This window comes from Coriobacteriia bacterium, assembly GCA_030652115.1.
Taxonomy (GTDB): Bacteria; Actinomycetota; Coriobacteriia; order Anaerosomatales; family Anaerosomataceae; genus UBA6100.
Genome location: JAUSBK010000010.1, coordinates 228,837 through 286,507, shown reverse-complemented (window position 1 = coordinate 286,507; position 57,671 = coordinate 228,837). Strand labels below are relative to the sequence as shown.

Annotated in this window: 57 protein-coding genes (2 of these 57 cut by a window edge); 51 read left to right on the top strand and 6 right to left on the bottom strand. The window is 66.4% G+C overall.

The window, feature by feature from the left end; genetic code table 11:
- The 8 genes from nusB to Q7W51_09315 form a co-directional block, all read left to right on the top strand.
- Positions 1-296, top strand: partial view of a transcription antitermination factor NusB gene (gene nusB / locus Q7W51_09350; protein MDO8848576.1) — the 3' portion only. 196 nt of this gene lie to the left of the window's left edge; only the last 296 of its 492 coding nucleotides appear in the window; its start codon lies off the left edge, out of view; it ends in the stop codon at positions 294-296.
- A gap of 7 nt (positions 297-303) precedes the next feature.
- Positions 304-726, top strand: a complete 423-nt coding sequence (gene xseB / locus Q7W51_09345; GenBank protein MDO8848575.1) for an exodeoxyribonuclease VII small subunit — start codon at positions 304-306, stop codon at positions 724-726.
- Between the two features lie 118 nt (positions 727-844).
- Positions 845-2,782, top strand: coding sequence for a 1-deoxy-D-xylulose-5-phosphate synthase (gene dxs, locus Q7W51_09340; GenBank protein MDO8848574.1), 1,938 nt, complete (start codon positions 845-847; stop codon positions 2,780-2,782).
- Positions 2,745-3,542, top strand: a complete 798-nt coding sequence (locus Q7W51_09335; GenBank protein ID MDO8848573.1) for a TlyA family RNA methyltransferase — start codon at positions 2,745-2,747, stop codon at positions 3,540-3,542. Before dxs ends, Q7W51_09335 begins: the two co-directional genes overlap by 38 nt.
- A 1-nt stretch (position 3,543) precedes the next feature.
- On the top strand, positions 3,544-4,392 hold the full coding sequence (locus Q7W51_09330; GenBank protein ID MDO8848572.1) for an NAD(+)/NADH kinase: 849 nt from the start codon (positions 3,544-3,546) through the stop codon (positions 4,390-4,392).
- A gap of 1 nt (position 4,393) precedes the next feature.
- Positions 4,394-6,031, top strand: a complete 1,638-nt coding sequence (locus Q7W51_09325; GenBank protein ID MDO8848571.1) for a DNA repair protein RecN — start codon at positions 4,394-4,396, stop codon at positions 6,029-6,031.
- 6 nt (positions 6,032-6,037) lie between these two features.
- Positions 6,038-7,159 (top strand): putative cytokinetic ring protein SteA, encoded by a 1,122-nt coding sequence (gene steA / locus Q7W51_09320; GenBank protein ID MDO8848570.1) that lies wholly within the window; start codon positions 6,038-6,040, stop codon positions 7,157-7,159.
- A 12-nt stretch (positions 7,160-7,171) separates the two neighbouring features.
- A complete protein-coding gene (locus Q7W51_09315; protein ID MDO8848569.1) occupies positions 7,172-8,032 on the top strand; it encodes a copper transporter in 861 nt (286 codons plus the stop codon).
- Here Q7W51_09315 and Q7W51_09310 read toward each other — a convergent pair.
- Both Q7W51_09310 and murJ read right to left on the bottom strand, forming a co-directional pair.
- The gene (locus tag Q7W51_09310; GenBank protein MDO8848568.1) at positions 8,029-8,703 is read right to left on the bottom strand and encodes a glycosyltransferase family 2 protein; all 675 of its coding nucleotides are present in this window, start codon (positions 8,701-8,703) and stop codon (positions 8,029-8,031) included. The genes Q7W51_09315 and Q7W51_09310 overlap by 4 nt on opposite strands.
- Before the next feature lie 2 nt (positions 8,704-8,705).
- Positions 8,706-10,418, bottom strand: a complete 1,713-nt coding sequence (gene murJ / locus Q7W51_09305) for a murein biosynthesis integral membrane protein MurJ (protein ID MDO8848567.1) — start codon at positions 10,416-10,418, stop codon at positions 8,706-8,708.
- Between the two features lie 79 nt (positions 10,419-10,497).
- Between murJ and Q7W51_09300 the strand changes: the two genes are divergently transcribed.
- From Q7W51_09300 to Q7W51_09255, 10 genes are all read left to right on the top strand, one after another.
- Positions 10,498-12,804, top strand: a complete 2,307-nt coding sequence (locus Q7W51_09300) for a hypothetical protein (GenBank protein MDO8848566.1) — start codon at positions 10,498-10,500, stop codon at positions 12,802-12,804.
- Complete coding sequence (locus tag Q7W51_09295) at positions 12,801-13,850, top strand: hypothetical protein (protein MDO8848565.1); 1,050 nt, start codon at positions 12,801-12,803, stop codon at positions 13,848-13,850. The genes Q7W51_09300 and Q7W51_09295 overlap by 4 nt, the downstream gene beginning before the upstream one ends.
- A gap of 64 nt (positions 13,851-13,914) precedes the next feature.
- Positions 13,915-15,528, top strand: coding sequence for a CTP synthase (locus Q7W51_09290; protein ID MDO8848564.1), 1,614 nt, complete (start codon positions 13,915-13,917; stop codon positions 15,526-15,528).
- Complete coding sequence (locus Q7W51_09285; protein ID MDO8848563.1) at positions 15,525-16,637, top strand: M20/M25/M40 family metallo-hydrolase; 1,113 nt, start codon at positions 15,525-15,527, stop codon at positions 16,635-16,637. The genes Q7W51_09290 and Q7W51_09285 overlap by 4 nt, the downstream gene beginning before the upstream one ends.
- A gap of 7 nt (positions 16,638-16,644) precedes the next feature.
- Positions 16,645-17,718 (top strand): DUF3866 family protein, encoded by a 1,074-nt coding sequence (locus Q7W51_09280; protein ID MDO8848562.1) that lies wholly within the window; start codon positions 16,645-16,647, stop codon positions 17,716-17,718.
- Positions 17,719-17,837: 119 nt separating this feature from the next.
- Complete coding sequence (locus tag Q7W51_09275; protein ID MDO8848561.1) at positions 17,838-18,743, top strand: tyrosine recombinase; 906 nt, start codon at positions 17,838-17,840, stop codon at positions 18,741-18,743.
- Between the two features lie 131 nt (positions 18,744-18,874).
- Positions 18,875-19,951: a BMP family ABC transporter substrate-binding protein gene (locus tag Q7W51_09270; GenBank protein MDO8848560.1), complete on the top strand. Its 1,077-nt coding sequence runs from the start codon at positions 18,875-18,877 to the stop codon at positions 19,949-19,951.
- A gap of 125 nt (positions 19,952-20,076) precedes the next feature.
- A complete protein-coding gene (locus tag Q7W51_09265) occupies positions 20,077-21,636 on the top strand; it encodes an ABC transporter ATP-binding protein (GenBank protein MDO8848559.1) in 1,560 nt (519 codons plus the stop codon).
- Positions 21,633-22,760: an ABC transporter permease gene (locus Q7W51_09260; GenBank protein ID MDO8848558.1), complete on the top strand. Its 1,128-nt coding sequence runs from the start codon at positions 21,633-21,635 to the stop codon at positions 22,758-22,760. The genes Q7W51_09265 and Q7W51_09260 overlap by 4 nt, the downstream gene beginning before the upstream one ends.
- Entirely contained in the window at positions 22,750-23,703 is a 954-nt protein-coding gene (locus Q7W51_09255; GenBank protein MDO8848557.1) for an ABC transporter permease, read from the top strand. Before Q7W51_09260 ends, Q7W51_09255 begins: the two co-directional genes overlap by 11 nt.
- A gap of 178 nt (positions 23,704-23,881) precedes the next feature.
- On the opposite strand, the gene Q7W51_09250 is transcribed toward Q7W51_09255, so the two are convergent.
- The 3 genes from Q7W51_09250 to Q7W51_09240 all read right to left on the bottom strand — a co-directional run bounded on the left by Q7W51_09250 (position 23,882) and on the right by Q7W51_09240 (position 25,417).
- On the bottom strand, positions 23,882-24,121 hold the full coding sequence (locus Q7W51_09250; protein MDO8848556.1) for a hypothetical protein: 240 nt from the start codon (positions 24,119-24,121) through the stop codon (positions 23,882-23,884).
- A gap of 11 nt (positions 24,122-24,132) precedes the next feature.
- The gene (locus Q7W51_09245; GenBank protein ID MDO8848555.1) at positions 24,133-25,137 is read right to left on the bottom strand and encodes a DUF4349 domain-containing protein; all 1,005 of its coding nucleotides are present in this window, start codon (positions 25,135-25,137) and stop codon (positions 24,133-24,135) included.
- 115 nt (positions 25,138-25,252) lie between these two features.
- A complete protein-coding gene (locus Q7W51_09240) occupies positions 25,253-25,417 on the bottom strand; it encodes a hypothetical protein (GenBank protein ID MDO8848554.1) in 165 nt (54 codons plus the stop codon).
- Positions 25,418-25,804: 387 nt separating this feature from the next.
- Between Q7W51_09240 and mraZ the strand changes: the two genes are divergently transcribed.
- From mraZ to ftsZ, 14 genes are all read left to right on the top strand, one after another.
- Positions 25,805-26,239: a division/cell wall cluster transcriptional repressor MraZ gene (gene mraZ / locus Q7W51_09235; GenBank protein MDO8848553.1), complete on the top strand. Its 435-nt coding sequence runs from the start codon at positions 25,805-25,807 to the stop codon at positions 26,237-26,239.
- 11 nt (positions 26,240-26,250) lie between these two features.
- Positions 26,251-27,198: a 16S rRNA (cytosine(1402)-N(4))-methyltransferase RsmH gene (gene rsmH, locus Q7W51_09230; GenBank protein MDO8848552.1), complete on the top strand. Its 948-nt coding sequence runs from the start codon at positions 26,251-26,253 to the stop codon at positions 27,196-27,198.
- A 58-nt stretch (positions 27,199-27,256) separates the two neighbouring features.
- Positions 27,257-27,790: a cell division protein FtsL gene (locus Q7W51_09225; GenBank protein ID MDO8848551.1), complete on the top strand. Its 534-nt coding sequence runs from the start codon at positions 27,257-27,259 to the stop codon at positions 27,788-27,790.
- An 86-nt stretch (positions 27,791-27,876) separates the two neighbouring features.
- Positions 27,877-29,541, top strand: coding sequence for a penicillin-binding protein 2 (locus tag Q7W51_09220; protein MDO8848550.1), 1,665 nt, complete (start codon positions 27,877-27,879; stop codon positions 29,539-29,541).
- 63 nt (positions 29,542-29,604) lie between these two features.
- Complete coding sequence (locus Q7W51_09215) at positions 29,605-31,053, top strand: UDP-N-acetylmuramoyl-L-alanyl-D-glutamate--2,6-diaminopimelate ligase (protein ID MDO8848549.1); 1,449 nt, start codon at positions 29,605-29,607, stop codon at positions 31,051-31,053.
- Positions 31,047-32,471 carry a UDP-N-acetylmuramoyl-tripeptide--D-alanyl-D-alanine ligase gene (murF, locus tag Q7W51_09210; GenBank protein MDO8848548.1) on the top strand — a complete coding sequence of 475 codons (1,425 nt, stop codon included), beginning with the start codon at positions 31,047-31,049 and terminating at the stop codon, positions 32,469-32,471. The genes Q7W51_09215 and murF overlap by 7 nt, the downstream gene beginning before the upstream one ends.
- Positions 32,452-33,504: a phospho-N-acetylmuramoyl-pentapeptide-transferase gene (gene mraY, locus Q7W51_09205; protein ID MDO8848547.1), complete on the top strand. Its 1,053-nt coding sequence runs from the start codon at positions 32,452-32,454 to the stop codon at positions 33,502-33,504. The genes murF and mraY overlap by 20 nt, the downstream gene beginning before the upstream one ends.
- Before the next feature lies 1 nt (position 33,505).
- The gene (murD, locus tag Q7W51_09200) at positions 33,506-34,906 is read left to right on the top strand and encodes a UDP-N-acetylmuramoyl-L-alanine--D-glutamate ligase (GenBank protein MDO8848546.1); all 1,401 of its coding nucleotides are present in this window, start codon (positions 33,506-33,508) and stop codon (positions 34,904-34,906) included.
- Positions 34,890-36,158: a putative peptidoglycan glycosyltransferase FtsW gene (locus Q7W51_09195; GenBank protein ID MDO8848545.1), complete on the top strand. Its 1,269-nt coding sequence runs from the start codon at positions 34,890-34,892 to the stop codon at positions 36,156-36,158. The genes murD and Q7W51_09195 overlap by 17 nt, the downstream gene beginning before the upstream one ends.
- Positions 36,070-37,158: an undecaprenyldiphospho-muramoylpentapeptide beta-N-acetylglucosaminyltransferase gene (gene murG / locus Q7W51_09190; GenBank protein MDO8848544.1), complete on the top strand. Its 1,089-nt coding sequence runs from the start codon at positions 36,070-36,072 to the stop codon at positions 37,156-37,158. The genes Q7W51_09195 and murG overlap by 89 nt, the downstream gene beginning before the upstream one ends.
- 23 nt (positions 37,159-37,181) lie before the next feature.
- Positions 37,182-38,573: a UDP-N-acetylmuramate--L-alanine ligase gene (gene murC, locus Q7W51_09185; protein MDO8848543.1), complete on the top strand. Its 1,392-nt coding sequence runs from the start codon at positions 37,182-37,184 to the stop codon at positions 38,571-38,573.
- Positions 38,570-39,487 (top strand): UDP-N-acetylmuramate dehydrogenase, encoded by a 918-nt coding sequence (murB, locus tag Q7W51_09180; protein ID MDO8848542.1) that lies wholly within the window; start codon positions 38,570-38,572, stop codon positions 39,485-39,487. Before murC ends, murB begins: the two co-directional genes overlap by 4 nt.
- Before the next feature lie 241 nt (positions 39,488-39,728).
- Positions 39,729-40,430: an FtsQ-type POTRA domain-containing protein gene (locus Q7W51_09175; protein ID MDO8848541.1), complete on the top strand. Its 702-nt coding sequence runs from the start codon at positions 39,729-39,731 to the stop codon at positions 40,428-40,430.
- Between the two features lie 170 nt (positions 40,431-40,600).
- Positions 40,601-41,689, top strand: a complete 1,089-nt coding sequence (ftsZ, locus tag Q7W51_09170; protein MDO8848540.1) for a cell division protein FtsZ — start codon at positions 40,601-40,603, stop codon at positions 41,687-41,689.
- Positions 41,690-41,877: 188 nt separating this feature from the next.
- On the opposite strand, the gene Q7W51_09165 is transcribed toward ftsZ, so the two are convergent.
- Positions 41,878-42,399: a hypothetical protein gene (locus Q7W51_09165; protein ID MDO8848539.1), complete on the bottom strand. Its 522-nt coding sequence runs from the start codon at positions 42,397-42,399 to the stop codon at positions 41,878-41,880.
- 181 nt (positions 42,400-42,580) lie between these two features.
- Between Q7W51_09165 and Q7W51_09160 the strand changes: the two genes are divergently transcribed.
- From Q7W51_09160 to Q7W51_09070, 19 genes are all read left to right on the top strand, one after another.
- Positions 42,581-43,375, top strand: coding sequence for a polyphenol oxidase family protein (locus tag Q7W51_09160; GenBank protein MDO8848538.1), 795 nt, complete (start codon positions 42,581-42,583; stop codon positions 43,373-43,375).
- Positions 43,372-44,196, top strand: coding sequence for a phosphate ABC transporter substrate-binding protein (locus Q7W51_09155; protein MDO8848537.1), 825 nt, complete (start codon positions 43,372-43,374; stop codon positions 44,194-44,196). Before Q7W51_09160 ends, Q7W51_09155 begins: the two co-directional genes overlap by 4 nt.
- Positions 44,189-45,109 carry a phosphate ABC transporter permease subunit PstC gene (gene pstC, locus Q7W51_09150; GenBank protein ID MDO8848536.1) on the top strand — a complete coding sequence of 307 codons (921 nt, stop codon included), beginning with the start codon at positions 44,189-44,191 and terminating at the stop codon, positions 45,107-45,109. The genes Q7W51_09155 and pstC overlap by 8 nt, the downstream gene beginning before the upstream one ends.
- A 3-nt stretch (positions 45,110-45,112) precedes the next feature.
- The gene (gene pstA, locus Q7W51_09145) at positions 45,113-45,946 is read left to right on the top strand and encodes a phosphate ABC transporter permease PstA (protein MDO8848535.1); all 834 of its coding nucleotides are present in this window, start codon (positions 45,113-45,115) and stop codon (positions 45,944-45,946) included.
- Positions 45,943-46,758: a phosphate ABC transporter ATP-binding protein PstB gene (pstB, locus tag Q7W51_09140; GenBank protein MDO8848534.1), complete on the top strand. Its 816-nt coding sequence runs from the start codon at positions 45,943-45,945 to the stop codon at positions 46,756-46,758. The genes pstA and pstB overlap by 4 nt, the downstream gene beginning before the upstream one ends.
- A 90-nt stretch (positions 46,759-46,848) precedes the next feature.
- Positions 46,849-47,529 (top strand): phosphate signaling complex protein PhoU, encoded by a 681-nt coding sequence (gene phoU / locus Q7W51_09135; GenBank protein MDO8848533.1) that lies wholly within the window; start codon positions 46,849-46,851, stop codon positions 47,527-47,529.
- Positions 47,526-48,203, top strand: coding sequence for a YggS family pyridoxal phosphate-dependent enzyme (locus Q7W51_09130; GenBank protein MDO8848532.1), 678 nt, complete (start codon positions 47,526-47,528; stop codon positions 48,201-48,203). Before phoU ends, Q7W51_09130 begins: the two co-directional genes overlap by 4 nt.
- Positions 48,204-48,235: 32 nt before the next feature.
- A complete protein-coding gene (gene sepF / locus Q7W51_09125; GenBank protein ID MDO8848531.1) occupies positions 48,236-48,754 on the top strand; it encodes a cell division protein SepF in 519 nt (172 codons plus the stop codon).
- Positions 48,755-48,762: 8 nt separating this feature from the next.
- Positions 48,763-49,572: a pyrroline-5-carboxylate reductase gene (gene proC / locus Q7W51_09120; GenBank protein ID MDO8848530.1), complete on the top strand. Its 810-nt coding sequence runs from the start codon at positions 48,763-48,765 to the stop codon at positions 49,570-49,572.
- Entirely contained in the window at positions 49,569-49,823 is a 255-nt protein-coding gene (locus Q7W51_09115) for a YggT family protein (GenBank protein MDO8848529.1), read from the top strand. The genes proC and Q7W51_09115 overlap by 4 nt, the downstream gene beginning before the upstream one ends.
- A gap of 54 nt (positions 49,824-49,877) precedes the next feature.
- Positions 49,878-50,666: a DivIVA domain-containing protein gene (locus Q7W51_09110; GenBank protein ID MDO8848528.1), complete on the top strand. Its 789-nt coding sequence runs from the start codon at positions 49,878-49,880 to the stop codon at positions 50,664-50,666.
- A gap of 12 nt (positions 50,667-50,678) precedes the next feature.
- Positions 50,679-50,957 carry a DUF167 domain-containing protein gene (locus Q7W51_09105; GenBank protein MDO8848527.1) on the top strand — a complete coding sequence of 93 codons (279 nt, stop codon included), beginning with the start codon at positions 50,679-50,681 and terminating at the stop codon, positions 50,955-50,957.
- A gap of 2 nt (positions 50,958-50,959) precedes the next feature.
- A complete protein-coding gene (locus Q7W51_09100) occupies positions 50,960-51,730 on the top strand; it encodes a hypothetical protein (protein ID MDO8848526.1) in 771 nt (256 codons plus the stop codon).
- Between the two features lie 174 nt (positions 51,731-51,904).
- Positions 51,905-54,679, top strand: a complete 2,775-nt coding sequence (gene ileS / locus Q7W51_09095; protein MDO8848525.1) for an isoleucine--tRNA ligase — start codon at positions 51,905-51,907, stop codon at positions 54,677-54,679.
- A gap of 130 nt (positions 54,680-54,809) precedes the next feature.
- Positions 54,810-55,175, top strand: coding sequence for a TraR/DksA C4-type zinc finger protein (locus Q7W51_09090; protein ID MDO8848524.1), 366 nt, complete (start codon positions 54,810-54,812; stop codon positions 55,173-55,175).
- Complete coding sequence (gene lspA, locus Q7W51_09085; protein MDO8848523.1) at positions 55,175-55,717, top strand: signal peptidase II; 543 nt, start codon at positions 55,175-55,177, stop codon at positions 55,715-55,717. Before Q7W51_09090 ends, lspA begins: the two co-directional genes overlap by 1 nt.
- Positions 55,718-55,719: 2 nt before the next feature.
- Positions 55,720-56,724 carry an RluA family pseudouridine synthase gene (locus Q7W51_09080; GenBank protein ID MDO8848522.1) on the top strand — a complete coding sequence of 335 codons (1,005 nt, stop codon included), beginning with the start codon at positions 55,720-55,722 and terminating at the stop codon, positions 56,722-56,724.
- A gap of 109 nt (positions 56,725-56,833) precedes the next feature.
- Complete coding sequence (locus Q7W51_09075) at positions 56,834-57,532, top strand: response regulator transcription factor (protein ID MDO8848521.1); 699 nt, start codon at positions 56,834-56,836, stop codon at positions 57,530-57,532.
- Positions 57,529-57,671 carry the start of an ATP-binding protein gene (locus tag Q7W51_09070; protein MDO8848520.1) on the top strand. It continues 1,228 nt past the right edge of the window, so 143 of the gene's 1,371 nt are visible here — the first part of the coding sequence; its start codon is at positions 57,529-57,531; its stop codon lies off the right edge, out of view. The genes Q7W51_09075 and Q7W51_09070 overlap by 4 nt, the downstream gene beginning before the upstream one ends.

Sequence of the window (57,671 nt, the reverse complement as noted above, 5' to 3'; positions counted from 1 at the left end):
CCTCACAGCACTGGTCGCTGATGCGGATGCCGTACGTCGACCGCAACATCCTGCGGCTGGCGGTCTACGAGATCCTCTTCGAGCCCGATGTCCCCGACTCGGTGGCGATCAACGAAGCGGTTGAGATGGCGAAGGCATACGGAACGGATGACTCGCCCAAGTTCGTCAACGGCGTGCTCGGCAGGATAGCCGAGCTGCACGGATCCGCGCTCGAGTCGGATCACGCAGCAGCTGCAGCGGGCGGGCCGGCCAGTGACGAAGACGGTGCGACGGATATCGAGACGGAAGGGGCCTAAACCGGGCATGGCCGACGAGAAGTACACGTTCGAGCAGGCGCGGATCAGGCTCGAGGAGATCGCCCTAGAAGTCCGGAAGAAGGACACCTCACTCGAGAAGAGCCTCGATTTGCTCGAAGAGGGTGTGCGGCTAGCGAATATCTGCACCGAGCTCGTGGACCACACCGACATGAGTGCAAGCGTGCCTGTCCCGGAGATCGGTGAGGCCGCAGACGAACCCGGTGCCGAGCCCGAGGCCGTTCAGGGGCCTGAGGATGCTGAGGTGGACGCGGTCGACACGGTCGGTGTGGATGAGGTTGCCGTCGCCGACGAAACGCCGGATGCGGGCTCCGCTGCCTCGGAGGCGGATGACACTGAGCTCGACATCGACGGCTTCGACGACATCGCCGAACCCGAGAGCTTGCCCGCCGATGAGGACGCCGACGACTGAAACCGCCCGCTTACGGCTGGGTTACCGCACCGCGTGACGTGCGGGGATGATGGTACGATGCAGGCTCGGCCGCCGCGCACGAGGTGCGGTGGGACTGCTCCGGGAGTGTGTCTGAACGGTGAGTGCCACACCGATACTCGACTCGATCGCCGAGCCTTCAGCGCTGAAGTCGCTCGATGACCAGCAGCTGAAGCAGCTGGCCGCTGAGATCAGGGATACGCTCGTCGAGACGGTGTCGTCCACCGGCGGTCATCTCGCGCCGAATCTCGGCGTGGTGGAACTCACTCTCGGGCTGCACCGCGCGCTCGACTGCCCGAGGGACCGCATCATCTGGGACGTCGGGCATCAGGCCTACGTGCACAAGCTCGTCACCGGCCGACGGGTTCGGTTCGACACCCTGCGCACCTATGGCGGGGTCTGCGGCTTCCCCAAGCGCACTGAAAGCCCGCATGACGTTCACGACGCGGGGCATGCCAGCAACTCGATCTCCGTGGCCCTCGGGCTCGCCGCAGCGCGAGATCTGCGCGGCACCGACGAGACGATCGTGGCGGTCATCGGCGACGGGTCGCTCACCGGCGGCATGGCGTTCGAGGCGCTCAATCACGCCGGTCACCTCGGCAGCAGGCTCATCATCCTGCTGAACGATAACGAGATGTCCATAGCGCCGAATGTCGGAGCCCTCTCAAGTTATCTCGCGCGCGTGCGCCTGGACCGGCGCTACCGCCGTCTTCGCGATGACGTGGAGTCGGTTCTCGCCAAGACGAAGCTCGGCGCGGCCATGGTAGCGGCCGGAGAGGCCGCTAAGGAGTCCGTCAAGCAACTGCTCGTGCCCGGCATGCTCTTTGAGGAGCTGGGGATCAAGTACGTCGGGCCGATCGACGGGCACGATGTCGAGCAGGTGCAGAACGCCGTCACCTGGGCGAAGAGCAATGATGGACCGGTGCTCATCCACGCGGTGACGCGTAAGGGCCTGGGCTACGTGCATGCCGAAGACCGTCCGGACACCTTCCATGGCATCAGCCCGTTCTCGGTCGAGACCGGCAAAGTGAACGGTTCCGGCGAGGGTCCGCTCAGCTACACCGAGACGTTCGGCCACGCGCTCGTTGCCGAGGCTGCGGCTGACGAGCGCATCGTGGCCATCACCGCCGCGATGCCCGCCGGGACCGGCCTCACCCGGTTTGCCGAGCGGTTTCCCGATCGGTTCTTCGATGTCGGCATCGCCGAGCAGCATGCGGTCGGCCTTGCGGCCGGCCTCGCGCACGGCGGCCAGGTGCCGGTGGTCGCCATCTACTCCACGTTCCTGCAGCGCGCGTACGACCAGGTCATCATGGATGCCGCGCTGCAGAACCTGCACATCGTGTTCTGCATCGATCGTGCCGGTCTCGTCGGCGAGGACGGCCCGACGCACCACGGCGTGTTCGATCTGACCTACCTCCGGGCGGTGCCCAACCTCATGATCATGGCTCCCGCCGATGAGGCCGAGCTCGTGAACATGCTGCACACTGCGTTGCATGCCGACGGTCCCGTGGCCATCCGCTACCCGCGCGGCACCGGTCGTGGCGTCGCGCTGCCGGCCGAGCCGGTGGTCCTGGAAGCGGGTCGCGCCGAGGTACGCCGGGAGGGTTCAGACGTCGCGGTGCTCGCCATCGGGCGCATGGTCGAGGTGGCCGAGAAGGCCGCCGAGGCGCTCTCGGCACAGGGTGTCGAGGCCCGCGTCGTGAACATGCGATGGGTCAAGCCGATGGACCTGGAGGCGGTGTCCGCCGCTGCAGACACGAGCCTCATCGTGACGATCGAGGAGAACACCGGCCTCGGCGGGTTTGGCGCGGGCGTGCTGGAAGTGCTCGCCGACTTCGGCTCGGCCACGCCGGTGCTCAGGCTCGCCATCGCCGACTGCTTCGTCACGCACGGCGACATGAGCCGACTGCTCGCCGATGTGGGGCTTACCCCCGAATCGGTGACCGCCGCTGTCCTCGGCCGCCTGCGCGATATCCGCGAATCGGAGAGCGAGCGGAGCGATGGCAGCAGGGCGCAGGCTCGACGTCGAGCTCGCTAGCCGGGGCCTGGTCGCCTCGCCGGAGCAGGCGCGCGCCGCGATCCTGTCCGGCAGGGTGACGGTCGGCGGCACCGTGGTCAGCAAGGCCGGCGCGAACGTCGTGCCCGAGGCGGTGATCGTCGTCGCCGAGGGACCTCCGTTCGTTTCTCGCGGCGGGGTCAAGCTCGCGGGGGCGCTCGACGCGTTCGGTATCGATCCTGCTGGTGCACGGGCGCTGGATGTGGGGGCTTCCACCGGCGGGTTCACCGACTGCCTGTTGCAGCGGGGAGCGGCTTCCGTGACCGCAGTGGACGTGGGGTACGGGCAGCTGGCATGGAGTCTGCGCAACGATGCTCGCGTGCGGGTGCTCGAGCGCACGAACATCAGGACAGCAGACCCGATCGTACTCGGCGGTCCGTACGACCTGGCAGTGATCGACGTCTCCTTCGTCGGCCTGGCGAAAGTACTGCCGTCGGTGCTGCCGCTCATGGCTGAATCGGCATCGATCGTAGCGCTGGTTAAGCCTCAGTTCGAAGCTGGTAAAGGCCGGGTTGGTAAGAAGGGTGTGGTACGGGACGCCGCAGTGCACCGCGAGGTGCTCGAGGTGATCGTGGGTGCTGTTGAGTCACACGGGTGGGTGGTCCGTCGTATCGGCTGGTCGCCCATCACCGGCCCCGAAGGTAATATTGAGTTCTGGATCTGGGCCGCGCGTACCGGCGAGCGCGGCGGTGACGAGCCGGCTGCGGTGGTCGCGGCCGCGCATGCGGCATTGGGAGGCTAGAGTGCGCGTACTGTTGGTACCGAACCCGGCGAATCCGCGCTCGGTCGATGCGACCGGCGCGGTTGCCGCGCACCTCGATTCCCTCGGCTACGAAGCGGTGCTGGTCGATGATGATGCACAGCGGTGCGGCCTCGCGCAGTACGGCGTGGTGCGTGCCGAGGTAGGCGCGCCGGAACTGGCCATCGCGCTGGGCGGGGACGGCACCATCCTCAAGGCCGTCCACCTGCTGGGCGTGTCCGAGACGCCGGTCCTCGGCATCAACCTCGGCCGGCTCGGCTTCCTGTCCGGCGCCGATGGCGACGGGTTGCTGGACTCGGTCGACTCCGCTCTGGCGGGGGAGGCGCGCATCGAATGCCGACAGACGCTCGAAGCGTCGGTCACGGCAGGCGGGCGTGCGGCGGGGAGCTACCGGGTGCTGAACGAGCTCTTCGTGGGCCGAGGCGGGCTCGCCCGCGGCGTCGAACTCGAGCTGTCGGTCAACGGCGAGGCGCTGTACCGCTTCATCTGCGACGGCATGATCGTGGCCACTCCCACAGGGTCCACAGCCTACGCGCTGTCGGCGGGAGGCCCGATCGTCTCGCCGGACGTTCGTGGCCTCGTGTTCGTCCCGGTCGCCGCGCACGCGCTCAACGCACGCCCGATGGTCCTGGGGCCGTCGGACATCGTGTCGATCTCGTGTCCCAATCCTGCCCGGGCTGACGCGTGTGTGATGGCCGACGGCGATGCGGTCCCGTGCAGGACCACGCTCGATGCCGTGGAGATCAGGGTGGGCGAGCACGACGTGCGCCTCATGAAGCTCGACGGTCGCGACTTCTACGCGACGCTCTCGCGCACGTTCCTCGGAGCCTGACATGCTTTCCGAGCTCCACGTGAAGGATCTCGCCCTGGTCGAAGACGTCTGGCTCGAACTGGGCCCCGGCCTCACCGTGCTCACCGGCGAGACGGGTGCCGGCAAGACGGTCCTCGTCTCGGCGCTCAAGCTGCTGCTTGGCGAGCGGGCGGACTCGACGCTCGTCCGCGAAGGCGCCGAGGAGGCGGTCGTGGAGGGCCGGTTCGTCATCGACGGTCGCGACGTGCTGGTGCGTCGACGCCTGTCTGCCGAGGGACGTTCGCGCTGCAGCGTCGATGGCGAGATGGCCACCGTTACGATGCTTGCCGATCTCCTCGGCCCGCACGTCGATCTCCACGGTCAGCACGAGCACCAGGCGCTGCTGTCGCCCGCGCGGCACGCGGGATATCTCGATCGCTTCATCGGCCGGCCCGCAGAGCAGGCAGGGGAGCGGTATCGCACGGCGTGGCGCGCTGCGGCCGATGCGAGAGCGCGCCTCGCTGCACTCGAGTCGGCCCTCGCCGACCGCGACCGGAAGGCCGACTACCTTCGCTTCCAGCTCGCCGACATCGACGCCGCGGCCCCCCGGGAGGGCGAGCTCGAGGAGTTGCAGAGCCGCCTGCCGCGCCTGCGGCATGCCGAGCGACTCACCGCCGCGTCGGGAGCAGCGTGGGGTGCGCTCCGAGACGAGGGCGGCGCGTCCGACGCGTTGTCTTCCGCGATCGCCGCGCTCGTCCCCGCGCGCGGGCTCGACCCGGCTCTCGACGCGCTGGCCGAGGTGCTCGAGCACCTCGGCATCGAACTCGGCGACGCGGCCGCATCGCTGCGCGATTACGCGGATAGCGTCGAGCACGACCCGACGGCACTGGACGATACCGAGCGTCGGCTCCAACAGCTCTCCGACCTGCAGCGCAAGTACGGCCCGGCGATCGAGGACGTCCTGCGCACTCGCGACGAGGCAGCACGCGATCTCGCTTTGCTCGATGAGGGGGAGGCTGGTCTCGACCGCGCACGCGGAGAACTCGAGGCGGCAAACCTCGATCTGGAGCGTGCGGCCGCGGAGCTGGTTGGCATCCGTGACGCCGGCGTGGAGCCGTTCACCCGGGCCCTCGCGGATGCGGTGGCCGAGCTTGCGCTCCCGAACGCTTCGTTCGCCGTGGCGCGTCAGCCGCTCGAGCCTGCCTCCTGGACGTCCGATGGTCCGGAACGCGTGGAGTTCCTCTTCGCGTCCGGGCAAGGCGAGAGTCCGCGGCCGCTTGCGAAGGTGGCGTCCGGCGGCGAAGTCTCGCGGGTGATGCTGGCGCTCAAGAGCGTGCTCGGTGAGGCGGACGCGGTACCGGTCCTCGTCTTCGACGAGGTGGATGCCGGTATCGGCGGCGCGACCGCGCTTGCGGTGGGTGGCCGACTGGCCGCGCTCGCCGCATCGCACCAGGTGTTGGTGGTGACCCACCTGCCCCAGGTTGCGGCGTACGCGGGCGCCCACATCATCGTCGAGAAATCCTCCTCGGGTGGACGCACCGTAACGACGGCGCGGGGGGTCGAAGGCGAAGAGCTGGTGAGTGAGATTTCGCGTATGCTCGCAGGTGGCGCATCGGCCACCGGCCTGGCGCACGCACGCGAGCTTCTGGAAGCCGCCGCAACGGCGGGCGCGAGAGGATAGCATCGGATGCTGCTCACAGGCACTGCACGCCTCGACCGACGCACCAAGGACCTGACGAAACGGTTGAAGCGCGGGGATATCGCGATCATCGACCACGTCGACATGGATCGACTGAGCGCCGAGTCGCTCCTCGAGACCGGCGTGGACGTCGTCATCAACGCCGCATCGTCCATCTCGGGCACCTATCCGAACTTGGGCCCGCTGCTGCTGGTACGCGGCGGCGTCGAACTCATCGACGCCGCGGGACAGGAGGTCTTCGAGCGCATCTCAGAGGGAGACCGGATCGAGGTCTCTGACGGCGCGATCACGCTGAATGGCGAGACGATCGCGACCGGAACCCGCCTTACGATCGACGGGATCGAGACCGCGATGCAGGATGCGACCTCGCGGCTCGACCAGCAGCTTGACGCCTTCGTGCGCAACACGATGGAGTTCGTGGACAAGGAGCGCGCCCTGCTGACCGGCGAGGTCGCGGTTCCGCACCTGCGCACCTCGATCGAGGGTCGGCATACGCTCGTGGTGGTCAGAGGCTACGACTACAAGGCCGATCTCAGGACGCTGGTGCCGTACATCCGGGAGATGCGGCCCGTGCTCATCGGCGTGGACGGTGGCGCCGATGCGCTCATGGACCAGGGGTTCAAGCCCGACATCATCGTCGGCGACATGGACTCGGTCAGCGACGCCGCGCTCGCCTCGGGAGCTGAGCTCATCGTGCACGCGTACACCGACGGGCGCTGCCCCGGAAGGGAGCGGCTGCAACAACTCGGCCTGCAGGGAACCGAGTGGCGTAGTCCCGGCATGAGCGAGGACCTGGCACTCATGCTCGCGAGCGAGTCGGGCGCGGATCTCATCGTCGCGGTCGGTACCCACTGGAATCTGCTCGAACAGCTCGACAAGGGCCGCAAAGGCATGGCGTCCACGTTCCTCATCCGTCTGCGAATCGGACCGCGACTGGTGGACGCGAAGGGCGTGAGCAAGCTGTACCGCGCCTCGGTCCAGCCAAGTCAGCTCGTCGTTCTTGTCGCTGCGGGCCTTGGGCTGGTCAGCGTGATCGTCGTGATATCGCCTGCGGTCCGCACGATCCTTTCTCTCGTGCTGCTCCGGCTGCGCACCGCCATCGGACTCTAGGAGACCCCCGCCATGTACAACCTGCGCTACCACATCGCCTCGCTCGTTGCTGTGTTCATCGCGCTTTCGGTCGGACTGCTCCTCGGAACGGTCGTAGCCGAGCGGGGCATGATCACCGACCAGACGACCGAGCTCGTCGCCGACTTGCAGGCCCGGTTCGATGAGATCTCTGCTCAGAACGCCGAACTGGAGGCCGGTCTCGCGCGCGACAGGGCGTTCGCGGAATCGGCGGTCGCGCCGCTCACCGCGGGCCAGCTGGCCGGCAGGAATGTGGCGATCATCGTCGGGACCGGTCGTGTCGACGGAATCGCCGCCGTCTCCGAGGCCGTGAGCGGTGCGGGCGGTACGACGCTCACGGCAGCGCTCATGACGCCGGCGCTCGGCCTCGACGCGGTCGAGCCAGAAGGGCTCGCCGGGTACTTTCAGCTGCGGGGGATCGAGATGGCCGAGCCGGGCGAGGAGCTGGAGCGCCAGGTCGCCGAGGCGCTCGTGGCCGAGTGGCGGGCGGGTGCAGATCAACCGCTCACGCAACTCCTGGCGAGCACCGGTCTGCTCAGCATCGAGAGTTCGGACGGCACGGCGACCGTTGACGCGGTGGTTCTGATGGGGTCTCAGGAGAGTGGCTGTGACGCATTCGGGCTGGCACTCGGACGCTCTATGGATGCTGCGGGCGGGGTCGCGCTCGGCGCAGAGTCGTCGGCGGCCGACGGCGGGTGTGCGGCGGTGTGTTCCGCGGAGGGGCTGTCGGCAGTCGATCACGTTGCTACCGCGCAGGGACGGTTCAGCCTGGTCTGGATACTCGCGGGTCGTGCCGAGGGCTACTTCGGTTCTGGTGCCGGCGCGCAGTCGTTCTACCCACCGCTTGCGCCCTAGAGCCGCCTGCCGAACGCGAGTCTCACGAGGGCTCCCGCTACCTGGACGAACTGCCGTCCCCGGTGCGTGAATCCTGCGAGGTCACGGCCGGTCGCGGCGTGCGCCATGGTGGTCGGGACCTCGAGAAGTCGCATACCTGCTCGTGCTGCCCGAACGGTGAGCCCGACCTCTACGCCGTACCCTGTGGCGAACGGGGTCGCTGCCTCCCAGGCGGCGCGGGAGAGCGCCCGCTGGCCCGAGAGCGGAGCGGTGGGTTCGAAGCCGGAAAGCCGCCTGATCCCCCAGCGAGCCAGGCCCTTCACGAGCCCGAACCCGCCCGAGGCGGGCGGCTTCGGCAACGTGGCGATAGTCATGTCGGCCGCGCCTGCGAGCACCGGCTCCAGGAGCGTCCCGGCCTCTGCGGCGGTCGCCCCGAGGTCACCGTCGAGCAGCACGAGCGCCTCGGCATCGGCGGCCACGAGGTCCAGCCCTGACTGCAGCGCCCCGCCCTTGCCGAGGTTGGTCTCCAGCCGCAGCACCTCAGCGCCAGCCGAAGCCGCGAGATCCGCGGTCCCGTCGGTCGAGGCGTCGTCGATCACGAGGATCCGGTCGATGGCTGCGACCGTTCGCGTCGCCCGCACCGTGGCATCGATGCGAGCGGCCTCGTTGTGCGCCGGTATGAGTGCGATCACGCTCACGACTCGACCCGTCTTCTGCCAAAGCGCTTCGTCAGGCGCCCGGCGACCTCACCAAGTTCGGGCACGCGCAGGAGGGCCATCGCGCCGTATGCGACCACGAGTCCGCCCGTGCCCGCCACGAAGAGCTGAACGATGAAGCCGGCCGGGATGTCCGCCAGACCGGCGGTGAGCTGCATGAGCAGCCATGCAGCAGCTGCCCCCGCCACCGAGCTGGCCACGACCTTGACGAAGGTCCAGGCGATCGCCCTGCCGTCGAGCGCGCCGATGCGTTTGCGCAGGATGATGGAGAGTGCGAGCAGGTGGCCGCAGAAGAAGATGCCGTCGGCGATCGGGATGCCGATGATGCCAAGACCGTCCCAGCCAGCGATTCCGCGAGCAAGCACGGCGTACAGGACGATGTGGATCGTGGTCGCCACGATGTTCGTGTACATGGGCGTCCGCGTGTCCTGAAGCGAGTAGAAGGACTTGAGCACGAACATGTAGCCGGCGTAGAACGTCAGACCGAGCGCCCACCAGCTCAGGACTCCGGCAACCACCGGCACGTCATCTGCCGTGAAGCGGCCGGCCTGATACAGCGTGATCACCGGAGTCGCGAGGGTCGCCAGCAGACCTGCGAGCGGGACGATGAGCACCATGGTGCTCCGCAGTCCCCGGGCGAACATCTGCTTGAAGCCTGACATGTCGCGCGCGTTCGCGCGCTCGGCAAGCTCCGGGAAGATCGCCGTGGCGAGCGCTACCGCGAAGATTCCGTAGGGCAGCTGGTAGAACTGCCAGGCGTACCGCAGTGCTGCCTGGCCGCCCTCGCCGGTCGCGACTGCGAAGTTGGTCCGGAAGGTGACGCTGACGAGATTGGTCACCACGTAGATGAGCGTCGGCACCATCTTGGCCCCGATCGTGACGATGCCCGGGTGACGCCAGTCGATGCGCGGGGTGTACCTTCCGCCGAGCTTGAGGATGCTCGGTATCTGCACCGCCGCCATGGTCACAACGCCCAGTGTCGTTCCGACTGCGAGTCCGGTGAGCGCGAGCTGCGGGTTCGAGTCCCGGAACGGGACGTAGAAGCCCAACAGCGTGACGGTGACGACGAGGTTGTTGAAGACGGGCGCCACCGCTGGTGCGAGGAAGCGGCGGTAGGAGTTCAGCACGCCCGTGAACACAAGCCCCATGCCGTAGAAGACGATCTGCACCGCGAAGAACCGGAAGAGCCAGATGGCGACCTCGGACCGCTCGGCGGAGATCGTCAGCGTCTGTGAGCGCACGAACGGGTCCGGCCAGAGTGTGGCGACGAGTGCGATGGCACCGAGGACGAGCACGATGATGTTGAGCACGTAACTCGCGAACTTCCACGCGTCTTGCTCCCCGTCCTTCTTCATACGCTCCATGAACAGCGGGATGAAGACCGAGGAGAGCACGCCGCCGGCCAGCAGCTCGAAGAGCATGTTGGGGAGGTTGTTCGCGATGTCGTAGGAGTCGGCGAGCACCGTCAGGCCGAGGGCGTACCCCATCGCCCACGTGCGCATGAAGCCTGTGAGACGTGAGACCAGGGTCGATGCGGACATCATGGCTGTCGACCGGGCTACAGACGGGGTGGCTATGTCGGGCTCCTGTGCTCGGCGGGACGGACGGTGCAAGTGTAGCCGACACGCACGCGTTACCGTGCGCGCGTCACGTTTCGGTATACTACAGCGCGGGCACTCCGGTGAGCTCACGTTCGCCGGTCCAGGTTCGCTCAAGTCCCCCGATGTTGACCGTGTCCAGCTGTGCCCGGTATGTGTGCGAGGAGATGCGATGAAGCGGTTCGGCAGCCGGCTCGCGTTGCTGCTTCTCGTGACAACGCTCCTCGGGGCGCTTCTGACACCTGCCGCTGTCGCTCAGTCCGAGCCGCGTACGGTCGTCGTCGTGCTCGCGCCGTATCTGACGTGGTCCGATGTCATGAGCGGCGCCATGCCGGTCACCCGTTCGCTCGCCGAGTCGGGCAGCATCGGCGATCTTAACGTCCGCAGCAGCGCGCGATTCGTGCCCGATCCCACGCAGACGCACATCGCACTCACGATGTCTGCCGGATCGCCGTGTGCGTTCGATCCGATTGCGGCCTCCGCGTACGGCTCGGACCAGCTGGTCGAGACCGGCACCGCAGGTGAAGCGTACCGTCGGGCGATGGGCGAGGACCCGGGTGACGCCGCCATCGTGTATCTGGGGCTGCCACGCATCCTGACGGCGCTTGCGGGGAACACCTACGACACGGTGCCCGGCGTACTCGGCGAGGCGATCTCCGGTGCCGGCGGCAGCACGGCCGCGGTGGGCAACTCCGACGGCGGGCATCGCCTTGGCGAACCCTATCGGTCGCGTCCGGCCGCGGTTCTCGCAATGGACGCTTCCGGGCGCGTGCTGTATGGGGATGTCTCGGCGGGCCTGCTCGCCGAGAACGCAGACGCCCCGTACGGTGTGTCGACGGACCTTGGCGCCTTTGAGTCAGCGTATCGAAGCGCGCTCTATGATACCGCCGAGCACGGTGGACCGGCCCTGATCGTGCTCGATGCCGGCGACCCCGAGCGGGCGGTCGGCTTCCGTGCAGCGGCATCACCCGAGACCGCGGAGCACCATCGGCTGAACGCCGCTGCCACGGTAGACGCGGTTGTCTCGCTCGCGCTTGAGGCGCTTCCGGACGATGGCGTGCTGATGGTCGTTTCGACCGGGCAGGTGAAGCCGGCTGCAGGGCCGAGCGGGTACGGCCCGATCGTCGTGACCGGCCCCGGCTATGAGGCTGGACTGCTCGAGTCCTCCTCGACGCACCGCCCGGGTCTGATCACGGATCTCGACGTCTCCGCGACCGTCCTGGCGGCCCTCGGAGTAGACAGGCCGGTCGAGATCCTCGGCAACGCCGCATCGCCGAGCTCCTCCGATGCGTCCCTCGACGATCGCGTCACGTACCTGCAGGGCATGAACGATACCGCCGTTGCGGTCGACACCGTGCGGCCCGCAGTACAGTCCACCTACATCGCACTGACCGTGATCATCCTGATCGTGTGTGCGGCACTGCTTCGGCCGATGGAGCGAGCGCTTGCGGGGTGGGGCGGACGGGCGGCACGACTTTTCAGCGTCATCATCCTGCTGCTCCTTGCCATGCCGGTTTCTGCGACGCTCATGTACCTGTTCGTGCGACGCCCGGATTCTGCGTTCGCCGTCGGCAGCCTGTTCGCGGTGACCACCCTGGTCGTGTGGGCGCTCGTGTTCTGGATCGCACGCCGCTGGGGTTCTGCTGAGGCGCTCGCGACGATGGCGCTGCTGACCGCCGGGACGCTGCTTCTCGACCAGCTCTTCGGTGCGCCGCTCTCGTTCTCGGGACTCTTCAGCTACTCGCCGCTTCTCGGGGCGCGCTACTACGGCCTCGGAAACGAGGGCGCGAGCATCGTCGTTGGCGCCGGACTCGTTGGGCTCGCGCTCGTGGTCGATGCCTTCCGGGATCGCGCATGGATCCGCGCCGTGCGCGTCTGGGGTCCGCCGCTGCTTGGTGCGCTCGTCGTCTTCGCCTCGGCCGCACCGTTCCTGGGTGCCAATATCGGCGTGATCGCATGGGGCACCGTGGCATTCGGCATCCTGTGGGCACAGCTGAACGGGCGCCCGATCACGTGGAAGACCGTTCTCGCGATGCTGGGCTTGATTACCCTGATCGTGGTGGGCTTCTCGATCTACGAGTCGCTCGGGGGCTCCGGCGCGCAGACGCATCTCGGACGTGCATGGGAGAGCGCGGGGACGGGTGGCATTGCCGAGCTGTGGACGATCGTGGCGCGCAAGGCCGAGACGAACTGGCGCGTGCTGCGCGCCACGAACTGGTCGATCCTGATGATCGCCATCCTCGGCTTTCTCGGGTACATGCGCTGGCACCCGCATGGCGTGTTTGCCGAGACGCTCAAGGCGTATCCGGCGTTCGCGGTAGCCGTGACCGCATCCCTGTGGGGCAGCCTCGCAGGCTACTTCACCGAGGACTCAGGCATCGTCATTCCGGCGCTGGTGATGCTGTACATCACCGGTAGCCTGCTGCACATCATGCTCTCACGCCTCCACGGCGACGAGAGCCCGACGGTGAGCGCATGACGCCGGCTGTCGCCTATGCGATCGCGATCGCCACGGCCGTAGTGGCGGGATGGCTCGTTCCTGCGCTCGCGATCCGGGCCCTGGTGCCCTCACTGGAGGCATCGGCCCTGGTGACGGAGAACTACCGGGGCCGCACGGTGGCTCTTGGGCTTGGCCTCGTCTGGGCAGCCTGGTCGGTTTCGTTGTTCGTCGCGAGCACCGCTCTTGATGCGGTCGCGTCGCTCGCCGATATCGGGCTCGGGTCGGCCGAGATGCTGCTCTTCGACGGCCCGCTCACGATGCCGCTCTACGCGGTGCCGATCATCCTCACCGTCTCGGCCGTCCTCTTCGGGATGGTTGACGATGTGTTCGGAACGAGTGCCGACAAGGGCTTCCGCGGGCATCTGCGTGCGCTTGTGGCCGGGCGGCTCTCGACCGGAGGGCTCAAGCTGCTCGGCATCGGGCTCATCGCCGCGGTGTACGGCTGGCGTGCGGCCGTCCAGGGCGCCGAGAGCGCGGGCGTGACGAGTATCGGCGTGCTCATCGGCTGGTGGGTCGCGGCAACGCTTGTCATCGCGCTCTCGGCGAACCTGCTCAACCTGACCGATCTTCGGCCCGGGCGGGCGCTCAAGAGCTACAGCGTGCTCGCGGTTGCCGCGGGCGTGGTGTTCTCGCTCGACGTGGCCGGTCGGTACGAGTCATATGCGACTGACCTGGGTGTCGTCTGGGTGGGCGCAGACACTGCGGTCACCGTCGCGTGCATGCTGATCGTCCTCCTCGGCCCGGTCCTGGCGGTTTGGCCCTACGATCTCGGCGAGCGCGGGATGCTCGGAGACGCGGGAAGCAACGCGATGGGCGCCGTGGTGGGGTACCTGCTGGCGGGATCGCTGGATTTGCCGACGCTCGCAGCGGTGGCGGTCGTGCTTGTTGGTTTGAACGCGCTCTCCGAGCGCGTGTCGTTCAGCGCGGTCATCGAGGCTGTGCCGCCGCTGCGGTATCTGGACGGGCTTGGTCGTCTGCGCGAGGTCGGCGACGGAACAGAAGAAGCGGGAACGGGCGGCCCGTAGGCCTTCCCGGGTGCGGTACGATTCAGAAGAGCACGGGGACAGCGAGAGGACTGGGGCAAGCGGTATGGCAAAGCACATCTTCGTGACTGGTGGCGTCGTCTCCGGGCTTGGGAAGGGGATCACCGCGGCGTCGCTCGGCCGTCTGCTCAAAGGGCGGGGCCTCAAGGTCACGATCCAGAAGCTTGACCCGTATCTCAACGTCGATCCCGGCACGATGAGCCCGTTTCAGCACGGCGAGGTCTTCGTGACCGACGACGGGGGCGAGACCGATCTGGACCTCGGTCACTACGAGCGCTTCATCGACGAGTCCCTGATGCGTGACTGCAGCGTGACCGCCGGCTCGATCTATCAGTCGGTCATCACGAAGGAGCGCAAGGGCGACTTCCTCGGCGGCACCGTGCAGGTCATCCCGCACATCACGAACGAGATCAAGGACCGCATCATGCGCCTCGCCGAGCAGGTGCAGCCCGATGTCGTCATCACCGAAGTCGGCGGCACCGTGGGCGACATCGAATCGCTGCCGTTCCTCGAGGCCATCCGCCAGTTGCGCAAGGACCTCGGTCGCGAGAACGTCTGCTACATCCACGTGAGCCTCGTGCCGTTCATCTCCGGATCTGAAGAGCTCAAGACGAAGCCGACCCAGCACTCGGTCAAAGAACTGCGCAGCATCGGTATCCAGCCCGACTTCATCGTCTGTCGCTCGGACCGGCCGATCGACGCGGGTATCCGCCGCAAGATCGCGCTGTTCTGCGACGTCGATCCCAAAGCGGTCGTCTCCGCCGAAGACGCGCCCTCGATCTACGAGGTGCCGCTGACTCTGCATGAGCAGGGCCTCGACGCGATGGTGATCGAGCGGTTGGAGCTTGCGTGCGGAGAGCTCGAGATCGAAGAGTGGCGGACGTTCGTCGAGCACCGTCGAACGCTCTCGCGCTCGGTGAACATCGCGCTCGTCGGCAAGTACGTCGCACTTCCCGATGCGTACCTTTCCGTGAACGAGGCGCTCGATCACGCCGGCATCTTCCACGACCACAAGGTGAGCGTGCACTGGCTCGATGCGGAGAGCCTGTCTCCCGAGGAGGTCGAAGGCCGCCTCAAGGACTTCGACGGCATCCTGGTCCCGGGCGGCTTTGGAGTTCGCGGCATCGAGGGCAAGGTCCGCGCAGCGTGCTACGCGCGCGAGAACGAAGTGCCGTATCTTGGCATCTGCCTCGGCATGCAGGTCGCCGTCGTCGAGTTCGCCCGCCATGTGGCGGGCCTGGAGGACGCCAACTCCGCCGAGTTCGATCCGGTCACACCGCACCCGGTGATCGACCTCATGCGAGACCAGCAGGGCATCGCCGACATGGGCGGCACGATGCGGCTCGGCTCGTACCCGTGCAAGGTCGTCCCGGGAACCCGGGGACACGCCGCATACGGCGATGAGGTCATCTACGAGCGTCACCGGCATCGCTACGAGGTCAACAACGCGTACCGGCAGCAGCTGGTAGATGCGGGCCTCGTCATCTCCGGCCTCTCGCCCGACGGGCGCCTGGTCGAGATGGTCGAGTTGCCGGGACACCCGTGGTTCGTCGGCAACCAAGGCCACCCCGAGTTCAAGAGCCGCCCGACGCGGCCGGCGCCGCTCTTCCGCGACTTCATCGGGGCGGCAGCTGCGTACCGGGCCGCCCGGGAGGCATGATCGTGAGCCGGGTCCTCGACACCTTTCTCGACCTCGTGCGGATCTCGAGTCCGACAGGCAGGGAACGTGAGGTAGCCGAGTACGCCGCCGCGGTCCTGCGAGACGCGGGCTGCGTGGTGCGTTTCGACGATACGCAGGCTGAGACGGGCGCAGACATCGGCAACGTGATCGCCACGCTGGCGGGTTCGGTACCGGGCATGGTCGTTGCGTTCTCGGCGCACATGGACTGCGTGGACCCCTGCCAAGGCGTTGTGCCCGTCGTTGAGGCCGGGATCGTGCGCAGCGCGGGCGACACCGTCCTGGGCGGCGACGACAAAGCCGGGGTTGCAGCCGCGCTTGAGGCGGTTCGTCGCCTGGCCGAGTCGGGAGAGCCGCACGCCGACGTCCGCGTGCTGCTCACCGTGTCGGAGGAGCAGGGTCTTGTAGGCGCCAAAGCGCTGTCGCTCGAGGATGCCTCGTCGGATATCTGCCTCGTGCTCGATGCACACGGTCCGGTGGGCGGGATCGTCACGGCCGCGCCCACGCACTACACCTTCGAAGCGCGGTTCGCTGGCAGGGCAGCACACGCGGGCGTGGAACCGGAGAAGGGCGTCTCGGCCATCACGATGGCCGCCGACGCGATCACGCGAATGGAGCTCGGTCGGCTCGACGAGAGCACGACGGCCAACATCGGCACGATCCAGGGCGGCAGTGCCACCAACGTCGTCGCACCGACCTGCCAAGTCACCGGTGAGTGCCGTTCCCGGGACCGCGAGCGGGTCGAGCAGGTGCGGGCGTCGATGGACACCGCGCTTCGCGAGGCTGCCGCCGCACACGGCGGTTCGGTCGACGCGCAGTGGACGCTCGAGTACGAGGGCTTTGATGTCGCCGCGGACTCGTCCCCGATCGCGCTGCTCGACGCGGCGTGCGCCGACATCGGCGTTGCGGCCCATCGTTTCGCCACGGGCGGGGGCAGCGACGGCAATGTCATCGCCGCGCTCGGCGTCCCGACGGTCGTGCTCGCGACCGGGATGAGCAAGGTGCACACGACGGACGAGGAGCTTGCCGTCGCCGATCTCGAACGGCTGTCGGACCTGCTGGTCGCAGTCGTGCGTCGCGCGGTGGGATAGGCCGGCCATGCGCCTCGTCTGGGGGACCGTGCAGGCAGCGCCGCCCGCCGAGTGGGGTTCTCAGCGCGTGTCCGTGCTGCTGGACGGGGCCGCTGGGCTGCACGATGCCGTCGTCTACCCGTCGCTGACGGGACCGTGCGCTGATGGTGATCGCGTGCTCTGCAACACGACCGCGGTCGACCTCGGTCTGGGCACCGGCGGCGAGCACTTCGTCGTTGCCAGGGCGGGGGAGGGCGTCAGCTTCGAGGACGCCGTGCCGGGCCACATCATGAAGCTTCGATACACGCCGCTGCAGCGTGACGTCACCGTCGTAGAGGAGCCCGCGAGCGGGCATCACGACGTGATGGCAGCCGCACGGGACATCGGCGGCATGCCGGTGGTCTGCTGCGGGCTCCACAGCCAGGTCGCGCTCGTGGCCGCCGCAGTCAAGGATCGCCAACCATCGCTGCGCGTGGCGTATGTGATGACCGATGAGGCGGCGCTCCCATTGGCCGTCTCGCGCCTCGTCCCACGCCTGCTTGATGCGGGACTCCTGGACGCGACGATCACAGCGGGCCAGGCGTTCGGCGGTCAGACCGAGGCGGTGAACCTGTACTCCGCCCTGCTGGCCGCCCGGCACGTACTGGGGGCAGATGTAGCCGTCGTTGCCATCGGGCCCGGGATGCCCGGCACCGCCACGCCGTTCGGCCACAGCGGGATCGCGCAGGGGCAGGCGCTCAACGCGGCCCACTCGCTTGGTGGCGTGCCGATCGCAGCGCTTCGCCTGTCGTTTGCCGACAAGCGTCCGCGGCACGTTCCGGTGAGCCATCAGACCCTGACGGCGCTCGGCGCCGTGGCGCTCGCTCCGGTGCTCGTACCGATGCCGGTTCTCGGCGAGCCGATGGACGCCGCCGTGGCCGAGTCCCTCGAATCCGCGGGGATCTGGGCGCGACACGAACGGCGGATCGTGGAGGTCGGCGCGTTGCCCGACATGCGAGGCGTCGAGGCGCGCACCATGGGACGGACCGCCGAGGACGACCCGGCGTTCTTCTTCGCATCAGTGGCCGCGGGCATGTGCGCGGCTGACACGGCGACCGCCTGACGCACCGTTCGACGTCCGATTCCGCAGCGGCCATGATAGCAGGATTATGACACCCGAAATTGCGCCGCTTGTCCCAAAATCTTCGCCTTTCGCTCCGAAAGTGCGCTACTATCTTCACCATGAGCGAACGAGTTCTGGATGATTTCCTCGGTTACCTCACGGTCGAGCGCGGGGCGTCCGAGCACACCATCAGCGCCTACGGCGGCGACCTCCGCACGTACCTCGCGCATCTCGCGAGCCGGTCGGCCGAACCGCTGAGCGCCACCCGCGATGACGTCACGTCGTTCATGGCGGAGCTCCAGAACAAGGGCATGGCGCCGAGCACCGTCGAGCGCAAGATCGCCGCGGTCAAGAGCTTCCACGCCTTCCTTGTGAGGGAGGGCCTCACCGACAACCATCCCACGGTGGATCTGGCACTTCCGAAGGTGCCGACGCGCCTCCCGGAGGTCATCTCGATCGACGATGCGGACAGGCTGCTCACACAGCCGTTCCCGTCCGGGCCGGTCGGCTACCGTGATCGTGCCGCCCTGGAGGCGCTCTACGGATGCGGTCTGCGGGTGAGCGAACTCACCGGCCTCGACCTGCTCGACCTGGACCTCGATGGCGGGTTCATCCGGGTGATGGGCAAGGGGGGCAAGGAGCGACTTGTGCCCGTCGCTGGCGCGGCCAAGCGTGCGCTGGAGGAGTATCTCGCGCACGGGCGTCCCTACCTGAGGGCGAAGAAGTCCACCTCGAGACAGGACCCGTCGGCCGTCTTCTTGAACGTCCGTGGCGGCCGTCTGACACGGCAGGCGGTATTCGGGCTGGTGCGGACGTATGGTGGCCGGGTCGGCCTGCAGCTCCATCCGCACACCCTCCGTCACTCGTACGCGACTCACATGCTTCAGGGCGGCGCCGAGTTGCGCGCCCTGCAGGAGATGCTCGGACATGCGGACATCAGCACCACGCAGGTGTACACGCACGTCGATCGCGCGCACGTTCGCGAGGAGTACCTCACCACGCATCCTCGCGCTCGCCTTCGCTGAGACGCAGGGTTGCGCTTGTCGCTCGCTGTCAGTACGTCAGATTCCGTCAGGAAAAGTGCGCTACTCCACGAGCAGTGGGGGTAAAAAGTATGAGATGTACCCAGATTCTGTATAGGGAGGCGGATCGCAGAGTGAACAAGAAGCTGAGCAAGGTCCTCATCGTGCTGCTGGCGCTGTCGCTGGTCCTGGCGTTTGTGCCCGCATGTGCGACCGAGGAGGAGCCCGAAGAGGAGACCACCGAGGAAACGACCGAGGAGTCGGCGACGGATGTCAAGGCGGCGATGATCACCGATACCGCAGGCCTCGGCGACAAGTCGTTCAACGACTTGACGTGGCAGGGATTCGAAAAGGCCGAGTCAGAGCTCGGCGTGGAGGTCAGGGTCCTCGAGTCTGCAACGATCAACGACTACGAGCCCAACCTCCAGGAACTCGCGCTGGCAGGGTACTCTCCGCTCGTGGCGACCGGTTTCCTGCTGACAGACACCGTCTCGAAGATCTGCGGGGAGTATCCGGACACGATGTTCATCAACATCGACGGGTTCTTCGATCCGGTGCCGGAGAACGTCGTCGGCGTTGGGTTCAAAGAGAACGAGGGCAGCTACCTGGCCGGTGTTGTGGCAGGGCTGGCGACCAAGGACACCTTCGATGACCGGCTGAACGACAAGAACGTCATAGGTTTCGTGGGCGGCATGGATGTGCCGCTGATCCGCAAGTTCCAGGCCGGCTTCGAGGCGGGCGCCAAGTCCGTCAATCCTGACGTTCAGGTTGTCGCGCTGTACACCGGCAGCTGGGATGATGTCGCGAAGGGCAAGGAACTTGGCCTCTCGCTCATCGACCAGGGAGCCGACGTCATCTACGCCGCCGCGGGCGGTTGCGGTGAGGGCACCGTGCGCGCATGCCAGGAGAAGGGCGCGCTGTTCATCGGTGTCGATGCCGACCAGTACAACACGATCGCCAACTCGGGTGACGTGATGCTGACCTCGATGATGAAGAACATCGATATCGTGGTGTTCGATCTCATCAAGGCGATGGTCGACGGCGATTTCCCGGGTGGCACGATGCAGGTCTTCGGTCTCAAGGAAGGCGGCGTGGGCCTTGCCCCGTGGCACGACTTCGAGTCGAAGGTCCCGCAGTCGATCAAAGACGCGGTCGAAAAGGCCAGCGATGACATCATCAACGGTACGGTGACAGTGCCGGAAGCGCTCTAGAACGCGTCGTGCGGATGCGTGCACCAGCACCCGCACACTGCGCTACACTCGAGGGGCGGCCGGCGAAAGCGGGTCGCCCCTCCCGCGTACCGGGTGTTCGATAGGTCCGTTCGAGAGGAATACTGATGCCGGTTCTCGAACTGCGCGAGGTCACGAAGGTGTTCCCGGGTGTGGTGGCTAATGACAGGGTCTCGCTCACACTGGAAGAGCGGGAGATAGTGGCGCTCCTGGGTGAGAACGGGGCCGGCAAGTCCACCCTGATGAACGTCGTCTATGGCCTGCTGTCGGCGGATCACGGCGAGATACTGGTCGACGGACGCCCCGTGAAGATCCGATCATCCAAGCAAGCGATCGATCTCGGCATCGGCATGGTTCATCAACACTTCATGCTCGTCGAGCCGCTCACGGTGACAGAGAACATCGTGCTCGGCAGGGAGCCCGGGCGTCTGGGCATCATCGATATGAACGCGGCGCGCCAGAAGGTGGCGGAGATCTCAGAGCGCTACGGGCTGCGCATCGACCCGGATGCTCGCATCAGCGATCTGGAGGTCGGACTGCAGCAGCGGGTGGAGATCCTGAAGGCGCTCTATCAAGGAGCCCGGGTCCTCATCCTCGATGAGCCGACCGCGGTCCTCACACCGCAGGAGGTCCGTGAGTTGTTCGCCGTCGTGCAATCGCTCGTGGACGAGGGGCTGTCGGTCGTCTTCATCACCCATAAGCTCGAGGAGGTCATGGCCGTCGCGGATCGCATCGTCGTAATGCGTGATGGAGCCGTGGTCGGGGAGGTCCGTCCCTCCGAGACCGATGAGATCGGTCTCGCACGCTTGATGGTCGGCCGGGATGTGGTGCTGCGGATCGACAAGGAGCCCTCGCAGTGCGGCGAGACGGTCCTGGACATCCGTGATCTCGCGGTCAAGAGCGACAGGGGCTTGAGTGCCGTGGCCGGGGTCACCTTCACCGTGTGTGGTGGCGAGATCGTGGCCATCGCGGGGGTCAGCGGGAACGGTCAGACCGAGCTCGTCGAGGCGCTCGTGGGCCTGCGCCGGCCGGAGTCGGGCAGCATCACCCTCAAAGGCAAGGACATCACGCATGCGAGCGCACGATCCTCGATCGAGGTGGGAGTGTCCCACATCCCCGAGGACCGGCATCGGCGCGGCCTGGTGCTTTCGTTCAACCTTGCCGAGAATCTGGTACTGGGCGACCACCGAGTGAAGCCGTACGCCACGCGCGGTGTCATGCACCCGCGTGAGATCACCTCGATGGCAAAGAAGCGCATCGCAGATTACGACATCCGCACTCCATCGGAGAAGGTCATCGCGTCGAGCCTTTCCGGCGGCAACCAGCAGAAGGTGGTCGTCGCACGCGAGATCGGCAGGAACCCCGAGTTGCTCGTCGCGGCGCAGCCGACGCGCGGGCTGGATGTTGGGGCCATCGAGTTCGTGCATCGGCAGATAATCGCCGAGCGCACGGCAGGCAAGGCGGTACTCCTGATCAGCCTGGAGCTCGAAGAGGTTCTCTCCCTTGCCGACCGGATCCTGGTCATGTACGAGGGCCGGATCGTCAAGGAGTTCTCCGCCGATGAAGCGGATGCCGAGACGCTCGGCTACCACATGACGGGCGGCGGCGGCACGAAGCTTGAGGGCGCCGCCGATGTGTCGCCGGCAGGATCGGGGGTGGGCGCATGAGTGAACCGAGAGAGGCTGTGCCTGCTCAACGCGCGTGGATGTCCGCGGTGCAGAAGGTCGGCATGCCGATCATCTCCACCGTGCTCGCAATCGGCGTGGGTTCGCTCATCATCTGGATTGCGGGATACGATCCCGGTGCGGCGTTCGCTGCTCTGTTCAAGGGCGCGTTCGGTGGTCCGAGGCAGACCGGAGAGACGATCCTGCGGTCCACTCCGCTCATCTTGGCCGGTCTGGCGGTAGGGTATGGTTTCCGCGCAGGGCTGTTCAACATCGGCGCCGAAGGGCAGCTGATGATGGGAGGTCTGCTCGCCGCGTGGCTCGGTGTGCAGATGGCCGCGCTTCCCCCGATGGTGACGATTCCCACCCTCATCGTAGCCGCGGCGTTGGCAGGTGCGGCGTGGGCATTCATTCCGGCGATTCTCAAGGCTCGGATCGGGGCGCATGAGGTCATCACCACGATGATGTTCTCGCACATCGCCCGCTACGTCGTCGCGTGGCTGACTGCCGGCCCCATCAAGGCTCCAGGCCAGATACCGCAGACGGTCTCACTGACCGAGTCAGCCCAGATTCCGCGCATCCAGTCGCTGTTTTCGGAGGGTGCTATCGAGGCGTTCCCGTACCTCAACCTCGGTCGCGCCCACCTCGGCGTCCTGATCGCGATCGCCGCGGCGGTCGGGATCTGGCTGGTGCTGCGCTACACCACGCTCGGCTATGAGAACCGCGCTGTCGGCCTGAGTCCGTGGGCGGCGGAGACGGCGGGTATCTCGGTCCAGTGGACAACGGTCAAAGCGCTGTGCATCTCAGGGGCGCTCGCCGGGCTGGCAGGCGGCGTCGAGGTCATGGGACTCCACCACCGGATCTTCGACCAGTTCTCCTCAGGAGTCGGGTTCACCGGCATCGCTGTGGCACTTCTGGCCAAGAATCACCCGCTCGGCATCATCGCTGCAGCACTGCTGTTCGGTGCGTTGTCGGCGGGCAGCGGGACGATGCAACTGGAGGCAGGCGTGTCACAGAAGATCATCCTCATCATCCAGGCGCTGGTGATCTTCTTCGTCGCAGCCGAGGGCATCGTGAACTGGTTCATCCGCAAGCGTCAGAAGGAGGTGGCCAGCGGTGCTGAGTGACATCATCACGCCGGACCTGTTCGCTGCGGCGCTCCGTATGGCGACGCCACTCGCGCTTGCGGCGATCGGCGGCACTATCTGCGAACGCTCCGGTGTCGTGAACATCGCGCTCGAGGGCATCATGCTCATCGGCGCGTTCTTCGGCACCGCAACAGTGCTCGCAACCGGCAGCCCGTGGCTCGGAGTGCTCGTGGCGGTGCTCGCCGGGGTCGGTATCTCTGCGGTGCACGCCCTGGCTTCGGTCAACTTGCGCACGGACCAGGTGGTCTCGGGTACGGCGATCAACCTGTTGGCTCTCGGACTCACCGGGTTCCTCATGGAGCTGTGGTACGGCCATCCCGGCACGACACAGCCCATTCCGACTCTGCAGCCGGTATTCGGCTTCGGCGCGATGGGGGACGGGTTCCTTGGAGAGGTCTGGCGGTGGATCAACGGGGTGTTCCTGTCCCACACCCCGCTCGTCTACCTCGCGGTCATCATCGCAGTCGGGGCGCACTGGGCGATGTATCACACCAGGTGGGGACTGCGTCTTCGTGCACTTGGCGAGCATCCGAGGGCTGTTGATACCGCAGGCGTGAGCGTGGCGCGGGGACGCTGGATGGCCGTGCTCATGAGCGGCGCGCTCGGAGGTCTTGCCGGGGCGAATCTGAGCATCGAGCAGGTTGGCGTCTTCCAGGAGGGGTTTACCAACGGGCGAGGGTTCATCGCGCTGGCCGCGAACATTTTCGGCCGCTGGACGCCGATCGGATCGTACCTCGCATCGCTGCTGTTCGGCTTTGCGGATGCTCTTCAGATCAAGCTTCAGCCGTTCCGCGATGTGATCGACCTGCCCCCCGAGTTCTTCCTGATGGTGCCGTATGTGGTGACAGTCGTCGTTCTCGCAGGTGTCATCGGTCGGGCCGTCGGTCCCGCCCAGGTCGGCGTGCCCTACGAGAAGGGCTAGCGACGTGCTGTTGGACCGTCGCAGAGAGCGCTTCCGCATTACGGGCGCGCTCTTCTGGGCAGCGTCCTGGGGCCTCGGGGCCGCGATCGGTGTCGCGCTCGGCGGGTGGCTTACGCTTGTCGGCGGCTCCGGCGCACCGGGGGTCTCAGGGCTTGACCCCGCTGTGGATCTTGGCCTGCTACCGCTCGGTGCCTTCTGCGCCGTCGCCACCGTCCACCTGTTCGGTCAGCTCGTCGCGGCTGTCGTGCGTGGACGCGCGGTACAGCGCGGCTAGGCCGAGCACGAGAGCGAGCGCGCCGAATGCCAGTGCGTCTGCAGGCAGATCGGGAGACACGCTTCCCCTGACGAGGCTACGAACGGCGTAGGCGGCGGTCGGGATCACGACCGCCGCCCACAGCGGCATTCTGAGTCGCGGCATGAGCCGCACGTTCACTCGCCCGTCTGATCGTTCGGTGCCGAGTAGGCGACCTCCGCCGATGCGGTGGCTTCGGCGAGGCGCTTGGCGCGGCGACGCTTCACGATCATCCAGACCACGAACAGGATGATGAGAGCGGGCACCCAGAGCGGAAGCGTGGCGAGCACAAGCCGGATCACGAACCCGAGAACGCCGGCAGCTCCCTGGATCCCGTCGGTCACGGCATCCTCGAGGCCCCAGTCCTCGCCGTCGGGCCGTACGACCGCCTGCTCCTCGGTGAGTTCGATGGTCACGGTGGCCATGGCGGCCTGACGTTCCAGGTAGGTGACCTGGGCCTGCATGCTCTCGATCTCCTGGCGGACCCTGTTGAGTTCCGCCTCGATCGCCAGCATGTCGGTCACATTCTGTGCGGCGTCGAAGAACGTGCGCAGCCTGACCTCCTGTGCCTGCAGGTTGGCCAGGCGGGCGGTGAGGTCTACGTGCTGCTCGGTCACGTCCTGGGTGTCCTCGGCCTGGTACTTCACGCTGCCGAGGGCCATGGCCCCGGTGACGAACGCATCAAGGGACTCTGCGGGCACCCGAACGGTCATCCAGCCCCGCAGCGCCGCGCCGTCGCCCACGGAGTATCCGTACTCGTCGTAGCGGTACAGCCACTCGTCGGTGTCGGTGGCCACCTGGAGGTCGGTGATCACCGCGCCGTTGGTCTTTGCCAGTCCGCGGAGCGATTCGACCGCATCGGGCGTGCTCTCCACCTCGACGCGCATCGTTTGCGTGCGGATGATCAGGCGATCGGTTTCAGCAGTCGTGCCTTCCGCAGACGTGGTCTGCACGGCCTTGTCCGACTCGGCGTACTCTTCGGAAACGCCGGCATCGGTAGCTGCCATGGGCTCGCTGCCCCCCACGGCACGGCCGACCTCATCAACGGCGGCTTCTTCGCCCGCACAGCCTGCAAGGACGCTGACGAGCAGCAGCGCCGTCAACAGTCCCGCAGCCACCCGTGTTCCTGTCCTGCGCTTCATGACCGGGCTCCTCCTTCCGGGCGGTGCACCTTTGCCGTGAATGCACGAACGCCCTTGTGACCTTTGTCTGACAGGTCAAAGGGCGTTCGGTCGAGACAGTGAGAATGGAGTGGAGCTACTCGCCCTTAAGGGAGGCGATGGTCTCCTCGGCCTTCTTGAGCTTCTTGGCGGCGTAGACGAGGAAGCCTATCGCGAGCGCGACGACCACCCCGAAGACGACCATCACCATGTTGAACATGATGCCGGAAACCTCGTTACCGATGTTGAACCATCCGTACATAGGGGCTGTTCACCTCCATCGGATTCGTGTGCTAGCCGGATTCTACCGTGAGCGCCCTGCACGGGCAACCGCGGCGAGAGACCGGTGCTGTCCCTACTCCATTCCACTGTCAAGGTCCGATTCCTGCCTGTCGTTCCGTATGACGTGCGATCAGGGGGTCTGGGTTCATCAATGACGTACCCGATTCCGGGAACGGCGACGCACGGCCGGTGAGGACCGGCGCGTGATGGTACGCGTCGCACCTCCGAGGGGACCCCGGGGGGTGGGGTAGGCCGCAGTGGAGGAAATGCGCAGAAAGTGTTGCAAAGTGGGATGTAGTGGCATACATTAGGCACAAGCCGGTGCCTGTGGGGCACGCATTGCGGGATGAAGTGGGGAGGGACAGGGATGTTTCTCGGCGAGTACCAGCACACGCTGGACGCCAAGGGGCGCCTGTCGCTGCCTGCGAAGTTCCGCAATCAGCTCTCCGGAAGCTACGTCGTAGTACAGGGCATCGAGAAGTGCCTCTACCTGTTCGATCCGACGGAGTTTGAAGCCTTCCTTGCCAGCCTCGTCAGCCAGATGGACTTTGGCGAGGACCTTCGGATAGCCCGACGTCACTTCGCGGCCCACGCGAAGGATGACGATCTTGATTCTGCAGGGCGCATCAGTATCCCGGTGAAGCTCCGTGAGTGGGCGGGTCTCGAGCGAGATGTGGCCGTCATAGGTAACGGTAATCGCGTCGAGATCTGGGACTCCGGTGCGTGGGAGGCCTATAACAAGGCCGCCGAAGGCCGGATCGAGGAAGTGACGAGCAAGCTCGCCGAACTCGGCATCCTTTAGGGTCCTTGAGAATGGAATACCGGCACACCCCAGTTTTGCTGGCCGAGGTCACGCAGCAGCTGACCTTACACGACGGCTCCATCTTCGTTGACTGTACCTTAGGCGGGGCAGGACACACGGAGCGGATCACGCAGCTTGTAGCACCCACCGGGATCGTGGTGGGAATCGATCAAGATGACGCCGCACTCACCGCAGCAGCAGACACACTACGCCTCGGCCAGCAGGAACTTACCCCCATCGTGCTTCTCAAGGGGAACTTCGGGAATCTCGACGAGGTACTGCTTGAAGCCCGCATCCCGTACGTGGACGCGTTCCTCTTCGATCTCGGCGTCTCATCTCCCCAGCTCGACCATGTCGGCCGCGGCTTCACCTACCAGGAGGATGCTCCGCTCGATATGCGGATGGACTCCTCTACGTCGCAGCCTACCGCGGCTGACATCGTCAATACGTACTCCGAACCCGAGCTCACGCGAATCCTGCGCGAGTACGGTGAGGAACGGTGGGCCTCGCGCATCGCAGCATTCGTCGTAGCCGCGCGAGGCCAACACCGCCTTACCACCACGGGTGAGATCGTCGAGATCGTGAAGGCGGCGATCCCGGCGGCGGCACGCAGGACCGGGGGCCATCCGGCACGGCGCACGTTCCAGGCGCTGCGCATCGAAGTGAACCGGGAGCTCGAGGTCCTCGAACGAGGGCTGCGCGCGGCCGTTCGATGGCTTGCTCCGGGTGGTCGCATCGCGGTCATCAGCTACCACTCTCTTGAGGATGGGATTGTCCGCGACATATTCAGCGAGCTCGCGCAGGGGTGTGTTTGCCCTCCCGACCTGCCGGTCTGCAGGTGCGGGCAGGAGCCGGTACTCCGGATCGTGACCAAGCGGCCGCTCGTTCCGACGGACGACGAGGTGGAACGGAACCCCCGGGCGCGGAGTGCGCGCTTGAGGGTCGCAGAGCGAGTGTAGTGAACCAAGGGGACCCGCCTCAGGGCGGGGAGCGTAGCAGGAAGGAGGCCCACGGGACGTGGGCTCAGCGGCACACAAGATCATGCGCGACGCCCGTCCGGCCCGTGTGGCCCGTCCGGTGTTGCGTCTCGTGCGTGGCGGACGCCGCAAGAGCGCCGCGCGCACAGCGGCCGCTGCCTCGGGCCTGTTTCGCGCAGCCACACTGTGCCTCGCGATCCTGGCGTTGGCTGGCGCTGCCCGGGTGACGTTTGCCGCACAGGCGGCGGAGGCATCGATGGACGCCTGGGAGCTCAAGGCGGAGGTCAAGGCCGAACAACTCGCTGGACGTGCCCTCCAGGCCGACCGCAGCGCGCTCGCTGCTCCCTCGCGCATCGAGGCGGTGGCCTGTCAGACGCTGAACATGGCACGGCCGGCCCAGATCGCATACCTGCAGTTGCCTGGGGAGGACAGCGCCCCTGCGGAGCCGACTGCTCCTGTGGCGGCACCGGACTCCTCCGGCGGCGCTGAGCTGCTCGCCACTCTCATGGATCTGGCAGCGGGAGAGGCCGAGGTCATGCTGGTCGGTGATGTGGGACTCGGCTCGTTCAGATGAGCGCGCCCCGTCGAACAGCGGCGCGCAGGACACCGAGCGCCAGCAGCAAGCGCCCATCGCGTTCAGGGCGCTTTTCGTCGCTTCTGGTGGTTCTCGTTCTTGGGCTGACGATCATCGTGGGCAGGCTCGTCTACATCCAGGCGATCAACGGACCCACGTACGCAGCGGCCGCCGAAGAGCAGCGCACCAGCGACATCGTGCTGAGCCCCCAGAGGGGATTCATCCTCGACCGGGAGGGTGAAGTCCTCGCCGAGACTGTGGAAGCAAGAACCGTGTACGCGGTGCCGTCGTCGATAGTGGACAAGCAAGGCACCGCGAACGCAATCGCCTCCACGCTCGGCGGCGATCCCGCAGTCTATCTCGAGAGGCTCTCACGGGACGCAAGCTTCGTGTACATCGCGCGGAAAGCGGATGTCGGCGAGGCGAAGGTGCTCGCCGATCTGGGCATCGAGGGTCTCGGCTTCATCGAGGACTCGAGGCGGGTGTATCCGAGCAACGAGCTTGCATGTCAGGTGCTCGGCTTCGTCGGCGTGGACGATGAGGGTCTCTCCGGACTCGAGTTGTACTACGACGAACTCCTCGCCGGTGAGGAAGGTAGGCTGATCGCCGAGCGGGACACGCAGGGCCGCCCGATTCCCGGTGGCGTCACCTTCGAGGAGGAGGCCATCGACGGCGAAGACATCATGCTCACGATCGACAAGGACATCCAGTATCAGGCGCAGATCGCACTCACTGAGGCCGTCCAGAAGTGGGGGGCTGCTGCGGGGTCGGTCATCGTGATGGATCCGAGGAACGGAGAGATCCTCGCGATGGCGTCGGTACCGCAGTTCAACCCCAACGACTTCGGCTCATACGGGACGGACAACTACCGCAACCGCCCGATCGTCGACACCTACGAGCCCGGGTCCACCATCAAGTCGTTCACGGCAGCGGCGGTCATGGACACCGGGCTGTTCGCACCCACCAGCATGTTCGAACTGCCCCCGACTATCGAGGTCGGCGGACGGACGATTCATGAGTCACACGACCGCGGGACCGTGAACTGGTCTCTGACAGAGATCGTGACCAACTCATCGAACGTCGGCGCGGTCGTCTTAGGCATGGCGCTCGGCGAGGATGACCTCTACGGCTACTTCTCGCGGTTCGGGATGACGGAGAAGACGGGGGTCGATTATCCGGGCGAGGTCAAAGGCTGGCTTCCGACGACCGATCAGTGGTCGTCCTCGTCCATCGCGACGATCCCGTTCGGCCAGGGCGTGTCGGTGACGCCGCTTCAGCTGTCGCGCGCGCTTGCGGCCATCGCAAACGGGGGTTCGCTCGTGACGCCGCACTTTCTCGCGGAGGTTCCTGAATCGTCCGAGGCGATGGCCGAGTGGCCGGTGACAGACGGTGTGATCACTCCCGAGACCGCTCAGGCGATGCGCATCGTGCTGACTGACGTGGTGAACGAGGGTACAGGCTCGGCGGCCGCGGTTGCCGGCTATCAGGTCGCTGGCAAGACCGGCACCGCGCAGAAGGCGCGCACCGACGGTCGGGCGGGCTACGAGGCGGGCAAGTACGTGGCCTCGTTCTCGGGTTTCATACCTGCCGAGGACCCCCGGGTCCTCATCATCGTGACCCTCGACGAGCCGTCCAATGCGATTTACGGAGGGACCGTGGCCGCGCCGACGTTTTCGAGGATCGCGCAGTTCTGCGTGGAGCATCTGAAGGTCCCGCCAGGCGACCCGGTAACGGGAGTGTCACAGCCCTGATGCCGACGAAGGCGGGCGCGAGGGCGATGGTAGAATGATTCGGCTCTGGAGCGGCAGGAATCGGTGACAGAAGCGAACCTCTTACAACTGCTCGACGGATGCGGTGCGACCGGTCACGACCGGTCGGTCGGCGTCTCAGGCATCGCGTACCGCTCGGACACCGTGCGGCAGGGCGATGCCTTCTTCTGCATTCCCGGCTTCCGCCATGACGGTCATGACTTTGCAGCTGATGCCGTTGCCCGTGGAGCTACGGCGGTCGTGTGCACCCGGGAGCAGTCCCTTGGCGTTCCCGAGTTCGTGGTCCCGGACACGCGCCGGGCACTTGCGGTAGCCTCCGCCCGCTTCTACGGCGAGCCGAGCCGGGCCTTCGATGTCGTGGGCATCACGGGCACCAACGGCAAGACGACCACCACGTACCTGCTGGACAGCATCCTGCGCGCCGATGGTCGGACGACCGGTCTCATCGGCACGGTGGAGACCCGCGTCGGAGGACAGCGACTGCCGTCGGCGCGTACCACACCCGAGTCCGCCGATCTGCAGGCGCTGCTCGCGCGCATGCGCGACGACGGCGTTTCCGGTGTGTCGATGGAGGTGTCGTCTCATGCGATCGACCTGCACCGCGTCGACGGCGTCCACTTCGCCGTAGCGGCATTCACGAACCTCACGCAGGACCATCTGGACTACCACAACACGCTCGAGGAGTACTGGACGGTCAAGCGGCGGCTGTTCACCGAGATGGATGTGGCCGAACGGGTCGTCAACATCGACGATTCCTGTGGTCTCGCGCTCGCCGGAGAAATCTCGTCGTGCTGGACCGTGGGCAGGGATCCACATGCCATGGTCAGAGCCACTGACGAGTCGCCAAGTCCCACCTCCACGTCGTTCACGCTGGTCACACCTGTCGGCGAGGCATGCGTTGCGCTGCCTCTGGCCGGGGCGTTCAACGTGAGCAACGCGCTTGTGGCGGCGGCATCCGCTCTCGCGCTCGGCGTGGATCTCGGCATCGTCGTCGGCGGCCTTGAGCAGGCGCCTCAGGTGCCGGGTCGCCTCGAGCGCATCGACGAGGGACAGCCCTTCTCGGTGCTCGTGGACTATGCGCACACGCCGGACAGCCTCGCGAAGGCGATTCGCGCTGTCCGGGAGGTCACCCCGGGACGCGTGATCACCGTCTTCGGATGCGGAGGGGACCGCGACCCCGACAAGCGCTCGCTGATGGGTTTCGCCGCGGGTGAAGGCTCCGATGAGGTCGTTGTGACGACTGATAACCCGCGGAGCGAGGATCCGGTCGGCATCATCCTCAGCATCGAAGACGGCCTTCGCCGGACTGCCACACAGTACAGTGTGGAGGTGGACCGGCGTGCAGGCATCCGTGCTGCCCTGGAGCACGCACGTGAAGGCGACGCCGTGCTCATTGCCGGGAAGGGCCACGAGGACTATCAGATCTTCGCGGACAGGACCGTTCACTTCGACGATCGCGAAGTGGCGCGCGAGGAGTTGATATCGCTGTGCTGACACTCTCGGTGGAGACACTGCTGGAAGTGACCGGTGGCGAGCTGCTCGAAGGGCCGCGGACCACTATGGTGAACGGGCTGGTGATCGACTCGCGCAGCGTGGAGCCCGGTGCCGCGTTCGTCGCGTTCCCGGGAGAGCATGCAGACGGACACGCATATGTCGCGCAGGCCTTGGCCGGCGGCGCCCGCGCCATCGTGGTGACCCGGGACGACGACGAGGTTCGTGCCGCATTCACCGGCGGCGCACGGGCGGAGACAGTCCTCGTTCGGGTGGACGACCCGCTTGCGGCAGTCGAGGCGCTTGCGCGGCATCACCGGGCTCGGCTGATGTGTCCGGTCGTGGGCGTCACAGGCTCGACCGGCAAGACCACCACGAAGGACTTCCTGCGCAGCGTGCTCGCGACCCGGATGCGGGTCGTAGCGACCGCCGAGAACCGCAACAACGAGCTTGGGGTCCCGCTCACCGTCATGGATGCGGGTGCGGAGACCGAAGTGCTCGTGGTCGAGATGGCCATGCGCGGTCCCGGACAGATCGAGCACCTCTGCTCGATCGCACGACCCACTGCGGGCCTCGTGACCAACGTGGGTGTGAGTCACGTCGAGGTGCTCGGCACCGAGGAGGCTATCGCCTCGGCCAAGGGAGAGCTGGTCCGCGCGATTCCGGACAACGGCCGGGTCTTCCTCAACGGCGACGACGGCTGGACCGATACGCTCGAGACGTTCGCCGCGGCACCGATCACCCGCTACGGCCTCTCGGCAGCTGCCGACGTCCGCGCTGCCGACGTGCAGGTCGCCGAGGACGGGACACCATCGTTCACCCTCGCGATCGCCGAGGAGACCGCCGAGGTCAACTTGCCCGTGCCGGGACGACACAACGTCTACAACGCGCTCGCCGCCGCAGCGGTCGGCGCACACCTGGGTCTGCCGATCGGCGACATCGTGCGCGGACTGCACGCTGCAACGTTCTCGAAGTGGCGGATGGAGGCCTTCCAGAGCGCCGCGGGCCTGACGGTGATCAACGACGCGTACAACGCCAACCCGACCTCGATGCAGGCTGCGATATCGGCGCTCGGCGACGTGCCCACGCGCGGACGTCGCATTGCCGTGCTCGGGGACATGGCCGAACTCGGATCGCTCACGGAGCTCGCGCACTTCCAGCTGGGTGAGGAGATCGCCGGATCGTCGGTCGACGTGCTGGTCACGGTAGGAGAGCGCGGGCGGCGTATCGCCGAGGGCGCGCTCGCGGCGGGTATGGACCCGGAGCGTGTCCGGCCATGCGGTACGGCAGCCGAGGCCTCCGAGGTGCTGGACGATCTTGCCGAGCCCGGTGACACGGTGCTCGTGAAGGCGTCGCGTGTGATGGGACTTGAGCGAGTGGTGGAGGGGATGATCGAGCCTCGTGTTCAACCTTCTGCCTGAGATAGGTCGGTACCCCACCTACCAGATCCTCGTGGCGGCCGTGCTGGCGCTCGTCCTTGCAGGCGTTCTGTTCCCGCTGTGGATCCGCCTGTTGCGGTTCCGGAACATCGGGCAGCAGGTGCGAGCGGACGGCCCCCAGGGGCATCTGGTGAAGCAGGGGACACCAACGATGGGCGGCGTGCTCATCCTGCTCGTGGTCGCGGTCGTCTACCTGAGCCTCGGCGAGATCGGCAGGGACGGGATCATCGCGCTGGTCGCGCTGCTCGGGTGCGGGCTGCTCGGGTTCGTCGACGATTATGCCAAGGTCGTCAAGGAGCGGTCGCTCGGCCTCACGGCGAGGGCGAAGATCATCGGGCAGACGCTCATCGCGTTCGGCATCGGCTTCCTCGCGGTGAATTGGGCGCACGTGAGCCCGCATGTGCTGATCCCGTGGCTCGGCGACGTGGACCTGGGTGTGATCACCTCTACGTTCGAGGTCGGACGGTTCAGCCTCGAATTCCCGTGGCTGTACCTGGCGTTCGTGGCGTTCATGGTGATCTCGTTCTCGAACACCGTGAACCTCACCGACGGCCTCGACGGTCTGGCGGCCGGCACCATCATGATCGTCATGCTGGTATTCGCCGCGATCGCCTTTGCCCAGGACAACCTGGAGCTGGCGATCTTCGCCGCCACCGTCGCCGGCGCGTGCCTCGGCTTCCTCTGGTACAACAGCTTTCCGGCCGACATCTTCATGGGAGACACCGGGTCTCTCGGGCTGGGAGCCGTCATCGCCACGCTGGCGGTGGTCACCAAGACGGAACTCCTCTCGCCCCTGCTCGGCGGCATCTATGTGGCCGAGGGGCTGTCGGTGCTGTTGCAGGTCGCGTCCTTCAAGCTCACCGGCAAACGGATCCTGCGGATGGCGCCTCTGCATCACCACTATGAGATGAAGGGCTGGAGCGAGACGAAGGTGATGGTCCGCTTCTGGATCGTGACCGGCATTCTTGCCGGTGCCGGATTCGCGCTGTGGTTCGTGACGAAGGCGGGCGTCTAGGATGCGGGACTGGACCGGACACCTCCTGGTACTGGGTCTTGGCAGGTCCGGTGAAGCCGCGGCATCGTGGGCGCTGGATCGTGCACGCGCGGGCGCGGACGTGCGGGTGACCGTGGTTGATTCGGGCGCAGGAGACGTTCTCGAGGCTCGCGCGGAATGCCTTCGCAGCGCGGGGGCGGAGGTCAGTCTCGGATCGTGCGATCTGCCGCCAGCCGATTTGATCGTTGCGTCTCCGGGCATCAAGCCACAGTCCGACCTCATGTGCGCTGGCCGCGCGCACGGAGCGCCCATGATCTCCGAGCTTGAGCTGGCGTACCGGGTCTCCGTGGCCCCCTGGGTGGCGATCACGGGAACCAACGGCAAAACCACGACGACCTCACTCGTGACGCACCTGTTGCGCGAAGCCGGCATCGCCGCCGAGCCCGCGGGCAACATCGGTCCTGCCGCGGTCGCGGTCGCCTGCGAGATCGGCGAAGCGGGCGTGATCGTGGCCGAGGTCTCCAGCTTCCAGCTGACGCTTGCGGACACGTTCCATCCGCGTGTGGCCGCGCTGCTGAACATCACCCCGGATCACCTTGACTATCACGGGTCGATGGAGGCGTACGCCGCCGAGAAGGCTAAAGTGTTCGCACACCAGGTGGCTGGCGACGTGGCCGTGATCGATATCGACGATCCGGGGTCGGCATCGTACGCGGAGACTGCGGGCGGGCGGGGCGCAACGGTCTGCCGGGTGAGCCGCCTTTCGACGCCTGCCGCGGGAGCATACCTGCACGGTGACATGCTCATCCTCGAGGAACTCGGCGAAGGGCATCCGCTCGCCTCTGTCGAGGACCTCGGCATCAAGGGCGATCACAACGTGAGCAACGCGCTGGCCGCGGCGGCGTGTGCGCGCGCTGCAGGGGCCGACCTGGACTCGATCCGTCGTGGTCTCGTGTCCTTCCAGCCGATCGAGCATCGCCTGGAACCGGCTGGCGTCATCGGCGGCGCAGAGTACTTCAACGACTCCAAGGCCACCAATCCGGACGCGGTGATGAAGGCCCTCACCGCTTTCGGGGAGCGCTCGCTGATCGTGCTTCTCGGGGGGCGCAACAAGGGGATCGACATGCGCGTGCTGGCCGAGCGGGTCTCGGCGCGGGCGAGGGGCGTGGTGCTGTTCGGCGAGGCGCGGGAGGAGCTCGAACGGGCCTTCGAGGGCCTCACCATCGAGAAGCGGTCGGTCGGGAGCATGGCCGATGCGATCGACGCGGCCCGCGAGATGGCTGCGCCCGGCGAGGTCGTCGTGCTCTCACCGGGGTGCACGTCCTTCGATGAGTTCTCGGGTTACGAGGAGCGCGGCAGACGCTTCAAAGCGCTTGTCGCTGCAGCCGGGGCAGGTGAGGATTCCGATGCCGCGCAAGCCTAGACTCACGCCGATGGCGTACGTGCTTCTCGGGGTCACCTGCTTCCTCGTCGTAGGTGGGGCGCTGATGGTCTACTCGGCTTCGTCGGTGGCGGACTATGCCGACCCGGCTATCGCCGACAGTGCGTATCACCTGAAGAAGCAGCTGCTCTTCGCCGGCATCGGCGCTGTTGCGCTCTACCTGGGGTCGTTGTGGGACTTCCGCGCAGGCAAGCGTGGCTCCATGGACATCAGGCGTCCCGAGGTCGTGGCCTGGGGTCTGTGGGGCGTCTCGCTGCTCGGCCTGATCGTCGTCGAGGCCATAGGCGTTGGGAAGTGGGGCGCGACGCGGTCCATCGACCTCGGCTTCGCGTACGTGCAGCCCTCGGAGTACGCCAAGCTCGGGTGCCTCGCGGTGATCGCGGTGCTTCTCGTGGCGTGGCGCAAGGGACACATCGACGACCGTACGCTGCTCATCCGCATGGCGACGGTGCTCGGCCCGGTCGTGCTGCTCATCATGTTGCAGCCCGACATGGGCACGACTGTGTCGCTCCTGCTTGGCGTGGTGGTGCTGCTCTGGCTCGGCGGGGTCAAAGGACGCTGGTTCGGGCTCATGGCAGCCATCGGCATCCCTTCGGCGGCGTTGCTTGTGCTCGTAGCGGGCTATCGCGTGGACCGCGTTACGGCGTTCCTGGACCCGTGGGCCGATCCGCAGAAGGGCGGCTATCAGATCATCCAATCGTTGTACGCGTTCGGATCGGGCAGCTTCTTCGGTGTGGGGCTCGGCCTGTCGAGGCAGAAGTTCTTCTATCTTCCTGCTGCCCACACCGACTTCATCTTCGCCGTCATCGGCGAGGAGCTGGGCCTTGCCGGAACGCTCGCCGTGGTGGTGGCCTTCGGCCTCTTCGCGTACGCCGGGTTCCGGATCGCGCTCGACTGCAAGGACCTCTTCGGCCGTCTGATCGCGGGCGGTCTGACCGCCATGATCGTCGTGCAGGCGGTCATGAACATGGCGGCTGTGACCGGACTGATGCCCATCACCGGCATCCCGCTGCCGTTCGTGAGCGCCGGCGGGTCGTCGCTCACGCTGACTCTCGCGTGCGTCGGCCTCATACTGGCTGTAGCCCGGAGTAACTCGGGGACGCGCATGCGACTGGTGCGACCGACCAAGACCAGGGGGTCAGAACGTGCGAGTACTGCTGAGTGGCGGCGGCACGGCGGGGCATATCTACCCGGCGCTGACCGTGGCCGGCCGGCTGGTGGCCGACGGGCATGAGGTCCTGTTCGTGGGGACGCCCGACGGCCTGGAGTCACGACTGGTGCCCGAGGCCGGGATCGAGTTCGTTGGAGTGCCGGCGAAGGGCTTCGACCGCGGCAACCCGCTGACCATCATCTCGTCGACCGCCTTGATCGCGACGTCGATCGGCAGTGCGGCGCGGGCGATCCGCACCTTCGGCCCTGACGTCGTTCTTGGCGTCGGCGGCTACGTCTCGCTTCCGGTCGGACTCGCTGCAGTGCTCAAGCGCGTGCCGCTCGTGTTGCACGAGCAGAACTCGGTACCGGGACTCGCGAACCGCGTTCTGTCACGTTGGGCGCGGGCAGTGGGCGTCACGTACGAAGAGTCGCTGCAGCACCTGGCTCATCCCGAGCGCGGCGTGGTGACGGGCAACCCCGTGCGCGAGGCTGTGCTGGGCGCGGACAGGCTCCGCGGCAGGGCCGCATTCGACCTGGATGCCGAGGCCACCGTGCTGCTGGTATTCGGCGGGAGCAGAGGCGCCCGCCACATCAATGACACGTTCGTCGGCCTGGCGCCCCAACTGATGGGGGAGCCGTCGTTGCAGGTGCTCCACTCGGCAGGTAGGATTGAGGCCGCTTCGGTGGCGTCGCGCGTTGCAGACGCGCTCGGCCGTGACCAGCGCCGTTACAGGGTCGTCGACTACATCGATGCCATGGGCGACGCGATCGCGGCGGCTGATGTCGTCATCTCGCGCGCAGGCGCTACATCGATCGCCGAGATCACGGCGATCGGGCGCGCAGCGGTCCTCGTGCCGTATCCGTACGCGACGGACGATCACCAGACGCTGAATGCGCGTGCTGTTGCCGAAGCGGGTGGTGCCGAACTCGTGCCCGACGATGAGCTGGGAAGCGAGCGGTTCCGAGAGGTTGTGCTTGGAATCGTACAGGACGCCGGGCGGCGCAGCGCAATGGCGGCGGCATCGGCAGCACTCGGCCGGCGTGATGCGACGGAGCGAGTCGTCGCTCTGCTGGACGGGTAGTCACACAAGTGAGAGGAGCTGCGGTGGAACCCACCGCGTACGCGCATTTCATCGGCATCGGCGGGGCGGGCGTGAGCGGACTTGCCCGCGTCTTGCATGACCGTGGGCTCGTGGTGACCGGCTCGGACCTCAAGGCTTCCCGCTATGCGACTGCGCTGCAGGAGGCCGGCGTGAAGGTGATGATAGGTCATCGCGCCGAGAACCTGGGCGACCCGGAAGTGGTCGTGGTCTCCTCGGCGATCCCCGAGAGCAATCCGGAACTTGCGGCAGCGCGGCAGCGCGGCATACCCGTGTGGCCTCGCGCAAGGATGCTCGCGCACCTGGCGGGCGATGATGTCGCGCTTACCGTCGCCGGTACGCATGGCAAGACCACCACGAGCTCGATGCTGGCGATGGCGCTCGACTCCATCGGACTGGACCCGACGTTCCTCATCGGCGGCGAGCTGAACGACATGGGCGCCAACGCACGCTGCGGAAGCGGCGGCTACTACGTCGTGGAGGCCGACGAGAGCGACGGCTCGTTCCTGTACATGAGTCCGAAGGTGTCACTCATCACGAACATGGAAGCCGATCACCTGGACCACTACGGCTCGTTCGAGGCGATCGTCGACACGTTCGCCGAGTTCATCAGCCGCACGGCAGCAGACGGCGTCGTGATAGCGTGTGCGGACGATGAGCGCCTTGCCGAACTCGCGCGCACGCACTCGCCCGCACGAGTGTTGACGTACGGTCTCTCCGAGGTCGCCGATGTTCGGTGCGAGAACCTCGAGCGCGACGGTCGGGGTCATCGTTTCTCGGTGACATTCCCCGATGGGTCGGGTGTCCCGGTGCGCATAGCCGTGCCCGGACGACACATGGTCGTGAATGCGACTGGCGTGCTTGCGGCCGCGTGGTCGCTTGGACTCGACGTGGCGGGCGCCGCGGAGGCTCTCGGTCGCTTCAGCGGCGTCCGGCGACGCTTCGACCGTGTGGGGGAGGTCGGAGGCGTGAGCGTCGTGGACGACTACGCGCATCATCCGACCGAAGTGCGGGCGACTCTCGCCGGCGCGCGTGAGGCCGGATACGAGCGGATCTGGGTGGTCTTCCAGCCACATCGGTATTCGCGCACGGAGGTGCTGGGGGCCGACTTCGGGTCGGCGTTCGGCGATGCCGACCGCGTGGTGCTTATGGACGTGTACAGCGCCGGTGAGACGCCGATTCCCGGCGTGTCCGGCAAGACGGTGCTCGACGCGCTTCTGCTTGTCGATTCGCGAGCACAGGCGGCGTACTTCCCGCATCGGGCAGACATCGAGGAGTACGTGGTGTCGCGGACCCGCCCGGGCGACCTGGTCATGACGATGGGCGCGGGTGACGTCACGACCATCGGTCCGGAGATCGTTCGGGCACTGGATGCACGTGCCGGAGTGACGCCGTGAGTCTGACCGAGACATACGGGTTGCTGCGGGAGCGGCTCTCCGGCGACGTCCGGGCGAACGAGCCGATGGCGCGGCACACGACGTTTCGGATCGGCGGTCCTGCGGACCTCCTGGTGACGTGCGACACGCTCTCCGACCTGTCGGAGGCGCTCGACATCTGCGGTGCGGCCGACGTGCCCTGGACGGTGGTTGGCAAGGGGTCGAATCTGCTTGTCGCCGACGAGGGCTACCGGGGCGCGGCGATCGTCCTCGGTAAGGAGTTCAAGGCGCACTCCGTCGACGGCGCCGAGATCAAAGCGGGCGCGGCGTGCATCCTTGCCTACGTCGTGCGCGATGCGTTCTCAAAGGCGCTCGCCGGCATCGAGTTCGCGGTAGGCATCCCGGGGACCGTAGGCGGCGCGTTGGCGATGAATGCGGGCACTCGTGGCGTGTGGATGCAGTCGATCGTGGAGTCGGTGACACTCTACGTGCCGGGGAAGGGCCTGGACCGGCTGAGAGGCGCGGAGGTCGCGTGGGGGTACCGGACGAGCGGGCTGCAGGCGCGCGGGGTGATCGTCGAGACCGTGCTGCAGCTCGAACAGGCCGAGAAGAACCGCATCCGTCACGAGATGGAGCGGAGTCTCGACCGCCGCAAGGCCACGCAGCCCCTTGGGGTCCCCAGCGCGGGCAGTGTGTTCCGCAACCCCGAGGGCGATTCGGCCGGGCGGCTCATCGAGGCGGCGGGGCTGAAGGGCACCCGCCTCGGCGGCGCGCGGGTGTCGGAGCTTCACGCGAACTTCATTGTGAACGAGGGCGGAGCGACGGCATCTGATGTCGTGGGTCTCATCCAGAAGATACAGATGACAGTCAAGGACATGTATGGCATCGAGCTCACACCGGAAATCAGGCTCCTCGGCTCGTTCGTCCCAGCGTAAGACGGTCCACGTCGGTCACGGGACGAACAGCCGCAAGGCATCCGCACATCCGCACGCCTCTATGGACGGCAGCGCTCGGGAGCCTGCGACAGAATCTGGCCGCAGGTCGCCGCGCACGACCGGCGCCGAGCCGAAGACGTCGCGCCCAGGACCCGGCAAGCCTGAGCGGAAGAACGCACGAGTGCCGAGCCCTAAACAGCTGGAGCGTCGGCAGAAGCGAGCGGAGCAGAGGCGCACACTCATGGTGCGCGCCGCCCTGGTTGTCGCTGCTGTTGCTGGCGTGTTGGTGCTCTGGGTGGCGGTCTCAGGCTCTCAGCTCTTCGAGATCGAGCGCGTGGATGTCGTCGGCGTCTCGTCAATCTCGTCGGAGGCTGTTATAGCGCGCGCTGCTCTCGGGGAAGGAGAGACGCTCCTCCGAGTGGACGGCGATGCGATCGCGGCCCGGCTCCTTGAGGACCCGTGGATCAAAGAGGCGTCCGTGCAAAGACGGCCTCCTTCGACGCTCCGGATCGAGATCACGGAGCGGGTACCCGCCGCGGTTGTGGACACCGGCGTTTCATTCTGGTTCGTGGAGAGCCAGGGGCGTGTGCTGACGGAGTCCGTGCCGAGCAGCGCCACTGTCGTCCCGGTGATACGCGACATCCCGGACTTCGTTGCGGAGCCGGGCGTGACGAGCGAGTCGGCCACACTTCTGAACGCCCTCGACGTGCTGTCCGGTCTCTCGGAGGAACTGCGCTCGACAGTCCGATCGATCACGGCGCCATCGATAGACAAGACGACGCTTCTCACCACGACGGGCGTGGAGATCATGGTGGGCGAGGCAGTGAACATGAAGGAGAAGTCCGTCATCGTGGGCGACATCCTTGCTGCCGAAGGCGATCGCGTGGTGTTCATCGACGTGCGGTCCATCGAGAGGCCGATCTCGCGGAAGCTTGGCGACTGAGCTGCCGACAGAGTCACGACCAGCGCCATGCATGGTGTCGTGCGAATTGGCGTTGCAAACCCCTTGCAATTAGTATAAGGTTCGTGTGAAGATTGACCTTTGCCCAAGCACAGTAGACATCAAGTAGAGGTTGAGACTACATTACAAACGGGCAGCTCAGGAGGCGTGCGATGCTGGAAACTGGAGCTAACTACCTCGCAGTCATCAAGGTGGTGGGCGTGGGGGGCGGCGGCACGAACGCTGTCAATCGCATGGTAGAGGCGGGTGTGAAGGGTGTGGAGTTCATCGCGGTGAACACCGATGCCCAGGCGCTTCTGATGTCGGATGCCGACTACAAGGTGCATATCGGCGTAGGACTCACGAAGGGTCTCGGGGCGGGCGCCGACCCCGACGTCGGTTTCCAGGCGGCGGAGGAGAACAAGGCCGAGATCAAGGAGGCGCTCCAGGGCGCTGACATGGTCTTCATCACGGCAGGCCAGGGCGGCGGCACCGGCACAGGTGCTGCACCGGTCATCGCGGAGATCGCCAAGGAAGAGATCGGGGCACTCACGGTCGCGGTTGTCACGCGGCCGTTCGCGTTCGAGGGGCGCAAGCGCGCCATTCAGGCCGAGGAAGGCATCAAGCGCCTGAAGGAGCACGTTGATACGCTCATCATCATCCCGAACGACCGTCTGCTGCAGGTTGCCGAGAAGAAGACGTCCATTCTGGACGCGTTCCGCATCGCCGACGATGTGCTGCGCCAGGGCTGCCAGGGCATCACGGACCTCATCACCGTACCGGGCCTCATCAACCTGGACTTCGCCGACGTGCGCACGATCATGAAGGACGCCGGAACCGCGCTCATGGGCATCGGCGTTGCCACCGGCGACAACCGGGCGCACGAAGCCGCGAAGGCCGCGATCGCAAGTCCGCTGCTCGAATCCAGCATCGAGGGCGCCAACGGCGTTCTGCTCTCCATCTCCGGCGGTAGCGATCTTGGTCTGTTCGAGGTCAACGAGGCCGCGGAGGTCGTACAGGCGGCCGCCCACCCGGATGCGAACATCATCTTCGGAGCGGTCATCGATGACTCCATGATGGATCAGATCCGGGTCACCGTGATCGCCACAGGCTTCGGCGGGAAGCGGCGCCAGGAGACTATCGAGTTCGAGACGACGGATGCCGAGGACGAGGGTCCGCGGATCCCGACCTTTGACATGCCGGCCAGTGTGGCCGAGGACGATCTGGACATCCCCGCGTTTCTGAAGCGCCGCAACATGTAGGTACCGCGAGCAAGCGGCACCACGCCGCTTAGAGATATGCTGCCGTGTGACGAGTCAGGGAGCTCGTCACACGGCAGCAGTGCGTCGTGGGTGCAAGGGTCGCGGCAGGCTAGGAGCGGTTCTCGAGCGAGTAACAGAAGGCCCGCTGCGTGCTGCAGCGGGCCTTCTTCGTGACGTGCAGTGCGTGCCTAACCGATCGGCGGCGCGGGTGGTGCCGGAGGAGCCGGCGGTGCGGGTGGCGAGTACGGTGCCACCGGGGGAGCCGAGGGCATCTGAGGCGGAGCCATAGGCGGAGCCGCTGCCGGCTGGTAGCCGCCAGGACCTGCCATTGGAGGCTGGCCTCCCTTGCCGCGCTTGATCTTCTTGTAGACCATGAAGTAGTAGACGATGGCCGCAATGAGTGCTGCGCCCAGTATCCACGAGGCGAACATGATGATCATCCAGGTGGTCTTGCTGTTGCCCGTGGAGTTCGGGAATTCGTGCTCCTGGCGGGCGAACACATCGATGATCATCCAGACCCAGAACACCAGGCTGAGCAGGCCGAACACGCCAAGGCAGCCGTAGACTGCGCACACCACACCGGCGGCAGCCTCACTGCCGGCGTCGTACGAGTAGTCGTAGGTGTAGTCCTGTGCCCAGGCGGGTACGGCCCACAAAAGACTCATGGCGCCGGTGGCGAGGGCGGTGGTAAACGAGAATGACCGCTTCATTACGCGTCACCCCCCTTCGGTGAGCAGCCATATGGCATCATCTGAGCAACGGGTCCCCATCAGACCGCTGCTGTTCATCGAGTGTGACGTATGCGGCGCTGGTTGACTAGCGGTGCACGGCAGCTTGCGTCCAGCGGGGGCTTCGGGCGGTATGAGCGGACGTTCGCTGAGGAGGAGCGGCATGTTCGAGCGGGTCGAGCGCGACGGGATCGCGATTCACACGGCGCCATCGCTCTTCGAGACCGCAGGCGTCGGCATCGCCTTCTCGGAGCGCGGCGGCGGGACGAGTGCGACTCCGTTCGAGTCCCTGAACCTGGCCGGGCATGTGGAAGACGGCCCGGGCGCTGTGGACCGCAACAGAGCGCTGTTGCTCGAGAGTATCGGCATCGCGGCGCTTGCCGACCGCCTCACGACGGGCGAGCAGGTGCACGGCACCAGTATTGCCGAGGTGACCGTGGCGACAGCGGGCTCGGGGGCCCGCGTCACGGGTGGACGGCCTCCGATCCCAGACGCGGATGCGCTCTGGACGCGCGAGCGGGGGATTCCGCTCATGCTGATGTTCGCCGACTGCGTCCCGGTGGTGCTGGTGAGGCCGGGAATCCCGGCTGTGGCAGTCGTGCACGCGGGATGGCGCGGAGCCGCAGCCGGCATCGTCGGACACGCCGCGACACTGCTGCGTGCACTTCCCGGCGATGACGATCTGATCGCCTTCGTCGGCCCGCACATCGGATCGTGCTGTTACGAGGTGGGACCGGAATGCGTGTCGCATTTCGATAACCGCTTTGTTACGATTACCGCGGCCTCGTCCCATCTGGATCTTGGCGCGGTCGTAGGCGCAGACCTAAAGCGATCGGGAGTCCCGGAAGGTCGCCAGTGTCACCTCGGTATCTGTACCGCGCACAACACCGATCGCTTCTACTCGCACCGCGCCGAGGGCCGAACCGGACGGCACGGCGCGCTCGTCGTTATTCTCTGATCGCCCTCGCGCTCGTTCCTGTTGTCGCGACAGCGCTGCTGTCCGGCTGCTCCGACGGCGGCATCACGCACCAGGAAGTGATCGTGACGGGGTCGACCACGCTCCTGCCGATCGCCGAGGTCGCCGGTGAGATGTACGCCGAAGGACACGAGGGCACGTCGATCCTCGTTTCGGGCCTGGGTTCCTCGGCAGGCATCGAGAGCGTCTCGAAGGGATCCTCGGACATCGGCACCTCGTCCCGCGAGCTCAAGGAAGAGGAGTTCGACCTCGGCCTGGACGACACGCCCGTTGCGTTCGACGCGATCGCGGTCATCGTGAATCCCGACAACCCCGTGACCGGGCTCACCACCGAAGAGGTCCGGGCGATCTTCGCGGGCGAGATCACGAACTGGCGTGAGGTCGGTGGCCCGGACATGGAGATCGGCCTGGTGAACCGCGACGAGGCCTCCGGCACGAGAGAGGCGTTCCACAAGATCGTGATGGGGGATTCGCTGTTCGATCGTGGTGCCGTGGTGCTGCCCGGCACCGGTCAGGTCCGCGCAGTCGTGGCACAGGTCGAGGGGGCAATCGGCTACATCTCGCTCGGCTTCGTGAACGAGGAGGTCAGGGCGATCGCGATCGATGGCATCGAGCCTTCGGAGGCCACTGTGGTCTCGGGTGAGTATCCGGTGCAGCGGGTGTTGCATTTCTTCACCGAGGGCGAGATGAGTGACGCCACGGCCGACTACATCGAGTATGTCCTGTCGCCTGACGTTCAGGATGCGATCGTGCGGGACGCCGGCTTCATCCCGATCACCGCCAAGGAGGGCCTCGGTGGCTGAGCAGGAGCAGATGCCGCAGCCCGCCCGGTCCGGCACGCTGAAGATGATGTCCCGCGCCACGTACATCAGAGAGGCGCTGCTCAAGAACACCTTCCTGGTCTGCGCTATCGTCGCCGTTGCGGCCGTGGCGCTCATCTTCGTCTTCACCATGTGGCGTGGATGGCCCGTCGTGCAGGAGCCGGGACTGGCGGATTTTCTCGGGGGAACCGAGTTTTCCTCAAGCCTCGACCTCTACGGCATCCTTCCCCTTGTGAGCGGCACGCTTGTCATCACGCTTGGCGCGCTGCTTCTCGGAGCGCCGCTTGCGATCGGTACGGCGGTGTTCCTTTCCGAGATCGCTTCACCGCAGATGCGCAGGATCGTGCGCCCGGCGGTGGAGATGCTCGCGGGCGTTCCTTCGGTCGTGTACGGCTTCTTCGGGCTGGTGATCGTGCGACCGATCGTCGCGGAGATGACCGGCGGGATGGGTTTCGGCACGCTCACGGCATCATTGATCCTCGCGGTGATGATCGTTCCCACGATCGCGACGCTGACCGAGGACGCGCTCGGTTCCGTGCCGCCCGGCATCCGTGAGGCGAGCTACGCGATGGGCGCCACCACATGGCAGACCATCCACAAGGTGCTCCTGCCGGCCGCCAGGATCGGGATCATCGACGCCACAATCCTCGGCATGGGCCGCGCAATAGGGGAGACCATGGCAGTCGTCATGGTCGCCGGCAACGCGCCGCAGTTCTTCAAGGGTCTCGGCGAGCCGATCGCGACCATCACGAGCCAGATCGTGATCGACATGAGCTATGCCTCGGGCACACATCGGACCGCGCTCTTTGGCATGGCGATCATCTTGTTCCTCATCTCGATGGGACTCGTCGCGCTCGTTCGCGCGCTCTCGCGACTGAACGAGAAGAGGGCGTAGGCGATGGACAAGCGCTGGGCGAACCGAATCGCGGTCGGGACACTGTGGCTCTGCGGCATCACCACCGTCGCGGTGCTTGGCGCGGTCATCGTGTACGTCGTCGTGCGGGGCATCGGCCAGATCACGCCGGAGTTCATCTTCACGCGGCCGCACGGCGTGAACGCCGAGGGAGGCATCGGCCCGACCATCGTCGCGACCATGTACGTGACCGGGCTTGCGATGCTCATCGTCACGCCGATCGCCGTGCTTGCGGCGGTCTATCTGGCCGAGTATGCGGTACAGGGTCGTCTCGTGAACACGATCCGGTTCGCTGCTGACACACTGGCAAGCGTGCCGTCGATCGTCATGGGCCTCTTCGGCTTCGCCTTCTTCACCGAGGCCATGGGTCTTGGGTTCTCGGTGCTCTCGGGTGCGCTTGCGCTCTCGTTTCTCATGCTGCCGATCGTCATGCGCGCCACGGAGGAGGCTATCCGCTCTGTCCCGCGCTTCATCAGGTGGGGCAGCTACGGGCTCGGCGCGAGCAAGTGGCAGACGGTGAGCCGGATCGTGTTGCCTTCGGCGATGCCGCGTATCCTCACCGGAGTCATCCTCGCGATGGGGCGCGCGGTGGGCGAGACGGCCGTCGTCATCTTCACGATGGGCGAAGCGATCAACACCCCGATTTCACCGCTCGACCCCGGCCGTTCGATGACGGTGCATCTGTACCGGCTCGCGATGGACGGCATCAACATGGATGCGGCGTACGGTACCGCGCTGCTCCTCATGGTGATGATCCTCTTCTTCAACCTGTCGGCCCGGTGGCTTGCCGCCCGGAACAGAAGGGTCACGGAATCATGACACCGCCATTCTCGGCGCCCAAGGCCGAGGCGCTCACCGGCGCCGCCAAGTTCGCGGTTCGGAACCTTGAGTTCTACTACGGCGACTTCCACGCGCTCACCGGCATCAACATCGATGTCCGGGAGAACTCGGTCACGGCGTTCATCGGTCCGTCCGGCTGTGGCAAGTCGACCTTCCTGCGGTGCCTGAACCGGATGAACGACCTCATCCCCGGCACGCGCCTCGAAGGCACGATCACCCTCGACGAGGCCGATATCTACGGGCCGGGCGTCGATCCGGTGGACCTCCGCCGGCGGGTGGGGATGATCTTCCAGCAGCCGAACCCGTTCCCGATGTCGATCTATGACAACGTGGCGTTCGGGCCGCGCCTGCACGGTGTGACCAAGAAGGCCGAGCTCGACGAGATCGTCGAGAAGGCCCTCGTCCGCGCGAACGTCTGGAAAGAGGTCAAGGACATCATGGCCCGGGGTGGGCTGACGCTCTCCGGCGGTCAGCAGCAGCGCCTCTGCATCGCTCGCGTGCTGGCCGTGCAGCCGGACGTGCTCCTGATGGACGAACCGTGTTCGGCGATCGACCCCACGAGCGTGCAAAAGGTCGAGGACCTGATGGCCGAACTGAAGAACTCGGTCACGATCATCATCGTCACGCATAACATGCAGCAAGCGGCGCGCGTCTCCGATGAAACGGCGTTCTTCCTGCAAGAACGCCAGGGCGAAGCGGCCGAGCTGATCGAGTTCGGCCGGACGGCCGAGATCTTCACTAGTCCGCACGATCGGCGGACAGAGGACTACATCACCGGTCGGTTCGGGTAGGGAGAGTGTAACGGGCGTGCAACCTCGTAGGCGCCGGCGCTGACTATAATCGGGTTTTGCAGAAGTCACCCGACTGAGGAGATCCACATCATGCGCGAAGGCTATCGCAAGGAACTCAAGGCCACCAAGGCCGAGGTCGTCGAGATCGGGCGCCTGGTCATCGAGATGACGCGCGACGCCATTACCTCGCTCGTCGAGGGCGACGTCGACTTGGCCGAGCAGGTCATAGCCAGCGATGACGTGATCGACACGCGCTGTCTGGCGCTCGAGGAGCGCACGCTCGAGATCATCGCCACTCAGTTCCCGGTAGCACGCGACCTGCGCCTGCTGTACTCGCTGGCGCACGTCTCGATGCATATGGAGCGCATGGCCGATCTCGGCGTGAACATCGCCAAGGCGGCGCGTCGCACCGCTGCACGCCGGGGGCCGCGCACGCTCTACGACCTCATCCGCGCGCAGGGCAATCTCGTGCACCGCGTGCTCGAGGCCATGCTCGAGGCATTCGAGACGAACGACCTCGAGCTCGCGTACAAGCTGAAGGAGATGGACGAGCCAATAGACCACCTCTTCAAGCAGTTCTTCCGCGAGCTCAGCAGGTTGCAGGACGAGGACGACATCGAGTGGGCGAGCAGCATGGTGCTCGCGTCACGCTATCTCGAGCGCATCGCCGATCACGCGGTCGACATCGGCGAGCGGCTCGTCTACATGGTGACCGGTGCGTTCGAGGCGTTCGATGAGTCGGCCGAGGGTCAGGAGCCGCAGGGCGCGTGAGCCAGGTAGCCGAGCGATACGAGTCGGTCCGGACGCGGGTGTGCGATGCCGCGGACGCTGTCGGTCGCGACGCCGATGACATCACGATCGTCGCGGTTGCCAAGACGGTTGGTCCGCCCGAGGTCCGCGACGCGATCGCTGCAGGCGTGACGGACTTCGGCGAGAACCGTGTGCAGGAGTTCGAGGCCAAGCACGGGTTGTTCCCGCAAGCGCGCTGGCACTTCATCGGCACACTGCAGTCGAACAAGGTGCAGCACGTGGTCGGCAAGGCGTTCCTCATCCACTCGGTGGACTCGCTCAAGCTGCTCGAGCGCATCGACCGGGTTGCGGGTGCGCTGGGGGTCGTGCAGCCGGTACTGCTCGAGATGAACGTGTCGCGCGAGGCGTCGAAGCACGGCATGGATCCAGGGGAGGCCGAGGAACTCGTGCGTGCCTCGCTCGAACTGCCCGGCGTTGCCGTGCGCGGTCTGATGACCATCGCCCCCTATGCGCGACCGGAGTCGGTGCGTTGGGTCTTCCGCGACCTGCACGACCTGTTTGAATCCCTTTCGGCTATGCGTTTCAATGGGGTTGAACTAACCGAGCTCTCCATGGGCATGACGAATGATTTCGGCGTGGCCATCGAGGAGGGTGCTACCATCGTGCGCATCGGCAGAGCTATCTTCGGCCGGTGACACGATAGGCCAAGCGAGGCGAGGAGCGAACCGTGGGCTTCATCCATGACATCAAAGCGAGACTCGGCCTCGGCGATGACGAGTACGACGAGTACGACGAGTACGACGACGAAGACGACGGCACGGAGGCGCGCGACCTTCCGCGCAGCCCGTACGAGGGCGAGCCGCAGTCGATTCGTCGCGTGACGCGTGAGCCGGACCTCGACAGGGCGCGCGAGGCGGCGCGGCAAGGGTCGGTGGTCGCGGGCCCCGGTGTGCAGCAGGTTCCGCAGGTGAAGATGCAGATCGTCGAGCCACGGACGTACTCCGAGGCGCAGGCGATCGCCGACAAGTTCAAGCAGGGCATTCCGGTGATCATGAACCTCACGATGACCGACCAGGACCTGGCGAAGCGGCTGCTTGATTTCGCATCGGGCCTCACGTATGGCCTCAATGGCGGCCTCCAGAAGGTCTCCGACAAGGTCTTCATGCTCACACCTGCCAACGTGGACGTGAGCGACGCCCAGCGCGCCGCGATGCGCGACAGGGGCCTCTTCGGCATGGATCGGTGAGCGCGGCTGTGAGCGCTCCGTACACGCTCGTCATCATCGGCGGCGGCCGCATGGGCGAGGCCATCGCAGCCGGTCTCGTATCGTCCGCCGCGCTCGAGGCGAGCAGCATCGCTGTCGTGGAGCCGTCGGCGCCGCGACGGGACGTGTTCGAGCGGCACGGGATCGCTGTGTTCGCCGACGGTCACGATGTGCTGGCGGGCGCCGAGATTGTGCTCTTTGCGGTGAAGCCGCAGGTCATCGATGCGGTGGTCGCACATCTGGCTGATGACATCGAGGCCGGTGCGATCGTCGTCTCGATCGCCGCCGGGATCACCACTGCACGCCTTGAGGCGCTGCTGCGGGGCGGAGCCGCTGTCGTCCGCGTCATGCCGAACACCCCGGCGATGGTGGGGGCCGGCATGGCGGTCGTAAGCGGCGGTCGCGCTGCGGATCCGGCGCAGGTGGAGCGGGTACGCGAGCTGTTCGAGGCGGTCGGCGATGCCCTCGTCGTGGACGAGGCGGTCCAGGACGCGGCGACCGCGATCTCCGGTTCGGGACCCGCGTACGTGGCGCTGTTCGCCGATGCGCTGGCGGAGGCGGGCGCAGCCCAGGGCCTGGAGCGCGACGTCGCGCTGCGTCTCGCGGTCCAGACGTTCAAGGGGACGGCCGAGCTGCTGCTCGCGAGCGGCATGGAGCCGCAGGAGCTCATCGATGGTGTCTCGAGCCCCGGCGGCACGACGGTTGCTGCTCTGGAGGCCCTGGAGGCAGGCGGCTTCCGGCCGACTGTCGACGCGGCCGTCGCGGCTGCCGTGCGGCGCGCAAAGGAGCTGGGCTCGTGAGCGTCAAGGACATCATTCTGGGACTCATGGACTTCTACGGAATGCTGATCATCGTCTACGTGCTGATGTCGTTGTTCCGCCCGTCGTCGGGGATCCTGTACGACGCGTACGTGGCTCTCGGCACCGTCGTTGAGCCGTGGGTCGGCATTTTCCGAAGAATCGTTCCGCTCTTTGGGATGATCGACTTCTCGCCGCTCGTCGCAATCCTCGTCTTGCGGCTCATCCAGAGGCTTCTATCGTCTCTCCTGTAGTGCCAGTTGGGTTAGAATCGCCTAGTAGTCCATGCGGTCGAGGAAGGGTCCCTCATGAAGCTCACGCCGCTCGATATACACCACAAGGAGTTCACCCACGCGCTGCGTGGATACAACGAGGCCGAGGTCGACGCGTTCCTCGACCAGGTGGCCGATGAGCTCGAACGCCTGTTCAAGGAGAACATCGACCTCTCCGAGAAGAACGAGGCGCTCGAGGCCAAGGTGCGCGACTACCAGGACATGGAGCGCACGCTGCACAACACGCTGCTGTCCGCACAGCGCTCGTCGGACGAGATGATGCACAAGGCGCAGCGCGAGGCCGATGCCGTGCTCAAGGATGCAGAAGTGAAGGCCAAGGAGGTCATTCACAACGCGCTCACGAGCAAGCAGAAGGCAACGGCCGACCTCGGCCGGATCAAGCAGGCCGAAGAGGAATTCCGCGGCAACTTCAAGGCACTGCTCGAGCGTCACCTCCGGTCGCTCTCCGAGTTGACCGTGCCCGAGGACGTCAAGCTGATGATGGGTCAGGCCGGTCAGGAGACCGTCGTCGACGCCGACGTCTTCGAGCCTGTCGCCAGCTTCGCTCCGGCCGAGCCGCTTGACGTGCCCGCCGAGCCGCTCTTCGACCAGGTGGCGGAGCAGCCGGGGGCACCGCCTGCGGCAGCACCTGCGGCGGCGCCTGTCGCAGAGCCCCCGTCGGCGACTCCTGCCGTGGTTGCGAGCCTGCACCTCGGCGATCTCGGCACGCCTGATCTTGAGCCCGACGCCACCATGGAGTTCGATGTGGCGGAGTTCGGGTTCGGAGAGCGCGACGAGGACGTCGACATCGAGGAGATCGACTAGGTCCGGGGCACGATGCGGATCGCCGTTCACGTCACCCCCAGGTCGGGCCGCGACGAGGTCGTGGGCTGGCACGGGGGTGAACTGTCTTTGCGGGTGACGGCCGCTCCCGATGGCGGCAAGGCCAACGCCGCTGCATGCGAATTGCTGGCGCGCGCACTCGACGTCCCCAAGTCCACGGTGCGTGTCGTGCGTGGCGAGACAGCGCGACACAAGCAGGTGGACGTGGCAGATGCTACCGCCGAGGACGTAGCGCGGGCGTTTGGCGAACCCCCTGCGGACGTACGGGGGTAGCGATGGGCGTCCGTCAGGTGCCGGTGGAGTTGCCCCTCGGAACGTCCGGCCGGCTGTCGGTCGAGATGACACCTGATGGTTTGGCGATCAGAGGGCCTGCCGCGCACGATCATGCCTGGACGTGGACCGCAGCCCTCTTTGGCGTTCCGTGGCTCGTTGTGGTCGTCGTTGCGAGCATCTGGTATCTGGGTTGGGGAGTCCCCGACGGCATCGTAGCGCGCGTGCTGCTGTGGATCGTCATGCTCGCATTCACCGTGGCGCTGCACGCCCTCGCCCTGCTTTCGATATGGTCGGCGGTGTACGGGCGGACGGGCACCGAGACGCTCACGATAGACGCCGAGCGGATCACGATCATGCGGCAGGCCGGCCGTGTGCCGATCAGGCTGCACATCCGTCGGACGATCGTGGAGCGCGCCGAACTGCTGCCCATGCGGGCGGGGAAGCCGCATCCGCGGATCGAGGTGAAGTCGTGGCGGTCCGCGGTGCGCTTCGGCGCGGCGCTGGATGAGGGGGAGGCGAGCGCCTGCGTGAGCACCATCAACGCTCTCTTCGAACGTGATGAGGCGGAGCGACACGCGTTGACCCCCGATGATGCTGGCGCTACCATCGCACGTACGCGGCCGGAAGGCCGAGTGTTCGACCCAGCGATGAAGGGGACGAGTAGGGCCAAGTTCGGCCTCGGCAAGCGAGCGGGGACAGTGAAAGCCCGCGAGGCACGACGGCACCGAACATCACCCCCGAGCTTCGGCCCGAACGGCCCCAAGGCCAAGTAGACGCCGACGGATCAGCCCCCGTTACCGGGCTACCGAGTGGCGCAGCCTCGTCTTGAGGTGCGCAAGCTGGGTGGTACCGCGGAGTGACCTCATCCGAGGCGCGCTTCGTCCCAGATGCGGACGGGCGCGCTTTGCTGTTGTGTGGCACCGCACGTAGGCGAGAGGACAGGCTCCATGGCCGAGAAGAACGACTACAAGAGCACGATGAACCTGCCGGAGACCGACTTCCCGATGCGCGCGAATCTGAGCACGCGCGAGCCGGAGTGGCTGAAGTTCTGGCAGGACATCGACGTCTATGCCCTGACCCTCGAAGCGAACAGGGACGGGGAGCTGTTCGTGCTCCACGACGGCCCTCCGTACGCCAACGGCCACATCCACATGGGCACCGCGTACAACAAGGTGCTGAAGGACCTCATCGTCAAGTACAAGTCGATGCGCGGGTACTGCGCGCCGTACGTGCCGGGCTGGGACTGCCACGGCCAGCCGATCGAGCACCAGGTCGAGAAGAACCTCGGTCCCGAGAAGATGGCCGCGATCGGCCAGGCGAAGCTGCGGGAACTGTGCCGGGACTACGCGCTCAAGTTCGTGGACGTTCAGCGCGAGGAGTTCAAGCGCCTCGGCGTGCGCGGCGAGTGGGAGGATCCCTATCTGACGCTCAAGCCGGCGTATGAGGCGGGCAACGTCGAGATCTTCAAGAAGATGTACGCCGACGGCGCGATCTACAAAGGCGCGAAGCCGATCCACTGGTGCATCCGCTGCCACACGGCGCTTGCCGAGGCCGAGATCGAGTACGGGGATGAGACCTCCAACTCCATCTATGTGGCATTCAGGTTTGCCGATGCGACGCCGTGGGATGCCGAGGGTGCGGTGTCGGTTCTCATCTGGACGACCACGCCGTGGACGCTGCCTGCCAACGTCGCTGTCACGCTTGCCGAAGACGCCGACTACGTGGGCGTGAGAGTCGTCGGGGGCCGTGTGTTCGTGATGGCCGAAGACCTGGTCGAGCAAGTGGTAGCGCACGCCGGATGGGAAGGTCACGAGGTGGTCGGGCCCCGCGTCAAGGGAAGTGCCCTCTCCGGTCTTCACTACGCGCAGCCGATCCACGAGGGCGTGCAGGGCGTCATCATCACCGGCGACCACGTGGAGCTCTCGACCGGTACCGGCGCCGTGCACACCGCACCCGGACATGGCGATGAGGACTACCTCGTGGGCGTGAAGTACGGCCTGCCGATGCCGATGCCGGTACTCGACGATGGAAGGTTCGATGCAGGTGGTGGCCCCTTCACAGGCATGAACGTCTGGGACGCCAATCCGAAGATCATCGAGTGGCTTTCCGAGCGAGGATCGCTCGTGGCTACGGGAAACATCCTGCACAGCTACCCTCACTGCTGGCGCTGCAAGCAGCCGGTCATCTTCCGCGCCACCGAGCAGTGGTTCGTATCCATGGAACGCACCGGCCTCAGGGATCACGCGATGCGGGCCATCGGCGAGGTGCAGTGGATCCCCGGCTGGAGCGTGAACCGCATCTCGGCGATGGTGGGTGACCGTCCCGACTGGTGCATCAGCCGGCAGCGTGCATGGGGCGTTCCGGTACCCGTGTTCACCTGCACCAAGTGCGGGGAGACGGTGGCTACCGAGGCGACCTTCGATGCGGTCATCCGTCTGTTCGAGACAGACGGCGCAGACGCGTGGTTCACGAAGCGCCCGAGTGAGTATCTGCCCGCCGACACTGCCTGTGGTCGTTGTGGCGGCGGCGTCTCCGATCTCAAGCCGGAAGACGACATCGTCGACGTGTGGTGGGAGTCCGGCGTATCCCACACGAGCGTTCTCGAGAAGCGTGTGGAGCTACACCGTCCAGCTGAACTTTACGTTGAGGGTTCTGATCAGCACCGCGGCTGGTTCCAGTCGAGCCTTCTTACGAGCGTGGGCGCGTACGACGCCGCGCCGTTCAAGGCCGTGCTCACGCACGGGTTCATCGTGGACGGCGACGGGCGCAAGATGTCCAAGTCGCTCGGCAACGTGATCTCGCCGCTCGACGTGATCGCCAGGTCGGGCGCTGACATCATCCGTCTGTGGGTCGCCGCGTCGGACTACTCGCAGGACGTGTCGGTCTCGGATGAGATCCTCGACCGCATGGGCGAGGCGTACCGCCGCATCCGCAACACGTTCCGCTTCCTGCTCTCGAATCTCGCCGACTTCGATCCGGCAGATTCGGTGGCGTGGGCCGACATGCCCGAACTCGACCGTTTCGCGCTCGTGCAGCTCGCCGATCTCACCGAGCGAGTGACGGCGTCGTACGACGACTGGAAGTTCCACCAGGTCTTCCACGCCGTTCACGGCTACTGCGTGACCGAGCTCTCGTCGTTCTATCTCGACGTGCTGAAGGACCGCCTCTACGCGGACGGCGCCCGTTCGGCGGGCCGGCGGAGCGCGCAGACGGTGCTCTCGCAGGTGCTGCTGACGCTCGTGCGCCTCATGGCGCCGGTGCTCTCGTTCACCACCGAAGAGGTCTGGCAGTTCATGCCCGCAGCGCTCCGCGGAGATGTCGTAAGCGTGCATCTCGCAGGCTGGCCGACACTCGACGTGCCTGCCGAGGAGGCCAGAGAGCTTCGCGACGCCTACACGGTCGTGCTGGAGGCGCGCGAGACTGCCACGAAGGCTCTCGAAGAGGCCCGCAACAGCGGGATCGTCGGGAAGAGCCAGGAAGCCCGGCTCGTCCTCTCCGTCCCCGAGCGAGCACTCGGCGTACTCGAGGCTCGCGGGCGGGAGTCCCTCGCGGAGATGTTCATCGTCTCGGAAGTGGAACTGCTTCCCGCCTCGGATGACGTGGTCGGCGTCCGGGTCGAGCGCGCAAGTGGCGAGAAGTGCCCGAGGTGCTGGAACCTGCGTCCGCTCCGCGATGACAGCCTGTGCGCACGGTGCTCGGAGGTCGTCGCTTCGCTCCGCTGAGAACGGCTGCTCAAGGAGAGCTTCGCGCGTCGGGTGGTATACTCAACGCAGCACGTGACGTGCAGAGCTCTGGCGCCCCCTCGGCGGGGCGCTTTGCCATACATCCCCCAAGTGCGAGGGAGGACCCGCGATGGACGCGGCGACCATGAAGAAACTCAGAACGGCGCTCGAGGCAGAGCGTGACCGGCTTGTGGGCGAGATCGAGGATTACGAGCGCGAGGATCAGGAGACGCTCTCCGACGTTTCGGGCGAGAACAACTACCGCGACCACATGGCCGACCAGGGCTCGGCGACTTTCTCCCGTGAGCTCGACATGACGCTCGAGGGGCAGGCGCGTGAGAACCTCGCGCAGATCGAGCGCGCGCTGGCGCGGATGGACGACGGCACGTACGGCGTCTGCGCTCGCTGCGGGAACGTGATTCCGCCGGAGCGGCTGGAGGCCATGCCCGAGGCCGAGCTGTGTGTTTCGTGCAAGGAACGCGAGGAGAGCGTTTAGTGACCAAGCGTCGCGTGGCGGTCCTCGCGGGGACGGTGCTGTGCATCCTGGCGGCAGACCAGATCACCAAGGCGCTCGTGCGAGCCTCCTTCGAGATCGGCGAGTCGCATCCGGTCGTCTCAGGCGTACTGTGGCTGACGCACGTGCACAACACCGGCGCTGCCTTCGGCATGTTCCGCGGGCAGCAGTGGTTCCTGATCGGCGTGGCGATTGCGGTCCTTGCCGCCATCGGGTGGACCGCCGTGCGCGTCAGACTCGAGAGTCCGCTCGCGCGCACGGCGCTTGCGATGATCGCAGCCGGCACGCTCGGCAACCTCGTTGACCGCGCGGTGTCGGGCGGTGTCACCGACTTCCTGGATCTGGGTTGGTTTCCGGTCTTCAACGTGGCGGACATCTCCCTCGACGTGGGCGTAGCGCTTCTGGTGTGGTGGCTGCTGTTCAGTTCCGAGCACGCCAAGGACGCGGGCGTTGCTGCTGCGGTGGTAGCCTCTCCGGAGGAGCCGGACCCGGCCGAGGGGCAGACCTCGGCGGAGGTCGAGTGAAGATGCGTGAGGCGTTCACCCACAACGTGCGTGGCGAAGAGGCGGGGATGCGCCTTGACGTCCTCCTCGGCCAGCTTGAGGAGTTGCCGAGCCGCTCAGCAGCGCAACGACTGCTCGAGGGCGGGTACGTGCGCGTGAACGGCGAGATCGCGCAGAAGCGACACATCACGCGGGCGGGCGAGCGGATCGAGGTCTTTCCGGCGCCTTCCGAGGAAGCGACCCTCGAGGCCGAGGACATCCCGCTCGACATCCGGTTCGAGGACCCGCACCTGATCGTGCTCTCGAAGCCGGCCGGACTCGTCGTGCACCCTGCGCGCGGTCACTCGACCGGTACGCTCGTGCATGCGCTCCTGGGACACACCGCCGACCTCGGCACGCAGCAGGGCGACGAACGTCCGGGCATCGTGCACCGCCTCGACAAGGACACCTCGGGACTCATGATGGTGGCCAAGGACGACGAGACGCAGGTGGCGCTCTCGGAGGCGCTCAAGATACGCACTATCGAACGCAGGTACGTGGCGCTCGTCCACGGTTATATCGCGCCAGACACCGGCATCATCGACGCGCCGCTCGCGCGCAACTCGAAGGACCGGATGCGAATGGCGGTCAGCGATCACCCGGACGCGAAGCAGTCGGTCACGACCTTCCGCGTGCTCGAGCGTTTCATGGCCGGCAGGTACGACGACGGCTACACACTGGTCGAGTGCAAGCTCTACACCGGGCGCACGCATCAGATCCGCGTGCACATGAACTACATCAAGCACCCGGTCGTGGGTGACGCGCTCTACGGGCGCAACCATCCCAAGGCGGACCTCGGGCTCGACAGGCAGTACCTCCACGCGTACCGGATCGGGTTCGACCATCCGATCACCGGCGAGCGGATCGACCTTGTCGACGCTCTGCCCGAGGAGTTGGCGAAGCGCCTGCGGGCGCTCATACCGGACTCGATGGGGCGGACCGAGGCGGGCGACGAGGTGCTCCCGATCGTGCTGCCGCAGGGCGCGTAGCATTCCGGTAGCCGTTCTCAGGCTCCACACAACCTCCACATCTCGTGCGCGGGGCCGCCAGACGGCGGTACTATCCTCGTCAGGAGGTACACGAGAGGAAGGGCCGCCTGTGGAGACGCGCAGGATCCTGCTGGTCGAGGACGAGGCACAGACGCGCTCGGTGGTCGAGGCGTACCTGGAGCGCGACGGATACTGGGTCACGGCCGTCGGTGACGGCGCGCGGGCTCTGGAGGCCTTCGGCACACATCAGTACGATGCCGTGGTGCTCGATCTCAACCTCCCCGAAGTGTCGGGCGAGGAGGTCTGCAAGCGTATCCGCGACACCTCCGACGTGCCGATCATCATGCTCACGGCCAAGGGTGCCGAAGAGGAGCGCATCGCCGGACTCGACCTCGGCGCGGACGACTACCTGGTGAAGCCCTTCTCTCCGCGCGAGCTCGTGGCGCGCGTAAGGGCGCTCCTGCGCCGTGCGCGCACTGAGACCGAGCCGCAGCGCTCGCGCGTGGCGTATGGCCCGCTTGAGATCGATCTCGCAGGCCACCGGGTCTACGTCGACGGCCAGGAGATCGAGCTGACCGCAAGTGAGTACAAGCTGCTCACGACACTCTCGCGCTATCCCGGCCGCGTGTACTCGCGCATGGAGCTCGTGGAGAAGGTCCTCGGGTACGACTTCGAAGGCTACGAGCGCGCAGTCGACTCCCACGTGAAGAACCTGCGCGCCAAGCTCGATGACGACCCGAAGGTGCCGCGCTTCATCCACACGGTCTTCGGCGTGGGGTATCGCTTCGAATCGCCGGAGACTTCGTGAGGCGAAAAGACCTCACCTTCCGGCTGGCGCTCGCGTTCGCGTTCGTGGCGATCGCCACCGCGGCCATCTCCGCGATCGTGATCACGGTGACCTGGCAGCGCCAGTTCGAGGTCTACGTGCAGCGGGGCGTGCAGGAGCG

Coding starts and splice junctions, on each gene's coding strand:
- ftsZ (MDO8848540.1), top strand. CDS start 40,601: ATGCTGGAAACTGGAGCTAACTACCTCGCAGTCATCAAGGTGGTGGGC.
- Q7W51_09175 (MDO8848541.1), top strand. CDS start 39,729: ATGGTGCGCGCCGCCCTGGTTGTCGCTGCTGTTGCTGGCGTGTTGGTG.
- Q7W51_09240 (MDO8848554.1), bottom strand. CDS start 25,417: ATGTACGGATGGTTCAACATCGGTAACGAGGTTTCCGGCATCATGTTC.
- Q7W51_09195 (MDO8848545.1), top strand. CDS start 34,890: ATGCCGCGCAAGCCTAGACTCACGCCGATGGCGTACGTGCTTCTCGGG.
- Q7W51_09290 (MDO8848564.1), top strand. CDS start 13,915: ATGGCAAAGCACATCTTCGTGACTGGTGGCGTCGTCTCCGGGCTTGGG.
- Q7W51_09315 (MDO8848569.1), top strand. CDS start 7,172: ATGTACAACCTGCGCTACCACATCGCCTCGCTCGTTGCTGTGTTCATC.
- pstA (MDO8848535.1), top strand. CDS start 45,113: ATGGACAAGCGCTGGGCGAACCGAATCGCGGTCGGGACACTGTGGCTC.
- Q7W51_09080 (MDO8848522.1), top strand. CDS start 55,720: ATGCGTGAGGCGTTCACCCACAACGTGCGTGGCGAAGAGGCGGGGATG.
- Q7W51_09100 (MDO8848526.1), top strand. CDS start 50,960: ATGGGCGTCCGTCAGGTGCCGGTGGAGTTGCCCCTCGGAACGTCCGGC.
- mraZ (MDO8848553.1), top strand. CDS start 25,805: ATGTTTCTCGGCGAGTACCAGCACACGCTGGACGCCAAGGGGCGCCTG.
- phoU (MDO8848533.1), top strand. CDS start 46,849: ATGCGCGAAGGCTATCGCAAGGAACTCAAGGCCACCAAGGCCGAGGTC.
- xseB (MDO8848575.1), top strand. CDS start 304: ATGGCCGACGAGAAGTACACGTTCGAGCAGGCGCGGATCAGGCTCGAG.
- murD (MDO8848546.1), top strand. CDS start 33,506: ATGCGGGACTGGACCGGACACCTCCTGGTACTGGGTCTTGGCAGGTCC.
- Q7W51_09275 (MDO8848561.1), top strand. CDS start 17,838: ATGAGCGAACGAGTTCTGGATGATTTCCTCGGTTACCTCACGGTCGAG.
- Q7W51_09105 (MDO8848527.1), top strand. CDS start 50,679: ATGCGGATCGCCGTTCACGTCACCCCCAGGTCGGGCCGCGACGAGGTC.
- rsmH (MDO8848552.1), top strand. CDS start 26,251: ATGGAATACCGGCACACCCCAGTTTTGCTGGCCGAGGTCACGCAGCAG.
- Q7W51_09280 (MDO8848562.1), top strand. CDS start 16,645: ATGCGCCTCGTCTGGGGGACCGTGCAGGCAGCGCCGCCCGCCGAGTGG.
- Q7W51_09265 (MDO8848559.1), top strand. CDS start 20,077: ATGCCGGTTCTCGAACTGCGCGAGGTCACGAAGGTGTTCCCGGGTGTG.
- Q7W51_09250 (MDO8848556.1), bottom strand. CDS start 24,121: ATGCCGCGACTCAGAATGCCGCTGTGGGCGGCGGTCGTGATCCCGACC.
- Q7W51_09260 (MDO8848558.1), top strand. CDS start 21,633: ATGAGTGAACCGAGAGAGGCTGTGCCTGCTCAACGCGCGTGGATGTCC.
- ileS (MDO8848525.1), top strand. CDS start 51,905: ATGGCCGAGAAGAACGACTACAAGAGCACGATGAACCTGCCGGAGACC.
- Q7W51_09285 (MDO8848563.1), top strand. CDS start 15,525: ATGATCGTGAGCCGGGTCCTCGACACCTTTCTCGACCTCGTGCGGATC.
- Q7W51_09090 (MDO8848524.1), top strand. CDS start 54,810: ATGGACGCGGCGACCATGAAGAAACTCAGAACGGCGCTCGAGGCAGAG.
- steA (MDO8848570.1), top strand. CDS start 6,038: ATGCTGCTCACAGGCACTGCACGCCTCGACCGACGCACCAAGGACCTG.
- Q7W51_09165 (MDO8848539.1), bottom strand. CDS start 42,399: ATGAAGCGGTCATTCTCGTTTACCACCGCCCTCGCCACCGGCGCCATG.
- Q7W51_09295 (MDO8848565.1), top strand. CDS start 12,801: ATGACGCCGGCTGTCGCCTATGCGATCGCGATCGCCACGGCCGTAGTG.
- Q7W51_09335 (MDO8848573.1), top strand. CDS start 2,745: ATGGCAGCAGGGCGCAGGCTCGACGTCGAGCTCGCTAGCCGGGGCCTG.
- Q7W51_09245 (MDO8848555.1), bottom strand. CDS start 25,137: ATGAAGCGCAGGACAGGAACACGGGTGGCTGCGGGACTGTTGACGGCG.
- Q7W51_09110 (MDO8848528.1), top strand. CDS start 49,878: ATGAAGCTCACGCCGCTCGATATACACCACAAGGAGTTCACCCACGCG.
- Q7W51_09160 (MDO8848538.1), top strand. CDS start 42,581: ATGTTCGAGCGGGTCGAGCGCGACGGGATCGCGATTCACACGGCGCCA.
- pstB (MDO8848534.1), top strand. CDS start 45,943: ATGACACCGCCATTCTCGGCGCCCAAGGCCGAGGCGCTCACCGGCGCC.
- Q7W51_09300 (MDO8848566.1), top strand. CDS start 10,498: ATGAAGCGGTTCGGCAGCCGGCTCGCGTTGCTGCTTCTCGTGACAACG.
- Q7W51_09325 (MDO8848571.1), top strand. CDS start 4,394: ATGCTTTCCGAGCTCCACGTGAAGGATCTCGCCCTGGTCGAAGACGTC.